The 57,671-nt window shown below is 57.2% G+C and carries 56 protein-coding genes, 1 tRNA gene and 1 CRISPR repeat array (2 of these 58 only partly in view); of the genes, 42 read left to right on the forward strand and 15 right to left on the reverse strand.

Annotation, left to right across the window (positions count from 1 at the left end):
- From fliI to RWV98_RS00730, 26 genes are all read left to right on the forward strand, one after another.
- Window positions 1-93 carry the final stretch of a flagellar protein export ATPase FliI gene (gene fliI / locus RWV98_RS00605; RefSeq protein ID WP_419196010.1) on the forward strand. 1,227 nt of this gene lie to the left of the window's left edge, so the window shows 93 of its 1,320 coding nt (coding positions 1,228-1,320); the start codon falls outside the window, past its left edge; its stop codon occupies window positions 91-93.
- Window positions 90-539 carry a flagellar FliJ family protein gene (locus RWV98_RS00610; RefSeq protein ID WP_280962946.1) on the forward strand — a complete coding sequence of 150 codons (450 nt, stop codon included), beginning with the start codon at window positions 90-92 and terminating at the stop codon, window positions 537-539. Before fliI ends, RWV98_RS00610 begins: the two co-directional genes overlap by 4 nt.
- Window positions 540-646: 107 nt before the next feature.
- On the forward strand, window positions 647-1,789 hold the full coding sequence (locus tag RWV98_RS00615) for a flagellar hook-length control protein FliK (RefSeq protein WP_280962945.1): 1,143 nt from the start codon (window positions 647-649) through the stop codon (window positions 1,787-1,789).
- A 16-nt stretch (window positions 1,790-1,805) separates the two neighbouring features.
- On the forward strand, window positions 1,806-2,576 hold the full coding sequence (locus RWV98_RS00620; RefSeq protein WP_280962944.1) for a flagellar hook capping FlgD N-terminal domain-containing protein: 771 nt from the start codon (window positions 1,806-1,808) through the stop codon (window positions 2,574-2,576).
- A gap of 19 nt (window positions 2,577-2,595) precedes the next feature.
- Window positions 2,596-2,991, forward strand: a complete 396-nt coding sequence (locus RWV98_RS00625; RefSeq protein WP_280962943.1) for a TIGR02530 family flagellar biosynthesis protein — start codon at window positions 2,596-2,598, stop codon at window positions 2,989-2,991.
- Window positions 2,992-3,068: 77 nt separating this feature from the next.
- The gene (locus tag RWV98_RS00630; RefSeq protein ID WP_317863077.1) at window positions 3,069-5,426 is read left to right on the forward strand and encodes a flagellar hook-basal body complex protein; all 2,358 of its coding nucleotides are present in this window, start codon (window positions 3,069-3,071) and stop codon (window positions 5,424-5,426) included.
- An 80-nt stretch (window positions 5,427-5,506) separates the two neighbouring features.
- Window positions 5,507-5,728 (forward strand): flagellar FlbD family protein, encoded by a 222-nt coding sequence (locus RWV98_RS00635; protein WP_280962941.1) that lies wholly within the window; start codon window positions 5,507-5,509, stop codon window positions 5,726-5,728.
- A gap of 4 nt (window positions 5,729-5,732) precedes the next feature.
- The gene (locus tag RWV98_RS00640; RefSeq protein ID WP_280962940.1) at window positions 5,733-6,584 is read left to right on the forward strand and encodes a motility protein A; all 852 of its coding nucleotides are present in this window, start codon (window positions 5,733-5,735) and stop codon (window positions 6,582-6,584) included.
- 34 nt (window positions 6,585-6,618) lie between these two features.
- Window positions 6,619-7,236, forward strand: a complete 618-nt coding sequence (locus RWV98_RS00645) for a flagellar motor protein MotB (protein WP_317863078.1) — start codon at window positions 6,619-6,621, stop codon at window positions 7,234-7,236.
- A complete protein-coding gene (locus RWV98_RS00650; RefSeq protein ID WP_317863079.1) occupies window positions 7,154-7,486 on the forward strand; it encodes an OmpA/MotB family protein in 333 nt (110 codons plus the stop codon). Before RWV98_RS00645 ends, RWV98_RS00650 begins: the two co-directional genes overlap by 83 nt.
- Before the next feature lie 33 nt (window positions 7,487-7,519).
- Window positions 7,520-8,500, forward strand: a complete 981-nt coding sequence (locus tag RWV98_RS00655) for a flagellar motor switch protein FliM (protein WP_280962938.1) — start codon at window positions 7,520-7,522, stop codon at window positions 8,498-8,500.
- Window positions 8,501-8,513: 13 nt separating this feature from the next.
- Window positions 8,514-9,572 (forward strand): flagellar motor switch protein FliN, encoded by a 1,059-nt coding sequence (gene fliN, locus RWV98_RS00660; RefSeq protein ID WP_317863082.1) that lies wholly within the window; start codon window positions 8,514-8,516, stop codon window positions 9,570-9,572.
- A 7-nt stretch (window positions 9,573-9,579) separates the two neighbouring features.
- Entirely contained in the window at window positions 9,580-9,960 is a 381-nt protein-coding gene (fliO, locus tag RWV98_RS00665; RefSeq protein ID WP_317863083.1) for a flagellar biosynthetic protein FliO, read from the forward strand.
- Window positions 9,957-10,748: a flagellar type III secretion system pore protein FliP gene (gene fliP / locus RWV98_RS00670; RefSeq protein WP_317863084.1), complete on the forward strand. Its 792-nt coding sequence runs from the start codon at window positions 9,957-9,959 to the stop codon at window positions 10,746-10,748. The genes fliO and fliP overlap by 4 nt, the downstream gene beginning before the upstream one ends.
- A gap of 34 nt (window positions 10,749-10,782) precedes the next feature.
- Window positions 10,783-11,046, forward strand: a complete 264-nt coding sequence (gene fliQ / locus RWV98_RS00675; RefSeq protein WP_280962934.1) for a flagellar biosynthesis protein FliQ — start codon at window positions 10,783-10,785, stop codon at window positions 11,044-11,046.
- A gap of 2 nt (window positions 11,047-11,048) precedes the next feature.
- Window positions 11,049-11,822: a flagellar biosynthetic protein FliR gene (fliR, locus tag RWV98_RS00680; RefSeq protein ID WP_317863086.1), complete on the forward strand. Its 774-nt coding sequence runs from the start codon at window positions 11,049-11,051 to the stop codon at window positions 11,820-11,822.
- Window positions 11,823-11,855: 33 nt separating this feature from the next.
- Complete coding sequence (gene flhB, locus RWV98_RS00685; protein ID WP_280962932.1) at window positions 11,856-12,917, forward strand: flagellar biosynthesis protein FlhB; 1,062 nt, start codon at window positions 11,856-11,858, stop codon at window positions 12,915-12,917.
- Window positions 12,914-14,968 (forward strand): flagellar biosynthesis protein FlhA, encoded by a 2,055-nt coding sequence (gene flhA / locus RWV98_RS00690; RefSeq protein ID WP_442872088.1) that lies wholly within the window; start codon window positions 12,914-12,916, stop codon window positions 14,966-14,968. The genes flhB and flhA overlap by 4 nt, the downstream gene beginning before the upstream one ends.
- A 37-nt stretch (window positions 14,969-15,005) precedes the next feature.
- On the forward strand, window positions 15,006-15,782 hold the full coding sequence (locus tag RWV98_RS00695; protein ID WP_280962931.1) for a sigma-70 family RNA polymerase sigma factor: 777 nt from the start codon (window positions 15,006-15,008) through the stop codon (window positions 15,780-15,782).
- An 11-nt stretch (window positions 15,783-15,793) separates the two neighbouring features.
- Entirely contained in the window at window positions 15,794-16,546 is a 753-nt protein-coding gene (locus RWV98_RS00700; protein ID WP_317863088.1) for a flagellar hook-basal body protein, read from the forward strand.
- A gap of 24 nt (window positions 16,547-16,570) precedes the next feature.
- Complete coding sequence (locus tag RWV98_RS00705) at window positions 16,571-17,299, forward strand: flagellar hook-basal body protein (RefSeq protein WP_317863089.1); 729 nt, start codon at window positions 16,571-16,573, stop codon at window positions 17,297-17,299.
- Between the two features lie 298 nt (window positions 17,300-17,597).
- Window positions 17,598-18,995 carry an antitoxin gene (locus RWV98_RS00710; protein ID WP_317863091.1) on the forward strand — a complete coding sequence of 466 codons (1,398 nt, stop codon included), beginning with the start codon at window positions 17,598-17,600 and terminating at the stop codon, window positions 18,993-18,995.
- Window positions 18,982-19,356 (forward strand): EscU/YscU/HrcU family type III secretion system export apparatus switch protein, encoded by a 375-nt coding sequence (locus RWV98_RS00715; protein WP_280962927.1) that lies wholly within the window; start codon window positions 18,982-18,984, stop codon window positions 19,354-19,356. The genes RWV98_RS00710 and RWV98_RS00715 overlap by 14 nt, the downstream gene beginning before the upstream one ends.
- Window positions 19,277-20,053, forward strand: coding sequence for a M15 family metallopeptidase (locus RWV98_RS00720; protein ID WP_317863094.1), 777 nt, complete (start codon window positions 19,277-19,279; stop codon window positions 20,051-20,053). Before RWV98_RS00715 ends, RWV98_RS00720 begins: the two co-directional genes overlap by 80 nt.
- A 647-nt stretch (window positions 20,054-20,700) precedes the next feature.
- Window positions 20,701-22,155, forward strand: coding sequence for a flagellin N-terminal helical domain-containing protein (locus RWV98_RS00725; protein WP_317863095.1), 1,455 nt, complete (start codon window positions 20,701-20,703; stop codon window positions 22,153-22,155).
- A gap of 145 nt (window positions 22,156-22,300) precedes the next feature.
- Window positions 22,301-22,975 carry a flagellar brake protein gene (locus RWV98_RS00730; protein ID WP_317863097.1) on the forward strand — a complete coding sequence of 225 codons (675 nt, stop codon included), beginning with the start codon at window positions 22,301-22,303 and terminating at the stop codon, window positions 22,973-22,975.
- Between the two features lie 390 nt (window positions 22,976-23,365).
- On the opposite strand, the gene pgsA is transcribed toward RWV98_RS00730, so the two are convergent.
- The 9 genes from pgsA to RWV98_RS00775 form a co-directional block, all read right to left on the reverse strand.
- Window positions 23,366-23,995: a CDP-diacylglycerol--glycerol-3-phosphate 3-phosphatidyltransferase gene (gene pgsA / locus RWV98_RS00735; protein WP_317863099.1), complete on the reverse strand. Its 630-nt coding sequence runs from the start codon at window positions 23,993-23,995 to the stop codon at window positions 23,366-23,368.
- The gene (gene rimO, locus RWV98_RS00740) at window positions 23,992-25,329 is read right to left on the reverse strand and encodes a 30S ribosomal protein S12 methylthiotransferase RimO (protein WP_317863101.1); all 1,338 of its coding nucleotides are present in this window, start codon (window positions 25,327-25,329) and stop codon (window positions 23,992-23,994) included. The genes pgsA and rimO overlap by 4 nt, the downstream gene beginning before the upstream one ends.
- Before the next feature lie 132 nt (window positions 25,330-25,461).
- Window positions 25,462-25,923, reverse strand: coding sequence for a regulatory protein RecX (locus tag RWV98_RS00745; protein ID WP_317863103.1), 462 nt, complete (start codon window positions 25,921-25,923; stop codon window positions 25,462-25,464).
- On the reverse strand, window positions 25,920-27,077 hold the full coding sequence (recA, locus tag RWV98_RS00750; protein ID WP_317863105.1) for a recombinase RecA: 1,158 nt from the start codon (window positions 27,075-27,077) through the stop codon (window positions 25,920-25,922). Before recA ends, RWV98_RS00745 begins: the two co-directional genes overlap by 4 nt.
- 105 nt (window positions 27,078-27,182) lie before the next feature.
- Window positions 27,183-28,046, reverse strand: a complete 864-nt coding sequence (prmC, locus tag RWV98_RS00755) for a peptide chain release factor N(5)-glutamine methyltransferase (protein ID WP_317863106.1) — start codon at window positions 28,044-28,046, stop codon at window positions 27,183-27,185.
- A 34-nt stretch (window positions 28,047-28,080) separates the two neighbouring features.
- On the reverse strand, window positions 28,081-29,016 hold the full coding sequence (locus RWV98_RS00760) for a DUF1385 domain-containing protein (protein ID WP_317863108.1): 936 nt from the start codon (window positions 29,014-29,016) through the stop codon (window positions 28,081-28,083).
- Window positions 29,017-29,019: 3 nt separating this feature from the next.
- Window positions 29,020-30,555: an ATP-binding protein gene (locus RWV98_RS00765; RefSeq protein ID WP_317863110.1), complete on the reverse strand. Its 1,536-nt coding sequence runs from the start codon at window positions 30,553-30,555 to the stop codon at window positions 29,020-29,022.
- A gap of 132 nt (window positions 30,556-30,687) precedes the next feature.
- Window positions 30,688-31,377, reverse strand: coding sequence for a response regulator transcription factor (locus RWV98_RS00770; protein WP_317863112.1), 690 nt, complete (start codon window positions 31,375-31,377; stop codon window positions 30,688-30,690).
- A 44-nt stretch (window positions 31,378-31,421) separates the two neighbouring features.
- Window positions 31,422-32,762 (reverse strand): hypothetical protein, encoded by a 1,341-nt coding sequence (locus RWV98_RS00775; RefSeq protein WP_317863114.1) that lies wholly within the window; start codon window positions 32,760-32,762, stop codon window positions 31,422-31,424.
- A 161-nt stretch (window positions 32,763-32,923) separates the two neighbouring features.
- Between RWV98_RS00775 and RWV98_RS00780 the strand changes: the two genes are divergently transcribed.
- The 6 genes from RWV98_RS00780 to RWV98_RS00805 all read left to right on the forward strand — a co-directional run bounded on the left by RWV98_RS00780 (window position 32,924) and on the right by RWV98_RS00805 (window position 39,152).
- A tRNA-Leu gene (locus tag RWV98_RS00780) sits at window positions 32,924-33,007 on the forward strand.
- 615 nt (window positions 33,008-33,622) lie between these two features.
- Entirely contained in the window at window positions 33,623-36,529 is a 2,907-nt protein-coding gene (locus RWV98_RS00785) for a response regulator (protein WP_317863116.1), read from the forward strand.
- Window positions 36,529-37,833: an ABC transporter substrate-binding protein gene (locus tag RWV98_RS00790; RefSeq protein ID WP_317863118.1), complete on the forward strand. Its 1,305-nt coding sequence runs from the start codon at window positions 36,529-36,531 to the stop codon at window positions 37,831-37,833. The genes RWV98_RS00785 and RWV98_RS00790 overlap by 1 nt, the downstream gene beginning before the upstream one ends.
- Window positions 37,834-38,087: 254 nt before the next feature.
- Window positions 38,088-38,294 (forward strand): 4Fe-4S dicluster domain-containing protein, encoded by a 207-nt coding sequence (locus RWV98_RS00795; RefSeq protein WP_280963247.1) that lies wholly within the window; start codon window positions 38,088-38,090, stop codon window positions 38,292-38,294.
- The gene (locus RWV98_RS00800) at window positions 38,291-38,905 is read left to right on the forward strand and encodes a 4Fe-4S binding protein (protein ID WP_317863121.1); all 615 of its coding nucleotides are present in this window, start codon (window positions 38,291-38,293) and stop codon (window positions 38,903-38,905) included. Before RWV98_RS00795 ends, RWV98_RS00800 begins: the two co-directional genes overlap by 4 nt.
- Window positions 38,868-39,152 carry an ArsR/SmtB family transcription factor gene (locus RWV98_RS00805; RefSeq protein ID WP_317863123.1) on the forward strand — a complete coding sequence of 95 codons (285 nt, stop codon included), beginning with the start codon at window positions 38,868-38,870 and terminating at the stop codon, window positions 39,150-39,152. Before RWV98_RS00800 ends, RWV98_RS00805 begins: the two co-directional genes overlap by 38 nt.
- A gap of 751 nt (window positions 39,153-39,903) precedes the next feature.
- On the opposite strand, the gene RWV98_RS00810 is transcribed toward RWV98_RS00805, so the two are convergent.
- The gene (locus RWV98_RS00810) at window positions 39,904-41,358 is read right to left on the reverse strand and encodes a GntR family transcriptional regulator (RefSeq protein ID WP_317863124.1); all 1,455 of its coding nucleotides are present in this window, start codon (window positions 41,356-41,358) and stop codon (window positions 39,904-39,906) included.
- Between the two features lie 521 nt (window positions 41,359-41,879).
- On the opposite strand from RWV98_RS00810, the gene RWV98_RS00815 reads away from it, so the two are divergent.
- From RWV98_RS00815 to RWV98_RS00840, 6 genes are all read left to right on the forward strand, one after another.
- A complete protein-coding gene (locus RWV98_RS00815; RefSeq protein WP_317863126.1) occupies window positions 41,880-43,799 on the forward strand; it encodes a hypothetical protein in 1,920 nt (639 codons plus the stop codon).
- Window positions 43,775-44,089 carry a hypothetical protein gene (locus RWV98_RS00820; protein WP_317863128.1) on the forward strand — a complete coding sequence of 105 codons (315 nt, stop codon included), beginning with the start codon at window positions 43,775-43,777 and terminating at the stop codon, window positions 44,087-44,089. The genes RWV98_RS00815 and RWV98_RS00820 overlap by 25 nt, the downstream gene beginning before the upstream one ends.
- A gap of 220 nt (window positions 44,090-44,309) precedes the next feature.
- Window positions 44,310-45,044, forward strand: a complete 735-nt coding sequence (locus RWV98_RS00825; protein WP_317863129.1) for a LytR/AlgR family response regulator transcription factor — start codon at window positions 44,310-44,312, stop codon at window positions 45,042-45,044.
- 20 nt (window positions 45,045-45,064) lie between these two features.
- Window positions 45,065-46,369 carry a sensor histidine kinase gene (locus RWV98_RS00830; protein WP_317863131.1) on the forward strand — a complete coding sequence of 435 codons (1,305 nt, stop codon included), beginning with the start codon at window positions 45,065-45,067 and terminating at the stop codon, window positions 46,367-46,369.
- A 182-nt stretch (window positions 46,370-46,551) separates the two neighbouring features.
- On the forward strand, window positions 46,552-46,800 hold the full coding sequence (locus RWV98_RS00835) for a hypothetical protein (RefSeq protein WP_317863133.1): 249 nt from the start codon (window positions 46,552-46,554) through the stop codon (window positions 46,798-46,800).
- 132 nt (window positions 46,801-46,932) lie between these two features.
- On the forward strand, window positions 46,933-47,574 hold the full coding sequence (locus RWV98_RS00840) for a CatA-like O-acetyltransferase (RefSeq protein ID WP_317863135.1): 642 nt from the start codon (window positions 46,933-46,935) through the stop codon (window positions 47,572-47,574).
- A gap of 58 nt (window positions 47,575-47,632) precedes the next feature.
- On the opposite strand, the gene RWV98_RS00845 is transcribed toward RWV98_RS00840, so the two are convergent.
- The 4 genes from RWV98_RS00845 to RWV98_RS00860 all read right to left on the reverse strand — a co-directional run bounded on the left by RWV98_RS00845 (window position 47,633) and on the right by RWV98_RS00860 (window position 52,306).
- Window positions 47,633-49,477, reverse strand: coding sequence for a M56 family metallopeptidase (locus tag RWV98_RS00845; RefSeq protein ID WP_317863136.1), 1,845 nt, complete (start codon window positions 49,475-49,477; stop codon window positions 47,633-47,635).
- Window positions 49,474-49,854: a BlaI/MecI/CopY family transcriptional regulator gene (locus RWV98_RS00850; protein WP_317863138.1), complete on the reverse strand. Its 381-nt coding sequence runs from the start codon at window positions 49,852-49,854 to the stop codon at window positions 49,474-49,476. The genes RWV98_RS00845 and RWV98_RS00850 overlap by 4 nt, the downstream gene beginning before the upstream one ends.
- 136 nt (window positions 49,855-49,990) lie before the next feature.
- Window positions 49,991-51,358: a sodium-dependent transporter gene (locus tag RWV98_RS00855; protein WP_317863140.1), complete on the reverse strand. Its 1,368-nt coding sequence runs from the start codon at window positions 51,356-51,358 to the stop codon at window positions 49,991-49,993.
- Window positions 51,359-51,412: 54 nt separating this feature from the next.
- Window positions 51,413-52,306: an FUSC family protein gene (locus RWV98_RS00860; protein ID WP_317863142.1), complete on the reverse strand. Its 894-nt coding sequence runs from the start codon at window positions 52,304-52,306 to the stop codon at window positions 51,413-51,415.
- Window positions 52,307-52,667: 361 nt separating this feature from the next.
- Here RWV98_RS00860 and proC point away from each other — a divergent pair, with 361 nt between their 5' ends.
- From proC to RWV98_RS00880, 4 genes are all read left to right on the forward strand, one after another.
- Window positions 52,668-53,480 (forward strand): pyrroline-5-carboxylate reductase, encoded by an 813-nt coding sequence (gene proC, locus RWV98_RS00865; RefSeq protein ID WP_317863144.1) that lies wholly within the window; start codon window positions 52,668-52,670, stop codon window positions 53,478-53,480.
- Window positions 53,481-53,578: 98 nt separating this feature from the next.
- Window positions 53,579-53,893, forward strand: coding sequence for a hypothetical protein (locus RWV98_RS00870; RefSeq protein WP_317863145.1), 315 nt, complete (start codon window positions 53,579-53,581; stop codon window positions 53,891-53,893).
- A gap of 75 nt (window positions 53,894-53,968) precedes the next feature.
- The gene (locus RWV98_RS00875) at window positions 53,969-54,841 is read left to right on the forward strand and encodes a radical SAM protein (protein WP_317863147.1); all 873 of its coding nucleotides are present in this window, start codon (window positions 53,969-53,971) and stop codon (window positions 54,839-54,841) included.
- Between the two features lie 167 nt (window positions 54,842-55,008).
- Window positions 55,009-55,608, forward strand: coding sequence for a zinc dependent phospholipase C family protein (locus RWV98_RS00880; RefSeq protein ID WP_317863148.1), 600 nt, complete (start codon window positions 55,009-55,011; stop codon window positions 55,606-55,608).
- A 244-nt stretch (window positions 55,609-55,852) separates the two neighbouring features.
- Window positions 55,853-56,937: a CRISPR direct-repeat array (repeat unit 32 nt; unit sequence ATTTCAATCCACGCTCCCGCGAGGGGAGCGAC).
- Between the two features lie 205 nt (window positions 56,938-57,142).
- On the opposite strand, the gene RWV98_RS00885 is transcribed toward RWV98_RS00880, so the two are convergent.
- A protein-coding gene (locus RWV98_RS00885) for an ECF transporter S component (RefSeq protein ID WP_317863149.1) crosses the window boundary here: on the reverse strand, window positions 57,143-57,671 show its 3' portion. It continues 62 nt past the right edge of the window; only the last 529 of its 591 coding nucleotides appear in the window; the start codon falls outside the window, past its right edge; its stop codon occupies window positions 57,143-57,145.

Raw genomic sequence — 57,671 nt, forward strand, 5'->3', positions numbered from 1 at the left:
ATGGGACGCATCAACGGTTTCCTGACGCAGCGGGTCGAGGAAAAGATCGATTTTGAACAGACCATGCAGCTGTTGGAGGAAGTCATTCGATGAAAAACTTCAAATTCAGTCTGGAGCGGATGCGCTCCTATAAAAACCAGCTGCTCGACCGGGAGAAGGACGCGCTGGCCCGCTGCCGGGCACGGGAGCGGGAGATCGAAGCGCAAATGCGCGCCCTATCCGGCGAGCTGCAGCAAAAATCGCACGAGCTGGCCGAGCGCCAGCGCCAAGGCATGGATTCGGGCGAACTGATGGTCTACCGCTTGTATCTGGAAAACGGCCGCCGCAGCGGGGAACAGCTCCGGCAGGCGCTCGAAGCGGCCCGGCAGGCGTCGGAAGCACAGCTGCAGGTCGTGGTGGCCGCCTCGCAGGAGGTCACCTCGCTGGACAAGCTGGAGGACCGCCAGCGGGAGGAATACCGCTTAGAAGAAGGCAAGGAACGCGAAAAGATCCTTTCTGAATTTGTATCCTCACAGGTGATCCGCAGTAGAAGCGTATAAACGCGTCGCGCGGATACGCCCATTCTTTCGTTCGATTCGCGCGCACGGCACTTGGCCGCGCCGCGCGATCGATATAGATAGCTTCAGGGAAAGGAGGTGAGAAAGAGATGGAACAAGTGAATTTACGAAGCGAAGCCAGACTGAACGCGGGGCTGGAACAGCTGCGGCGCGGTCTGGGCACCGAGCCGGCGGGCGATCCGTTCATGGCGATCTTCCAAAGCATGATGGAGCAAATGACCGAAAACGGCGGCGAAGGGCTGCTGCAGGACGGCGACCCGGAGCAACTGGAAGGCGCGATGGCCGAACTGCTGGCCGCGATGGGCACGGCGGACGGCGGCGACGCCGAGCAGCAAGCGCGTGCGATGATGAGCGAGCTGGCCGGTATGGCGCTGATACAGCCCGTGATGCGGCCCGATCAGCCCGGCGCGGTGGTGCAGGCGGCAGGCGTATCCGGCGTATCGGACGCGGCGGCGCGGCGCGAAGGCGCGGCCACACAGCCTTTCGCGGAATCCGGCGCGGCGCAGACAGAGCAAGCGGCGGCGGGCGACGAGCAGGTACGGGTGCTCGAGACCTCTTACGTCGAGCAGCCGTCGGGTCGGCAAACCGACAGCGCGGCGCAGGATTATCAGGCGGAAGGCCGGTTCCGCAGCGCGGTGCAGGCGGCCAAGCGGCAGCTGGAGCAGCCCACGGCGGAAAACAGCGCGGCAGGGCGGCAGGATTTGGCGGCGACCGAAGGGGCCAAACACACAGACTTTACCGAAACCCTCCGGGAAAACCGGGAGACCGGCGAAGCGCCTCCGCTATCCCGGCAGCTGGACGAGGGCCTGTCCCGCGAGATGGCGCTTGGGCGAAAGGAATTCAGCATGAAGCTGAAGCCGGAATCGCTGGGCGAGATCACGGTCAAGCTCACGGAAGCGGAAGGGAAAACCACCCTGTCCATCCTAACGGCAAGCACGGGCACGGCCAAGGCGATCAACCACGAGCTGGCGGCGCTGCGGGAAGCCATGCGTCCCATGGGCGTAGAGGTGCAGCAGGCGGTGCCAAAGGCGGCGGAAAATGCCGGCGCGCAGGCGCAAAGCCAGCAGTTCGACATGGCGCGCCAATTCGCGCAGCAGTTTGGCGGCCAGCGGCAAAGCTTCCACGGGCAAAACCAAAACGTATTCTACGGCGAAAAAGCGGCGCGGGACGATCCCATGCAGCTGTTTTCAGCCCCGGCCCTGATCCGGGCGGGACTGGATACCTACATTTAAAGAGAGGAGGATGGATATGGGCGTTGGCAATGTATCGGGTCAGGAACGGGCCATGGGCAAATCAAGCGGCGTTTATGACGCGGTGTTTACCGATAAGACCGATAATTCGACCATGGATCAGTCCGATTTTCTCAAGCTGATCGTGGCGCAGATGCAAAATCAGGATTTTATGAACCCGATGGACAACAACCAGATGGTCGAACAGATGGTGCAGTTCTCCAACATGCAGCAGATGCAGGAGATGGCAGGCTATGCCCGCAGCAACTACGCCATGAGCCTTGTGGGCAAAACGGTGACCGCCTCCCGCTTTAAGGTAAACGGCGAACTGGATACCACCACGGGCCCCGTGCAGCGGATTTCACTGGTGGACGACGAATATGTCGTCTATGTGGGCGGTAAAAAGTATAGCATGAACCAGATCATGGATGTGTCGAACGGCGTATCGTCCGGCGTCAGTCTGGTCACCCCCACCAACTATTCTGTAAAAACCGAGGATGTGGACAGTTCATCGGCCACCGTCAAGTGGGAAGTACCCACGGAGGACGAAGCGTCCGCTGCCGGCCTGCGTTATACCGTCTATTACGGCAAGGAAGGCCCGTTTGACACCGTCGAGGCAGTCGAAGCTGGCACCATGGCGGGCCCCAAGGAGCAAAAGGCAGTCACCAGCCAATCAATCGACGGGCTCGAAGCGGAGACCGGCTACTATATCAACGTGGTCGTGACCGATCAAAACGGTGAGAAATCGGTCTACAAGCCGGTGACCATCAAGACCAAGCGGCAGGATTGACGCGGAAGGAGGAGATCGCATGGATGAGATCAAATTTTATCGCCCGATCATAACGGGAACGCCGATCCTACCCGGCGGACAGGCCCCCGGCCGGACTGCGGAGCAGCAGGAATCGGGAGAGTCCTTCCAAAACGTACTCAAGCGTCAGCTGCAGGAGACAAGCGGCGTGGCGTTTTCCAAGCATGCCGTCAAGCGCACCATCGATCACCAGATCGAACTGGATGAGGACAGCCTCAACCGTTTGGGCGAGGGCGTCAAGCTGGCGGAGGAAAAGAACCTAGAGGATACCCTGATCCTAGTGGACCGGACCGCCTTTCTGGTCAATGTGAAAAACCGTACCGTGATCACCACGGTGGACAGCAGCGACATGAAGGGCAATGTATTTACCAACATCGATGGAACCGTAATCGTTTAAGCCGGACCTTTTGAGGAGGCTATTTTCGCGCCCCGACTGACTGACGGGCGCGGCGGTTCCCGGAAAAGGAGTTTCAAATGAACAGAGCCATGTTTTCAGGCGTGGCGGGCATGAAAGCCCACCAGACCAAAATGGACGTAATCGGCAATAACATTGCCAACGTCAATACATACGGTTATAAATCCCAGCGCGCCGTGTTCAGCGATATTTATTATCAGACCCTCAGGGGCGCGTCCTCCGGCAGCTCGAGCCGCGGCGGCGTCAACCCTTCCAGCGTGGGCTACGGCTCGACGCTGAACGCCGTTCAAACGCAGATGACCCAGTCCAGCATGCAGAACACCGGCTTCGGCATGGACGTGGCCATCACCGGCGAAGGCTTTTTGCAGGTCATGGACCCGGACGGCAACATTTTCTACACCAAGGCCGGTATGCTCGACTATGATTCCAACGGCTACCTGACCGATATCAACGGCAACTTCGTTCTCGGCGCGACCAATGTGGACGGCAAGCCCGGCACCAAGAAGATCAAGCTCGATAATATCGGCTCGGTCAACTCCAAGCAGCCTGTGGACACGCAGGAGATCAACGGCGTCAATTACACCGTGACGGCCTCGAACGCCTCCAAGTACGGCAACGTGTCCTTTTCGCTCGGTTCGAGCGAGGCGCTGCCCGCGGGCCAACGCGCGGCGGCCACCATTTCCACCAACGGCGCGGTCAGCGTGCAGCTCAACGCGTTCGAGTCCTTCACCTCGATGGCAGACCTGAACAGCGCGATCAACGCGGCGATTGTGGAGGCGAACGGCGGCAAGCAGCTTGCGGCAGGCAGCTTTACCATTTCGGCGGATAAAAACCTGTTTGGCACCAGCTCGACCAACGGCACCTTTACCGGCAACGCCTTCAAGCAGGCGGCTACATTGACCGCGGGCAGCAGCTTCTTCCAAGGCCTTTCGATCAAGGACATTAATATCCCGCAGGGCATCGTTGACGGTCCGTATGATTTTAAAATTACTTATGACGCCGCGGACTCGAATCCCTATACCATCAAAGCCACTTTTGGGGGCATGGAGTATACGGGCAAATTCAAGCCCAGCGATACCGGCATCACGATGAAGCCTACTTCGGGGGACGGCTCGATCAGCCTATCCGTGACCGACGCCGCCAAGTTCCGGGACGCGCTCAGCCCGTTCAACGCCGATCCGGCGCAAACACTGACTAAAGCGGCGCAGGGCGCGGCACCCAAGTTCTTTATGGGCGGCGCGAGCATCAGCGTAAGCAACAACTTTGCCGGACAGGGCGCGCTGACTTTTGCCTGCACGTATGACAGCACAACCGGCAAAATGGACGTGACCGCCCAAACGGCCAGCGGCAAAACCTATAAATGCACCGGCGCGTCGCTTGGCAGCACCGTAACGCTGTCCACCGGCAGCGGCGCGGACGGCACCATTTCGCTCTCCATCCCCAGCAAGGATACCATGCTGAAAAACTTCGGCGTGGCCGAAGCTGATTTGAATACGGCCATCCAGAACAGCCTTGGAAACCACAATTACAGCGCGGTGCCCGCGCAGGACGCCGTTACCGAAGCGCGCACGGGCGCGGAGATTGCCGGAGGCACCTTTGATGTGACCGGCGGCAAGGTGACCGGCACGGGCGCGAACAACCTGTTCGGCGGCCTGATGACGTTCCAGAAGAGCAGCAACGACTTTTCCGGCGAGGGCACCGTGACCGACGTCACCGCCACCTTTACCGATAACGGAACGGACGCACCGTTCTGGACGGTCGCCATGAGCCTTGGCGGCAAGACCTATGAAGCGAAGATCGATGAAAACACCACCGCGGCCTCGATTCTGATGAAGAGCAGCAGCGGCGACTATCTCCAATTCACCAACCCCGGCTATGACGCGCTGGGCGAACTGAGCAAGACCCAAAACGGCGCGGACGCCGCCGACGGCTCCAAGGCCGAAGGCCTGACCGGTGGACAAACGCTCGATATCAAGGCCGCCGAGCCGTCGCGCGATCTCGGCCTCGGCACGACCAGCTTCGCGCTGGTGGGCGGCACCGAGGGCGGCTCGATCTCGCTCGACCAGCTCGCCAGCATTTCGATCGGCTCGGACGGCATCATCACCGTCAATCACGCCGAAAAGGGCACGGTGGCCGCGGGCAAAATTTCGCTCGCCACCTTCTCGAACCCGGCCGGCTTGCAGCTGGTGGGCAATAACTACTACACCACGACCGCGAACTCCGGCGACGCCAAGCTGGCCGATCCGGGCAGCAGCGGCACCGGCGCGCTCAAGAGCAGCGCTCTGGAAATGAGCAATGTCGACCTTTCCTCCGAATTTGCCGACATGATTACCACCCAGCGCGGCTTCCAAGCAAATTCCCGTGTCATCACGGTAAGCGACACTATGCTGGAGGAGCTCATTAACCTCAAGCGGTAATATCGCGCGCAAAACGCGCATCCGCGCCCGCCCGGCGGGGGCAGACCCGCCGGACGCGGGATCGGAAAGGAGCCCTGAACATGATTACGTTAACAAAACTGAACGGCGTGCCTTTCGTCCTAAACGACGATCTGATCGAGACCATAGAGCGAACGCCCGATACCACGATCCATCTGACGAACGGCCACTTGCTGATCGTGCGGGAAACGCTCGAGGAGGTCGTGGACGAGGTGGTCGCGTTCCGCAAAAGACTACGGGCCGGCCTGCCCGGCAGGGTAGAAAATGGGGAAGGCAGGAGCTGAGACCGTGAGAAAGAAATCTGACTTGATGTCCATTTTTGGCCTGATTCTGGCCGTTTGCGTCATGGTGATCGGTATCATGCTGGTGCAGACCGATGAGGGCTTCCATATGGAACCGCTCCGCTTAAAGATGTTCCGCGATCTGCCCAGCGTTTTCATTGTTTTGGGCGGCACGCTGGGCGTGCTGATGATCTCCTTTCCGCTTTCTCAGCTCACGAAGATCCCCAAGCATCTGAGCATCATTTTCCATCCGACCCAGTACGATCCCCAGCAGTACATCGAAACGCTGGTCGAATGCGCGAAAAAAGCCCGCATCAACGGCCTGCTCGCGCTGGAGGAAGAGCTGGACGGCATGGAGGACACCTTTTTGCGCGCCAGCCTTTTAATGGTCGTCGACTCGGTCGACCCGGAAAAGGTCAAGGCGCAGCTCGCCGCATGGATGGACAATATGGAGGAGCGCCACGCCTCGGAGCGCACCTTTTATGAAAAGGGCGCGGCCTACGCGCCCGCCTTCGGTATGATCGGCACGCTGATCGGCCTGATCAACATGATGGATAAGCTGCAGGAAGTCGAGTCCGTCGGCCCGAACATGGCCGTCGCGCTGGTCACCACGTTCTACGGCAGCATCCTGTCCAACGTGGTCTTTATGCCGATCGCCAATAAGCTGCGCGTCCGCCATGAGGAGGAGTACCTCTGCAAGCTCATCATCTGCGAGGGCGTGGAGGCGATCCAAGCCGGTGAGAACCCGAAGTTTATCGAGGAACGCCTGACCAACATCCTGCCCGTGTACCGCCAGCAAAAGCTGGACGAGCAGGGCGAGGAGGCTGGCTCCGGCAGATCCCGCAAGACGCGGGGCTAAGCCCAACTGGGGCGGAAAGGGGGCGTCAGGCGCCATGAGAAACAGAAAGCGGCTGGGCGATGAAACGGATACCGGCACCTGGCTGAACACCTATGCCGATATGGTGACGCTGCTGCTTACCTTTTTTGCCGTTATGCTCAGCTTTTCCTCGGTCAATGAGGAGAAGTTCAACGCTTTTGTCGAATCCCTGCAAGCGCGCTACCCGGATGTCACCGTGAGCGATTCCGGCCCGGGCAATCAGGGCCTTGGCGGCACGGGAGAACCCGGCATGGGCGGCTCGGGCGACAATTTAGGCTCCATTCAGGATCTGAACGAGCTGTATTACAGCCTAGACAGCTTTGTCAACGAGTCCGCCATGCAGGACGATGTGCAGCTCGTCAAGAGCGACGATGTGCTTTACATCCGTTTTAACAACAGCATGCTGTTCCAGCCGGACAGCGCAAAACTGCTGCCCGGCAGCGAGCCGGTGCTGGAAAAGGTGGCGGGCGCGCTGGAAGCAGTGCGAAAGCCAGATCCAGCACATCAACATCTGCGGTTATACCGCGTCGACGGGCGACCCGAACTACGGCGTGTCCAGCTGGATGCTGTCCGGCGAGCGGGCCGCCGCCGTGGCCGATTATATGGATGGGAAGCAGGGCTTTCCCGAGGATAAGATGATTGTGATGGGCTACGGCAACACCAACCCGGTTAAGGACAACGGCACCGCCGAAGGGCGGCAGGCAAACCGCCGCGTCGAGCTGGTGATTATCGGCAACAGTCTGGACAACGCGGAACTGAAAAGCTTTTACGACAGCGGCTACTACCCCACCTACGGCGGGGCGGAGGATCTGCTGAACCCCGGCGCCCCCTCTGGCGGCCGGGCGGGAGACGTGGAAAAGAACGTTTCCCCCTATGACGACTGAGGCGCGCCACGGAAGAAAGGGGTTATAAGCCGAATGGAAGACATGGAGACCCGGCAGGGGGACGCCGCCCAGAGCTGGGCGGGCCGGCTGGAACGGGTAGAGGTAAAAAAACCGGCTGAGATCAAGGCATATGACTTTTCTTCACCGAAAAAGTTCACCAAGGATCAGCTCAATTCGCTGACCAGCCTATATGAGCATTTCTGCCGCATGATCTCCTCGTACTTCACCAACGTGCTGCGCACCATGTGCGAGGTAGGCGTGGCGAAGATCGAGGAGCAGCGGTATACCGAATTTGGAAACTCCCTATCGGATACCGCGCTGGTCGGTGTGATCGATTTTAAGCCGCTGGACGCCCGGTATGAGGAAAGCAACCTGCTGCTCGATATGTCCACCGCGTTCGGCTATTTGTTGGTCGAGCGCCTGATGGGCGGCTCGGAAGCGCCGTGGGTGCCGGCGCGGACCTATACCGAGGTTGAGCTCGCGCTGCTGCGGTATGCGATGGAGCATTTATCCGACTACCTGCGCGAGGCGTGGGGCAGCTACCTAGAGGTAGAGACCGCGCTGCGCAGCGTGGAGACAAACGGCAGGCTGCTGCAGGCTTACTCCCCGCAGGATGTGGTGGTGAGCGTCACCCTGAGCTTGGAGGGCGAGGGCTTCGGCGGCACCATCCGCATCTGTATGCTGGCGGAAAATCTGGAAAAGCTGATCCACAGCTTTGCACAGCGGTACACCCGGGCGGTCAAGCACCCGGACCCGCAGCTTGAAATTCAGAAAAAAGACCTGATGATGGACTACTTAAAGCGTTCCGACCTAGAGCTCTGCGCCATTTTGGATCAGTGCGAAATGAATCTTGGAGACATCCTCCGCATTCAGGTGGGCGACGTGATCACGCTGAACAAACGAATCAGCGACAACATATGCGTCACCGTGGAGGGCGTACCCTGGTACCATGGGCGACTGGGGGAGACCGACAGGAAAAAGGCGGTCAAAATCGTGGATGTAGCAGAGAATTAAAGTGAGGGATACCATGATGGGCAGTGTAGAGCAGAATAAGGACGGCATGCACCTTGACGATAAGGCGCTTCTCGCCGTGAGGGACGGCCTTGGCGGCGCGCTGGCTTCGGCGGGGTCGGCCCTGTCCGGCATGCTGAACCGGCAGGTGAGCCTGCGCGAGGAAGGCGTGGAGCAGGGCGTTTTCGGCGCGCTCCGGGTACCGGAGCTGGGCGAAAGCCTTGCGTTTCAGGTAACCGCTGGGGACGACGCGGAACAGAAGGGCCTTGTGCTGCTTCCGCAGGACGACATGCGGCAGGTGCTGGGCATCCTGATGGGCGGCGATCCAGCCGCCATGGAGGGCATGCCCTTTGACGAAATGAACATGTCCGCGGCCATGGAGGTGGTCGGTCAGGCGCTGGACGCCGCGGCCGGTGCGCTGGCCGCGCATATGGGGCGGCCGGTGCGCTTTGCCGTGGAGCAGGGCGTGGCGGTCGATTCTCCGGCGGAATTCGCGGCGCTGTTGCCCGCGGGGCGGCCGCTTCTGTCGCTGACCGGCGTGCAGAGCATCCGGGACGTGCTGGAAGGGCGGCTGTGCTGCCTAATCCCGGCGGAGCTGGGCCTCGCGCTGGCGGACAGCCAAAGCGAGCCCGCGCCGGAAATGCCCGCGCCGTCCGCGCCGGCCCCCGCGCCCACGCCGGCGGAGCAGAATCTCGCGCCCGTGCAGGCCGCGCCCCCGGCGGCGCAGACAGCGCCCGATCTGGACGTGCGCCGCCCCCGGTTCCCTCAATTCACCGACCAAAGCAGCGCGGTGCAGGCGCTGACCAGCGTGAACGCCAGCCTGCTGATGAACGTGCCGCTCGATGTGTCCATCGTCATCGGCAAGACCAAACGGCGCATCCGCGATATTCTGGAATTTGGCCCGGGCACCGTCATCGATCTGGACAAGCAGACCGGCGCGCCCGCCGAGATCGTCGTAAACGGCCAGCTGTTGGCCTATGGCGATGTGATCGTGATCGGCGACAACTACGGCGTGCGCATCACCGAGATCGTGGGCACCAAGGATTTGCTCGATTCGCTGAATATGTCGAGGTGATAGGGCGGTGAACTGGGAGCAAGGGAAGGCCATTCTGGCCATGGGCGGCACGCTGGTGCTGATGCTGCTTACGCTGCTCGGCGCTTGGTGGGTCTCGCGTTTGGTGGGCCGCGCCGGACAACTGAAAATGCCCGGCGGCAGCCGGGTCACGGTGCTGGAACGCACCCCCGTGGGCCGGGACAGCTCGCTCGCCGTGGTGCGGGCGGGCGACCGCGTCCTGCTTTTGGGCGTTACCCCGCACCAGATCCAGAAGCTGGACGAGCTTGACCCCGCGCTGTACCCGGAAGGGGAGGCGGCACGCACGCCGCCGGATTTTATGGATTGCCTGAAAAAGGCCGTGCGGGAAAAACGGGGAAAACACAACGGGGAGGACGGGCCGCGCCAATGACATGGAACACGCAAATTCAGCCGGGCGACGAAGCGCCCCGGCGCATGCTCGCCCTGAAACGGCTGCTGCCGGTTTCGGCCGTAGCGGCCGCCTCGTTCACGGCCCCCGCGGCAGCGGCCTCACTAGAGATCAACACCAGCGGCGCGGGCGGCGCGGATACCATGCAGCTATTGTTTCTGTTCGCGGTCATCGCGCTCGCGCCCACGCTGCTGCTTATGATGACCAGCTTCACCCGCATCGTCATCGTGTTTTCACTCTTGCGCAACGCCATCGGCTTACAGCAAACGCCGCCCAATCAGGTGCTGATCGGCTTGGCGCTGGCGCTGTCGCTTTTTATCATGTCGCCCGTTCTGGGCGAGATTAACGAAGCCGCGATCGAGCCGCTAAACCGGGGCGAGATCACCCAGCAGCAGGCGCTCGCCAATATGCAGCAGCCGATCAAGGTGTTCATGCTCAAGCAGACCCGCTCGGCTGATCTGAACCTGTTCTGCTCGCTCGACGGGCAGGAGGAATTGGACGTATCAACCCCCGAAAACCTGACCGAGCTGCCGCTGCACGTGGTCGTGCCTTCATTCGTGACGAGCGAGCTCAAGCGGGCGTTTACCATGGGTTTTCTGTTATACCTGCCCTTCCTCGTGATCGATATGGTGGTATCCTCCACCTTGATGAGCATGGGCATGGTGATGCTGCCGCCCTCCATGATCTCGCTGCCCTTTAAGCTGATGCTTTTTGTGGTGGTAAACGGCTGGAGCCGCGTCATGGAGATGCTGGTGAGCAGCTTCTATTAGCGTATTTGATTCTTAAGCGAGGGGAGGTGGCCGCATGGCCCAGCAGGATGTGCTGGTGGTATTTGGAGAAACAATCGGGCTGATCTTAAAGCTTTCCGCGCCGCTGCTGATCGTCAGCATGGCCGTCGGCCTTCTGATCTCCGTTTTTCAAGCGGCCACGCAGATTCACGAGCAGACCATCACCTTTGTGCCCAAGATTCTGCTCACGGCGCTGCTCCTTCTGGTGCTGGGTTCGTGGATGCTCACCTCGCTTAGCGATTTTTTTGAATCCCTTATGACCCTGATGGCGGGGCTGTGAGTATGAGCTGGGAGATCACATACGGCGCGTTTTCGGCCGTGCTGCTGGCTTTTTGCCGCATGGGCGGCGCGCTGTTCTTCAACCCCGTGCTGTCCCGCCGCAGCGTGCCCGCCGGCGTCCGGGCAGGGCTTGCGCTCGGTCTGGCAATCATCGTCGCCCCTCTTAAAGGGGGCGGAATGCCGCAGGAGCCTGCGGCATTCCGGCTGATCATGCTCTCGGCGCAGGAATTAATGATCGGGGTCGCCTGCGGCATTGTTTTGCAGTTCTTTTTCTATCTGCTGTTTTTCGCGGGCGATGTGATCGACACCGGCTTCGGCCTGTCCATGGCCAAGGTGTTCGACCCGGGCAGCAGCATTCAAATGTCGCTGTCTGGCAACCTGCTGCAACTGCTGTTCATCCTTTATTTCTTCGCAACGGACAGCCACTTGCTGCTCATCCGCGTGATGACCGCGTCGTACGACGTGGTGCCCATGGGGGCGGCGCGGCTGACCGGCGCGGTCGGCAGCGTGCTGGCGGGGCTGTTCGTCACCGCCTTTGATCTGATCATGCGCCTAACCCTGCCCTTTCTGGCGGCTTCGTTCGTTTTGGAGCTGTCCATGGGCATTTTGATGAAGCTGATCCCGCAGATCAACGTGTTTGTCATACATTTTCAAACCAAGATCCTGCTGGGCATGGTCCTTCTGTTCCTCTTTGCCGTGCCGGTGACAGAATTTATGAACGGGTATATCGAAACGATGTTCGCCAGCATGAGCGACCTTTTGAAAGCGTTCGCGTAGACCGATCAACGCGGGGAAGGGGGGAACACAGCCGTGGCCGGTGAGAAAACCGAAAAAGCAACACCCAAACGAAAAGCGGACGAACGAAAAAAGGGCAATGTGTTCCTCAGTCAGGAAGCCGTTACCGTGGCCTCGCTGCTGTCCTGCTTTCTCGCGCTCAAGGTGCTTTCGCCCTCCATCCTGCGCAATATGGAAGGGCTGCTTACCGATTATATCGACCTGTGCGCCGTGACCGAGGCGGTCGGCCCCGGCGATCTGCTTCCGTTCTTTTCGGACGCGTGCCGCGTGTTCGCGCTCACCGCCATGCCGCTGCTGCTGCTTTGCTGCGCGGTGGCCGTGGCGATCACCATGTTCCAAACGCGGGGCCTGTTTTCGGCTAAGGCGTTTTCCTTTAAGGGCGAGCGCATTAACCCGCTCGCCGGCCTGAAAAAGATGATCTCCATGCGCGGGCTGGTCGAGCTGCTCAAGTCCATTTTGAAGATCTCGGTCCTGCTGTACCTGCTGTACATCACGCTGGAAAAGGAAATACCCGCCTTGGCCCGCCTGATGGACATGGAACCCGGGCAGGCGCTCATCAGCGCGGGCGGGCTGGTGCTCTCCATCGCGCTCAAGGCCGGGGTGATCTTCCTGTTCCTCGCCGCCGCGGATTATTTATACCAGTGGTGGGAATACGAGAAAAACCTGCGCATGACCAAGCAGGAGGTCAAGGAAGAGTATAAGCAGCTCGAAGGCGATCCCCAGATCAAGGGCGCCATCCGCTCGCGCCAGCAGCAAAAATCCCGCCAGCGCATGATGCAAAACGTGCCGAACGCGGACGTGGTCATTCGTAACCCGACCCACTACGCCATTGCCGTGAAGTACGACAGCAGCAAGAACCGCGCCCCGGTCGTGCTGGCCAAGGGTGTGGACGCGCTGGCCCTGCGCATCGTCAAAACCGCGGAGGACGCGGGCGTGTATGTGACCGAGAACCGGCCGCTGGCCCGCGCGCTCTATGAATCCGTCGATCTGGATCAGGAGATCCCAGAGCAATTCTATCAGGCCATTGCCGAGGTGCTGGCCTTTGTATACAGCTTGAAAGGGAACGGCAAAGCATGAAACGCATGAAACTGCTCAACAACTTCATCGCGGTGTTCGTCCTGCTCATCGTGACCCTGCTCATCGTGCCGCTGGGTACGCAGGTGCTGGACTTTATGTTCATCCTGAATCTGGCGCTTTCCCTTATCATCCTGCTCACGACCATGTACATCAAGGAGCCGCTGGAGTTTTCCATCTTTCCCTCCCTGCTGCTCATCACCACGCTGTTTCGCTTAGGCCTGAACGTATCGTCCACCCGTTCCATCCTGACGCGCGAGGGCTACGCGGGCGAGGTTATCGCCACCTTCGGCCACTTCGTGATTCAGGATAACGTGGCCGTCGGCCTTGTGGTGTTCCTCATCATCGTGCTGGTGCAGTTTATCGTTATCACCAAGGGCGCCGAGCGCGTGGCCGAGGTATCCGCCCGCTTTACGCTGGACGCGATGCCCGGCAAGCAGATGGCGATCGACGCGGACCTGTCCTCCGGCCTGATCGACGAAGCGCAGGCCCGCGAGCGCCGCAGCAAGATCCAGCGCGAAGCCGACTTTTTCGGCTCCATGGACGGCGCGTCCAAGTTCGTTAAGGGCGACGCGATCATCTCCATCGTGGTCACGTTCGTCAACCTGATCGGCGGCCTTGTGGTCGGCCTGCTGAACGGGCAGGGAGATATCGGCACCATCGTCAGCATTTATTCCACCTCCACCGTGGGCGACGGCCTGATGAGCCAGATTCCCGCGCTGCTCATTTCGGTGGCGACCGGCATGATCGTCACCCGTTCCGCGTCGGATGGAGATCTCAACACCGATGTGATCAAGCAGTTTACCTCGCAGCCGCTGGTGCTGGTCATCGCGGGCGCGGCGCTGCCGCTCCTGTGCCTGATCGGCTTCCCCGTGCCGCAGGTGCTGCTGCTCTCCGCGCTGCTGCTCGTGGGCGGCACGCTGCTGCTGCGCAAAAGCCGCGCCGCCGTGGCCGCGCTCGATCAAGGCCCGCCCGTGACCGAGGAGGTCACGAGCGAGGTGAGCTTTTACAAGAACCTCGATAATGTGTACGGCCTTCTCAATGTGGACCCCATCGGTGTGGAGGTGGGCTACAGCCTGCTGCCGCTGGTGGATCAATCGAGCGGCGGCAATTTTCTGGATCGCATCGTCATGCTGCGCAAGCAGTTTGCCGATGAAATGGGCATGGTCATCCCGTCCGTGCGGCTCAAGGATTCCAGTCAGCTCAACCCCAACCAGTACGAGATCAAGCTCAAGGGGGAGCGCGTTGCCGTCGGCGAGGTGCTGATCGACCATTATCTGGCCCTCGCCCCGGCGGACGGCCCGGATAACATAGAGGGTATCGAGACCGTGGAGCCCGCCTTCGGTATGCCGGCCAAGTGGATCAGCGAGGATAAAAAGCTGCGCGCCGAGGTCGCGGGCTACGTGCTGATCGACCCGACCTCGGTCATCATCACCCATCTGTCCGAGCTGATCCGCAAGCACGCGTGGGAGCTGCTCACCCGGCAGGAGGTAAAGCGCATTCTGGACAACCTGAAAAAAACGAACGATACCATTGTGGACGATACCATCCCTTCGTCCGTATCGCTCAACGAGCTGCATAAGGTGCTGCGGGGCCTGCTGCGGGAGGACATCCCCATCGGCGATATGGAAACCATTTTGGAGACCCTGTCCGATTACGCGCCCAGCGTGAAGGACAGCGACATGCTCACCGAATACGTGCGGCAGGCGCTGCGGCGCACCATCACCCGGCGCTTCTCCGAAGCGGGGCAGATGAAGGTGCTCAGCGTGGACGGCGGGCTGGAAAACCTGATTTTGAACAACGTGAAAAAGCTGGACGGCGGCGCTTATCTGTCGCTGGAGCCGAACACCATTCAAAAGATCATCGCCGCGACCACCGATAAGCTGACCCAGATGAAAAAGCTGGTGCAAACGCCTATCATCCTCACCTCTCCGGTGGTGCGCGTGTATTTCAAAAAGCTGCTCGATCAGTTCTATCCGGATGTGACCGTGCTGTCCTTCAACGATATCGACAGCAACGTCCAGATCCAGTCCCTTGGCATGATCGAGATCTAACCCGCGGGTCCGTCCCCGGCGGAAAGGAGGGCCGGACATGGCTCTGGATAAATTGCAGACCGGCGTTTGTCTGGCCGATCCGGAAGGCGTGATGCTGCGCTATAAGGAATCGGGCGACGCCGAGCTGCGCAATCAGCTGGTGCTGCACTACGCCGCGAACGTCACTGCCGCGATTCGTAGCATGCGTTCCATTTTGCTCTCACGCATCCCGGCGGAGGATTTTTTCAATCAGGGCATCGTGGCGCTGATGGAGTGCATCGAGAAGTACGACCCCGACCGGGGCGCAAGCTTCGAGACGTTTAGCTTCCGCGCGGTGCGGGGCGCGCTTTTAAACTACCTGCGGCGGCAGAATTGGCTGCCCAACCGCGTGCAGGCCGCGCGGCGCGATATACTGAGAACCGCGGAGGAGCTGCGGCAGACCCTGCTGCGCGAGCCGACCGACCGCGAGCTGGCCGACGCCATGGGGCTGAGCGAGCAAAAGCTCGGCCAATATCTGGGCGAAATCGCCGCGGTGGACGCGGTATCGCTCGAAGCGCTTTTGGACCAAACGGGCGAGGCGCTCCTTGCCCGGCCCCACGCCCCGGCGGACGGCCCGGAGGGCGGTCTGATGCGGGAGGAGCTGACCGCGGCGCTCGGCGCGGCGATTGAAGCGCTGCCGCCGCGGCAGCGGCAGGTAATCACACTGTGCTATTATGAAAACCTAAACCTGCGCGAGATCGGCGAGGTGCTGGATCTGACCCAACAGCGGGTGTCGCAGATCCGCTCGGCGGCGATCGCTTCGCTGGGCGAGGTACTAAAGGATTATATCGATTAGGAGGATACGCCATGCTATCCGGTTTTTACACGGTCGCGTCCGGCATGCTGAGCCAGCAGCGCGATCTGGACGTGATCGGCAACAATCTGGTCAACCAGCAAACGCCCGGCTACCGGGCGGACCGCACGCTCATTTCGCCCTTTGAAATGGAGCTTGCCACCCGCCGCGAGGCTTCGGGCGACGCGGCGTTAGGACGCGGCGCGCCCGCCGCCGTGGTGGGCGACGTGGTGACGCTGATGCAAAACGGCGACCTGCGCGAAACCGGCCGCTCGTTCGATCTTGCCATCAACGGCGACGGCTTTTTCAACATCCGCGCGGAAAACGGCCAGATCATGCTGACGCGCGGCGGCAATTTCGATACGGATGAAAACGGCGATTTGGTCTTGCCCGGCGTGGGCCGCGTGCTTGGCCGGAACGGCGACACGCTCCGCGTCGGCGGCCCGGGCTTCCGCGTGGACGAGACCGGTCAGGTCTATAATCAGGACGACCGCCGCGTCGGCTCCCTGATGCTCACCGCGCCGGAGGAAGGCTCCGCGCTTACCAAGCTGGACGGCGGCCTGTTCCGCGCTCCGCAGGGCGCGAACATGCGCATCGTGAACGACGCGCATTTGGTGCAGGGCAGTCTCGAACTGTCCAATGTCAATATGGAGCAGGAACTGACGGGCCTGCTCGCCACCCAGCGCGCGTTCCAAAGCTGCAGCTCCGCCTTGCAGATCATCGATGGGATGGACCGCAAGGCCGCTTCGCAGATCGCTTCAATTTAAATTCGGAAGAGGGAGAAATTAATTATGAAAGCCGCATTTTACGCCGGCGCTTCCGGCCTTTCCGCTTATCAGCAATCCATGAACACCATCGGCAACAATCTGGCCAATACCAATACCGTGGGCTACCAGAAGGAAACGACGGCGTTTGAGGATCTGCTCCATACCGATATGTACGCCAATACCGACCGCGCGCCGCTTACCGGCAGCGGCGTGCGCACCGTGTCCACCGGCGTGCTGGTGGGGCAGGGCAGCCCGCAGCTCACCGGCGGCGAATTGGATTTCGCCATCGTCGGTAACGGCTTCTTCGCCGTCAATCACGATGGGGATATCGGCTACACCCGCAACGGCGCGTTCGCCATTTCGGTGGAGGGCAGCCGGGATTACCTTTGCACGATCGACGGCGCGCAGGTGCTCGACCGGCGCGGCAACCCGATTCGCGTCACCCAGCAGGACGACGGCTCGATCGACACCGGCGATTTGATTGACCGCATCGGCGTGTTCCGCTTCGACAACCCGAACGCCCTGACCCCCGCCATGGGCAGCGGCTACACGCCGAACGAGTTTTCCGGCGTGGCCGAGCGCGCGGACGAGGATTCCTACGACCTGCTGCACGGCTTTTTGGAAGGCTCGGGCGCGAATATGATGGACGGCATGATGGATATGCTGTCCGCCCAGCGCGCCTTTCAGGTCTGCGCCCGGGTGGTGCAGACCTCGGACGAGATGGAGCAGGTCGTGAACGGCCTGCGGCGGTAGAACCCTTTTCGTGGCGGACTGCCTCGCCGCAACGATATTATTTTGTTCAGCGCTATTCAGGTTGTCATCCTGAGGCCGTTAGGCCGAAGGATCTCGCGCGGACGCGCGACGCTTACGTGGACCCCGCGCGTTCGCGCGAGATCCTTCGCTACGCTCAGGATGACAAATTGTTGAAAAAGGCCTCAACGGAATGACATTGTTGCCGCAGTCCGCCGCGTTTTTTTGCCCGCGCCGCTTTCGTTTTGCGGTTTTCATATCATAATCTAATCAGGAACATTTTTGGAAAGGGGGCGTCGCCTTGGCGGAGCTGCTCAAAGTAACCACACCGCTCGTCAGTCAAAGTCAGGCGGTGCCGCCCAAGCAGGGGGCCGACCCGGTCAACCCCTTTAGCCTGCAAGCCACCAGCCGCGTGTTGCAGCCCCATAACCAAAGCGATGTGCTGGCCCAAAACAACGGCCTGAACGGCGGCGAGGGCGCGGCCATGCTGATGGACCTGTTAAAGGACCCGTCGGTGGCGGCCACGTATCTTAAGAACATTTTCCTGCTGGAAGAGGTTTTCAAGCTGCTTCCAGCGAATAACGAAACCGTTACCACCGAGCTGGAACAGCTTTTCGGCGGCCTGCTGGCGCAGCCGGGGGATGTTGCGGCCGAGCTGGTGCGGCAGGGGGAGGACGCGACCGTGTTCCGCGGCCCGTTTTTCGATTTTCTGCGCGAACTGAGCGATTCCGCGCCTTCCGGTTCCGAGCTGCCGGGCGCGGTGGCCAATTTGCTGAAAGCCATGAACAGCAGCCTTGGCCGCCGGGACGTGCTGGACGCGGCGGCGAATAATCTGGGTTTTCTGTCCAAAAGCCTTGCCCCCAGCGCCGATCTGTCCGGGCGGCTCGCCGCGTTGTCTGAGCGCTTCCGGCAGGAGGACGCGGGCGATAACTTTGCCCAGCTAAAGGACGAAGCGCTCGCCCTGCTGCGCGAGGTGAGCGAAAGCATCCTGTATTCGCCCAAGCTGGCAAAAAACCTGTCCATCACGGTATACAATCTCTCCCGCTATAACGACAGCGGTGAGTTTTTGGACGACGCGGCGGCCTATTTGCGCCAGCTGCTGCCCGCGCCCCAGCGGCGCGAGCTATCGCGTTTTCTGGCGGACTTTCGCGCCGGCTTTACCGAGGGCACGCGCGGGAGCGGCTCCCGGGTCATGGAAACGCTCACGCAGCTAATCGGGCGGCAGTCCGGCAGGGAGGGGCTTTCCGCCGGGGACGAAGCCAAGCTGGACGGCATTCTGCACAGCCTGCTGTCCTCGCCGTGCAATTTCACGCCGCTTTTGCACTTCGTCGTGCCCACCTTGTTTGAAGACGTGCGCGCCTTCGCGGAGGTTTGGATCAACCCGGAAAGCGGCGAGGGCGAAATGCCCGAGGGCGTGGCGGGGGGCCGCCACCTGCTGCTGGTGATCGATGTGGAGGGTGTGGGCCGGTTTGAAGCCGAGCTGTTCTTCTACCGCCGCACGGTCGATCTGGCGATCTACGCGCCGCCCGGCATGGAAGCGCTGCTGCTGCCGCTGCGGCGCAGCCTGCCCGGCAAGCTGGCGGATGGGGCCTACCATTTGGGCCGCATGACGGTGGCGGCGCTGGAAAAGCCCCGCTCGCTGATGGATGTTTTTAAAACCTTGCCGTATAAAAGGGTGGGTGTCGATGTCAAAGTCTGAACAGAGGGCGGTTGCCCTGAAATACAACGCGGATCAGGATATGGCTCCGGTGGTCATTGCCTCCGGCTATGGGCGCGTTGCGGAAAATATCATCGACGTGGCCGAGCAGCGCGGCATTCCCGTTTACCGGGATGACAGCGCGTCCTCCCTGCTTTGCATGCTGGAAGTGGGCGCGCGCATCCCGGAGGAGCTGTATCAGGTGGTCGCCACCATTTACGCGGAGATTTTGTCCGTCGCCGCCCGATCAAGGGCTGCCGGCGGCGGAAGGGAGGAGGAGCAACGTGCCAAGGAGATACGGCCAAACGAACCAGCCGGGGAACCGGCGGGAGCAGCCCCCGGCGAAACCGGCGCCGAGGCGTAAGCGCCGCGCCGTGCCCGCCGTTTTACTCATCATGGTGCTGGCGGCGGCGCTGTTCTTCCTGCGGTGGAAGGTGTGGCCCGCAAAGCCGGCCGATGAAACAGAGCCGGACGCGGCTTCCGCCGAAGCGGTGCAGGAGCAGCCCAAGCGGTGGAGCCTGCTGCTCGTCGGCGCGGACAAGCCGCTCGACCGGGCCTTTACCCTCGACCTGCAAAAGGTGGAGGATATCCGGGTGGACGCGCGCATCGGCGATCTGGTCAAAATGATGCTGGCCGCCGCCAAAGCGGACGGCGTGGAGCTGAAAATCTGCTCCGGCTACCGCAGCGTCAGCCAACAGACGAAGCTTTATCAGGATAAGGTGAAGGAATTTACCGATAAGGGCGCTTCCGAGGATAAGGCCAAGAAAAAGGCGGGCCGCACGGTGCAGCCGCCCGGGTGCAGCGAGCACCACATCGGCTTGGCGCTCGATATAGTCGCGCCTTATCATCCCACGCTGGATGAGGGCTTTGCGGAGACCGCCGCCTTCCAGTGGCTTAAGGATCACGCGGCGGATTACGGCTTTATCCTGCGCTATCCCAAGGAAAAAGAGGATATCACGGGCATCGACTACGAGCCGTGGCATTACCGCTATGTGGGCCCGGAAGCCGCGATTGCCATGAAGGAATCCGGCGAATGCTTGGAGGAGTATGTGGGGAAGTAGCGGGGCTTGCTATGTTCGCAATAAAATGCGCGGCGGTAGCCGCGGGGGGACGGTCGCGCCGCCCGGTGCGGGGGCAAAAGGGAGAGGACACCTAGCGGTTTCCTCTCCCTTTTGATTTCCACTCTTTCCCTTACTCATGAATGGGCGGCGCTTGCCGCTCTTTTGTTTTGCGTGTGGGGCGCCTTGGCGCCGTACCGGGTGCCTAGGGATTCAGTGGATGGGTGTCTCCGCTCGGCCGGACCGGCCTGATTTGACGCGCCCACCTTTGCTGGCGCTTCGCTTTCGGCGGGCTGGGTCAGCCCGCCCTACATGCCGGGTGCGTTGAAGGTGTTATGAGGCGCAGACCCATATGTTGTAGGGCGTGGTGACCTCACCACGCCGCGCGGCTACTGCCGCGTTTTTTATTACGAGCGGAGCGAGCCACCTCTCCCCGCCGTGCTGGCGGTTGCCGTTTCCCCGGGCTCACGGGGGTCGGCGGGCTGCTTTTTTTGCAAGAAAAAATTTTTCCATACCCCTTTCATCGGGCCGAAACCGTGTGATAATTTGTATTGAACGGGCTGGAGGACGGGCCCTCCCACAGTCGGTTCGGTCATAAAAAAAGGGGAACATGGATGTTCCCCGTGATAAAACACATGGAGGTATTTCTCATGGGTATGGTAGTAAGAACAAATACGATGGCGATGAACGCCAATCGCCAGCTCAGCATGAACAACTCGCAGGTTGCCAAGAGCCTTGAAAAGCTCTCCTCCGGCTTCCGCATCAACCGCGCGGCGGACGATGCTTCCGGTCTGGCCATCAGCGAAAAAATGAAGGCGCAGATCAAGGGTCTCGAGCAGGCATCCGCCAACTCGCAGGACGGTATCTCCCTCATCCAGACCGCTGAAGGCGGCCTGACCGAAGTGCACAACATGCTCAACCGCATGGTAGAGCTCGCCACCAAGTCGGCCAACGGCACCATCCGAGACGATGTGGACCGCGAAGCCATCCAGACCGAGGTAGACGCGCTCAACACCGAAATCACCCGCATTTCCAAGGCGACCAACTTCAACGGCATTAATTTGCTGGATGGTTCGCTGGGCGGTGGCGCTCCCTCTGTAAAGGCTGTAATTGGCGGTCAGGTTGTTTCCGGTAAGGGAACAGATGCAGTAGCTTTTACAGGCAAGACCGCGGCTGTTGTTGCTGGCAACGTTCTAGCATCCGTTAAGTTTAATGATGTAGACGGAAATAGTGTTGAAATCAAAATGACTGCGGATGCCGCTACGGGAACAGCGCAAAACCTGTTAGATGGCCTGAAAGCAAAGGATGCGGATGCATATGCGAAACTGACTGCGGCATATGACGTTACCGCAAATGCTGATCAGACAATCACGTTTACCGCTAAAAATCCGGGTGCGAACGGTAAGGTTGAATGGGGCGTAGCAGCTACAGGTGGCGCGCCGACATCGGTTGCTATTGCGGGCGCTACAGCTGGTTCGAACGCTAAGACTGAGTTCACACTTGGCGCTAATATGGCTAATGGCGATTCTATTACAGTAGGTGGAAAAACCTACACCATGGCGGCTGCAAAGAACGATTCTAAACGTGAATTTACCAGCCTTGCTGAGTTGCAGGCACAAATGGCAGCAGACGGCGGATATACCATCGCCAGTAGCGGTGCTTTGGCTGATGGCGATACGCTTACCATTAGTGCGACAAAGGCAGGCAAGGGGCTGACTCTGCAGATCGGCGATACCAATGATGATTTCAATAAGGTTACGGTTTCTGTAGGTGATATGTCCGCTGCCGGTATTGGCACCGCTGGCTTGAATGTCTCCGATCAGGACGCTGCCGGTGATTCGATCGACGTGATCAAGGCCGCCATTAATCAGGTATCCACCAACCGCGCGAACCTTGGCGCACTCCAGAACCGCTTGGAGTACACCATCAACAATCTGGATACCACCGCTGAGAACATGAACGCCGCGAATTCCCGCATCCGCGACACGGACATGGCCAAGGAAATGATGAACTACACCAAGATGAACATCCTGACTCAGGCCGCACAGGCTATGCTGGCGCAGGCCAATCAGCAGCCGCAGGCCATTCTCCAGCTTCTCCAGTAAGTCCGCGCCGGGAATGCCGGGCCCGCGGCAAACCGCCGAACTTGATAAAAGAAAAAGGCTGCTTTTAGCGGCCTTTTTCCTTGCCTGCGGGGGCGGCGGATAGTATAATAAAACTACAAGACGAAGAAGGGACGGTGAGTTTACTGTGTGGGATGATACCCTTGGTGTGGGCGACGGCGCGCTTTGCGAGGTGCGAAACGGCCAGAACGATCTGCTTTTCGTCGGCAAGGCGACAAAGCTTGCGGGCGGCGTGCTTACGCTGGAGGAATCCACCGGCGGCCTGCCGCCCCCGGTGATCTATAATACCGAGGTAAAGCTCGTCGTCCACGCCGCCGGGCACGACGCTTCCGTACTGGGCGGCCGCGTGTGTGGGTCAACGCGCACGCTTTGGCGCGTCGGTTCGCTGCGGCGCTTTCAGTCGGCGGAAAACCGTACGGCCTACCGGCAAAAGATAAACGCCGTGGGCCGCGTCGTCCCCCTGGACGGCGGGCACGACGCTTCGGCCCTCTGCCGCGCGGCAGACAGCCCCTTTTCCGCGCCCTGCCAGCTGATCGATATCAGCATGGGCGGCGCGCTGCTATCCTGCCGCAAGGGCTTTGAACGGGGCGATTATCTGGCGTTGCTCGGCGTTTCGCTGCTGCCGGAGGAAACACCGCTTTCCTTCGTTTGTCAGGTGTGCCGCGTGGATGAATCAAGCCCCGCCGCCTTTCGCTACGGCTGCGAGTTCATCGGCCTGACCGAGCGGGAGCAAAACCACCTGTGCGGCATTATTTTCACCTTGCAGCGTAAGGAGCTCCAAGCCCGCCGCCGCGGGCTGTAACTTGCATGCCTGTAAACGGCCGGGTGAGGTCACCAATGTCATCCAGTTAAGGGAAACGCAAAGGAAAAAACAAGGAATTCACCGAGCTAGTAGGGCGCGACGCCTCGGCGCGCCGTCTCAAAGGGACGAAACACTTCCTGAGAAATCATGCCCCTTCGCTCGGCTGTACCAGCCTGTTTGATGCTCTCACTTATCCCCGTGCTTCGCTCTCGGCGCGCCGAGGGCGTCGCGCCCTACATTTTCTATGATTGCGATACCGTTTTGCATTGCCAGACCTTATCTGAATGACATTGGTGACCCACCCCGCCGCAGGGGCCGCAAAACGATCATAACCAAGAACGCCTGAGAACAAGCGCATCGCTTGCTCTCAGGCGTTCTTTATGACGTTTATTACTGCTTTACCGCGCCGTCCTTGATCAAATCCCAATTCTTTCGGAGATAATCAAAGCCCGAATAAAGCGTGACGATGGTCATCACCACCGCGATCAGCAGGGGAATCTGCGGTGTGCCGCCCTGCGTGTTCGCCACCAGAATGGCGGTCGGTCCGTCCGCGCCGCCGATCATGCCGAGCGCCGCGCTGGATTCTCCGCTGCCCAGCAGGATCAGGAACAGAAAATCAAGGATGATGCCCGCGATCTGCACGCAGGTCTTTACCTTGCCCGTCCATGTCGCGGCGAGCACGCGGCCCTTATTCGCGGCCACGATGCGAAGCGAGGTGATGATAAATTCGCGCGCAAGGATGATGAACACCATCCAAGCAGGGAAGATGCCCTTTTCGATAAAGATCAGCAGGGCCGCCGTGACCAGTAGCTTGTCAGCCAGCGGGTCGACAAATTTGCCGAAATCGGTCACCTGATTATACTTACGGGCAACGTAGCCGTCCAGAAAATCCGTGAAGGAGGCCACGCAGAACAGCACCAGCGCCGCGATCTGCATGGAAGCGGACTGCTGCATGGCGCAGAAGATGAAAAACGGAATCATCAAGATACGGATGATGGTAATTTTATTGGCGGTTGTCATTGCGTTTTTTCCTCCCCCCGCACGCCGAGCAGATCAGGCCCTAGGCTGTCGGTAATAAGCACGGTGACGAACGCCCCGGCTTCTATTTCGTCCTCGCTCGAAAACCATACCTTGCCGTCCACCTCGACCGAATCGGCATAGGTGCGGCCAAAATAAAGCTGCTGCTCGTCGTCGAAGCCCTCACACAGCACCTGCATTTCAGTATTGTGGCGCGAAATATTGTAATCATCCAGCACGCCGGATTCCAGCTCCTCCACGATCAGGCGGCGGCGCTGCTTGGTCTCCGCGTCAATCTGATCGGGCAGGGTGGCGGCTTCGGTGCCTTCCTCGGGCGAAAACTCGAACACGCCCACGCGCTCGATGCCGGTCTGCTGCAAAAACTCGCACAGCTCGGCAAATTCCTCCTCGGTTTCGCCGGGCAGGCCGACGATCAGGCTGGTGCGCAGTGTAAGGCCCGGAATGCGCGCACGCAGATTTTCAATCAGCGAAACGAATTCCTCGCGGTTGCCCGGCCGGTGCATGGCGCGCAAAATGCGCGGCGACACATGCTGTAGGGGGATATCCAAATATTTTACAATTTTGTCCTCCTCCGCGATCACGTCGATCAATTCGTCCGTGATCTGGTCGGGGTAGAGGTAGTGCAGGCGCACCCAAGTAAAATCCATCCCGCAAAGCGCGCGCAGCAGGTCGGGTAGCAGGCGGCGGCGCTCGGGCAGGTCAAGCCCGTACTTGGTAATGTCCTGCGCGATGACGATCAGTTCTTTTACGCCCGCGTCGGCAAGCTGCTTTGCTTCGTCCAATAGCGACGCCATATCGCGCGAACGGTAGGGCCCGCGCAGCTTCGGGATGATGCAGTAGGCGCAGCGGTTGGAGCAGCCCTCCGCTATCTTAAGATAGGCCGTGTAGGAGGGCGTGAGCCGTTCGCGCCCGCCGTCCAGCGCGGCGGCGGCCATATCGGCCATGTAGGCGGCTTTTTTGCCGCCAAGCGCGGCGGCGACCGCGTCCGTAATGCTTTCGTAGCTGCCGGTGCCGCAGATCGCGTCCACCTCGGGTAGCTCGTCGCGTATCTCGTCCGGGTAGCGCTGCGCCAAGCAGCCCGTTACCACAAGGCCGCGCATCGGCCCGGTCTGCTTGTGCGACGCGGTCTCAAGAATGGTCTCGATCGCTTCGGTCTTTGCGGCTTCGATAAAGCCGCAGGTGTTGACGATGCCCACCTCGGCCTCGTTCATATCCTCAACGATGGTGTGCCCGGCCCTGCGCAGCAGGGAAAGCATGTGCTCGCTGTCCACCAAATTTTTGGCGCAGCCGAGCGAGATCAGTCCGATCTTCGCCATCGATTCATCCCCTTTCCGTAACCATTGCATATCAATTCACTTTATTCTACCACAAAACAGGCCGCTTGTCAGCAAATATTCGCGGTCGTCCGCCAAACGAAAAAGGGCACGCGACCGCGTGCCCTTTTTTCGCTATTCGCTTAATTGCTCTTCGTAGGCCGTGAGCGCCTCGCGGATCTCCTGCCAGCAGAAGCCGCGCCGCTGTAGAAAGGCGACGGCTTTGTCGATCTCCTTCCGGTCGGAAAGGTCGCCCTTTAGGCGTTTGTCCAGCAGAGAGATTAGCTTGTCGCCATCCGCGGAAAAATCCACAAGCACTTCGTCCGCTGTTTCCCGGTCAACGCCCCGGCGCGTCAGCTCCTGCCGTATGCGCATTTTGCCGCAGCCGCGCGCCGCATAGGTGCGTACCACGCTTTCCGCAAAAGTGCGGTCGCATAGCATGCCGCGCTCGGTCAGCCATGCAATGGCGTAATCGGCGGCTTCTTCTTCGTGCCCCTTTTCCAGTAGCTTGTCCCGCAGCTGGGAAATACTCAGCGCGCGGTAGGAAAGCTGTTTGGCCGCCGCGTCAAGGGCCCGGCGGTAATCTTCCTCGGTCATTCTTCGAGATCGTCAAAATCGTCCGCGTCGATGGACACGGCCTTGGCGGCGCTCGCTTTGGGGCGGGCGGGAGCGGCGGCGGGTTCGGACGCGACGGGCGCACCGGCGGCATGGGCGCGGCTCAGCTTTGCGCGCTCTTCCTCCACAGCGTCCATGATCTTCTTTTGCAGCACGTTCGCCTCTTCCACGTGCTCCTCAAAGTATTGCTTGGCGGCATCGCGGCCTTGGCCAAGGCGCACGCCGTCCATGGAGAACCACGCGCCGGACTTCTGCACCAGATCGAATTTCACGCCCAGATCGACCAGCTCGCCCGTGCGGGAAATGCCCTTGCCGTACATGATATCGAATTCGGCCTCTTTAAACGGAGGCGCGACCTTGTTTTTGACTACCTTAACGCGCGTGTGGCTGCCAATCAGCTCGGTGCCGTTCTTCAAGTGCTCGGTACGGCGCACGTCGATACGCACGGAAGCGTAAAACTTGAGCGCGCGGCCGCCAGTCGTCACTTCCGGGCTGCCGTAAATAACGCCGACCTTTTCGCGCAGCTGGTTGATGAAAACCGCCACGCACTGGCTTTTCGCAATAGAACCGGCCAGCTTACGCATGGCTTGGCTCATCATACGGGCGTGCAGGCCGACAAAGGAATCGCCCATTTCGCCTTCGATTTCGGCGCGGGGCGTGAGCGCCGCGACCGAGTCGATCACCACAATATCGATCGCGCCCGAACGGACGAGCGCCTCGGCAATGTCAAGGCCCTGCTCGCCGGTATCCGGCTGGGAAACGAGCAGCGAGTCGATATCAACGCCAAGGGCCTGCGCATAGATCGGGTCGAGCGCGTGCTCCGCGTCGATAAAGGCGGCGGTGCCGCCGGCCTTCTGCGCTTCCGCGATGCAGTGCAGGGCGACCGTGGTTTTACCCGAGGATTCAGGCCCGTATATCTCGACGATACGGCCGCGCGGCAAACCGCCGATGCCGAGCGCCAGATCAAGGCCGACCGAGCCGGTGGGGATATGCTCAACGGTCATGCCGGCGTTTTGACCAAGGCACATAACGGCCCCTGAGCCGAACTGCTTTTCAATATTACCCAGCGCTTTTTCAAGCGCTTTCTTTTTATCCGCCGCCGGTGCGACCGGTTCCAGCTGTCTTTTGGTAGCCATAAGTAGCCTCCTGCACTTCATTATCTATCTGTCATTATAACAGTGTCCGATTTTGAATGCAAGAAAAATCGAACAAATTTTCGATTTTTTAATTTCTGAAATATCTTACTCGCCCAGATTGTAGCCGTACACGATGCGCGGCACACCGGACAGATCCTCCGTGATGCTGATGCCCGCAAAGCGGTTATCCTCTAAAATGGCGGCCACCTGCGTCGCTTGGCGGTAGCCGCATTCAAAGAGGATCAGGCCGCCCGCGGTCAGCAGCGAGCCCCACTTGGAGCAGATGGAACGGTAAAAATCCAGCCCGTCCTCGCCGCCGAACAGGGCTTCGGCGGGTTCAAAGGCGGCCACGCTGTGGTCAAGCGTTTTCATTTCGGCTTCGGTCACATAGGGCGGGTTCGCGACGAGCACATCGAATAGCCCCAAATTGTTCTGCGGGCGGTAGCGCACATCGCCGCGAAGGGCGGTATAGCGGGAGAAAACGCCGTTTGCGCGCGCGTTTTCACGCGAAAGCATGAGCGCGCCCTCGGAAATATCGATCGCGGCGACGCGGGCGTCGTCCACCTCATGCGCAATGGCGATTCCGATGCAGCCCGAACCGCAGCACAGGTCGAGCACGCGGGGGTTGACCACCTGTTTCGCGCGTTCGATCGCAAGCTCGGCCAGCCGCTCGGTATCCGACCGGGGAATGAGCACGGAGCGGTCCACCTTAAAGGTCAGCCCATAAAAATCCCACTCGCCTAAAATATAGGCGAGCGGTTCCCCATCGATGCAGCGGTCGCACAGCAAATGCGCATAGTCCACCGTTGCGTCGTCCAAATAAACATGGCCCCAGTCCGCCGTCCTGCGCTTGTCCGCTTTGCAGGCATAGGCGGTCAGCTCGCGCGCTTCAAGAGAAGGCGAGGGTGACCCCGCCTCCTTGAACCGCTTGAACAGCGCGATATACACATCGTTGATCGTCTTGGTCACGGTACCGCCCCCCACGTGGTTTGAATCAAAAGTTCTACCAGTTGTCGCTCCCGTCGTCCGGGATGACGTTTTTCATGCCGGTGATCGCCACCTCGATCATGGAATCATCCGGCTCAAAGACGGTCAAACGCTGGATCATCAGACCGGGCCAGCGCAGCGCGCGGGAAACCACGCTGTCCGAGCGGCCCGCGTAGCGGTTGAATTCATAGCTGATGCCGACGACAAGCGGCAGCAGGATCAGATGCGCCAGCATACGCAGCGCGGGATTCGTGATATCGACCAGCGAAAACACAATAGAGGAAACAATCGTCGCCACGATGATGAGCACGAACATAAAGCTGGTGCCGCAGCGCGGATGGAACCGGCCCTGCCGGCGCACGTTCTCCACCGTCAGCTCCGCGCCGGATTCATAGCAAAATATGGTCTTATGTTCGGCCCCGTGGTATTCAAAGGTACGGCGGATATCCTTCATATGGGATACCGACCACATGAACAGCAGGAACAAAATGATACGCACGCAGCCTTCCAGCACATTGCGCGCCAAAACGCCCCAGCTGCCGGGCACAAAGCCGCCTAAAAAGCTGGGCAGCAGCAAAAACAGCACCACAGGCAAAGCGATGCCGATTACGGTCGATAAACCGAGGATGGCTTTGTTCAGCCCCTCGGAACCAAACTTATTTTCCAGCCAAATTTCAAGTTTAGAGGGCGGTACGTCGGGTTCGTCGTCCTCAAAAAAGGATGCGGAATAGTTGATGGCCTGAATACCGTCCTTCATGGCGGTAAACAGGGTGTACGCGCCGCGCAGGATGGGCTTTGTCCACAGGCTGCCCGGCGGCGAGATCTCTTTTTCGGTCACGACCAGCTCGCCGTCCGACTTGCGCACGACGGTGCAGGACTTCCGGGGGCCTTTCATCACGATGCCCTCGATAATGGCTTGCCCGCCGATCGTGGTTTTTTTCTGTGTTTCCATGTATTATGCTTCTCCTTCGGGTAAATGCGCCGTCGATGGGATGGCGCCCGTTATGCCAAGGGCGTTTTGCGCTTCCGCCGTGGGCAGCACGACGGTAACAGTCGTGCCCGCGCCCTGCGTGGAATCGATCGAAAGCGTGCCGCCGTGCAGCGTGACGATCTCTTCGGTCACGGCAAGGCCGATGCCGCTGCCGCGCTGCTTGGAAGAGCCCTTATAGAATTTTTCTTTGACGAACGGCAGCTCGGCTTCGGGAATGCCCACGCCGTAATCGCGCACCGTAACGATGATGCTGCCCTCTTTCCGGCCGAGGACGATGTCGATCCGCTTGCCGGAAGCGCCGTATTTGGCGGCGTTGTCCAGAATGTTCAGGAAAACCTGCTTCATCCGGTGCCGGTCGCCGTTGATATAGTAGGTTTGGTCCTCGTCCTCCTCGTAACCCACCTTCATGCCGCTCTTTTGCAGCAGGTTTTCATACATGTAGACCGCTTCGTACAGCTCAATCGAAAGGTCGAACAGCTCTACTTCCAGTTTCATGCGACCGGATTCGATGCGGGCAAAATCCAGCAGCTCCTCGACCATGCGGGTCAGCCGGTTGGCTTCCTTTTGGATGATGATCAGGCCCTGCATGACCTCCTCCGGGTCCTCGCCGCCGCCGGCGATCAGCGTTTCGCTCCAGCCGCCGATCGCGGTGAGCGGCGTGCGCAGCTCGTGCGAAACAGAGGAGATAAAGTCGTTCTTCATGCGCTCGGCGCGGGATATCTCGTCGGACATGTAGTTGATCGTGTCGCACAGCTCGCCGATCTCGTCGTCATAGGTCTTTTGCAGGCGCACGCCGTAGCGTCCGTCCGCGATATCCTTGGCAATGGTGTTGATCTTGAGCACCGGGTCGACGATGGACTTGATAAAATAGCTGTTGGAAGCGACGACCAGCATCAGGAAGATCAGGCTCAGCAGCACCGCGATGCCGATGATGATCCAAATTTGCTTTTCCGCGATGGAAAGCGAGGTGATCACGCGCACGCCGCCGATCAATTCGCCGCGGGAGGAGATGAGCGGCGAGGTGACGCTCATCACGCGTTCGTCGGACAGCGAATCCGGGCCGGTGAAAACGGCGGTCTTGGTTTCGTTCAGCGCCTGCGCGGCGTCCTCGGTCGAGGGCGCGCCGCCGCCGGTCAGCCCGGAGGTCGACATCATCACGCGGCCCGAACGGTCGATAAACTGCAATTCCATTTTATCCGGCGATTCAAAGTCCGCGATGTATTGCTCGGCCGCGGAATAGAATTGGTCGTAGGTGCCGGTTAGGTATTTGTGGAAAAAGCTCGCGGCGCTTTCGCTCGTGCCGACCAGCTTTTCCCGCACATTCGCATAATAATAGCCCGAAACGCCGACTGAGACCAAGATCAGTACGGCCGCCAGAATGACCAGCACAAAGGAAAGTGAGTTCATCATCCAACGGCCCTTGATCCCGCCCGGCGAATGCTGGACGTGGATCTCCGCCTTTTGCTTTTCGGGCTGTGTTTTATGTTTGCGATAATTCATACAGAAAAAGCCTCTCGTCCGCCCCGCGCCCGCGCGCAGCGCATTGAAATAGAAAACAGACGCGGTGCGGCTGTTTTCATAAAAAGAATCCTGCGCCGCAGCGCGCGCCAGAGCCTGAATGATCGATCGAAACTATCCTTCCCACATATACCCGTAGCCGCGTACCGTGACGATATGCGTCGGCTCGGCCGGGTCGTCCTCGATCTTGATGCGCAGGCGGCGGATATTCACGTCCACGATCTTCAGTTCGCCCACATAGTGGTGGCCCCATACCATTTCCAGCAGATCGTCGCGCGAAAGCGCCTTGCCGATATTCTCCATAAAAGCCTTCAAAAGGCCGTATTCAATCTGTGTCAGCTCGATTTTGATACCGTTTTTCAGCACTTCACGTGCGCGCAGGTTGAGCTTGAACGGGCCGGACTTGATCACGTCCTCCTCGGAGAAGGGCGAACCGGAAACGCGGCGGTACAGCGCGTCCACGCGCGCGGCCAGCTCGATCACGGAGAAGGGCTTGGTCACATAGTCGTCCGCACCGTTCATCAGGCCGGTCACCTTGTCCGTTTCCTGTACGCGCGCGGTCAGCATGATCACGCCCGCCGCATAGCCCGCGGCGCGCATCGCGCGGCAAACCTCGTATCCGTCTATGCCGGGCAGCATCACGTCCAGCACCGCTACGGCGATGTCTTGATTGTCGTGGTATTTTTCAAGCGCCTGTTCGCCGGTCTCGGCTTCGATTACCTCGTACCCGGCGCGCTTTAAATTCAAAACCAAAAAGGAACGGATATTTTCTTCATCCTCAAGTATCAGGATCTTGCGTTTCATGAAAGTTCCTCCTAACGATATCTTTCCGGGCGGGTAGCCCCTGATTAGTTGTTCCAATCCTGTGTGACAAGTGAGAATCGGGCGCGCACGCCGTCCGCGTCGATGGCCATGGAGCTCTGCGACGCGCCTTCGTCCAGACGGGCAAAATAAACCGCCCTGCTGGTCTCGGCCAGTTGGATCAGGTCGCTGCGCGAGGCGTAATAATCGCTCAGCGTGCCGGTCGCGCAATAGATCGAAAACAGCGGTAAACGCCGATCCTCGCCCAAATATTGATAAAAGTGCACGGCGCTCAGGCCGGTATCGCTTGATTTGGTGGCTGTGATCTGGTCGTGCCACGCGTCGTCGATCACAAAGGACCATTCCTCGGACACATTGTTATAGGTGGTCTTGACTCGTTCGGGCTGGCCCTCGACCCCATAGGAATACCAGTCTACCATAAAGATCGCGTCCGAAGCCGCGGCGTCGGTATACCCGGCCATCAGCACGGCGCGGGGCAGCTCGATTTCGCCGTCGCCGTTGCAGTCGGCGGCGTAAACAGAGATCGGGCGGTAGGTGCCGCGGTTGGTCGAATCCTCACTGTCAAGCGCCAGATTATGAAGCGTGCCGTCCGCATAAACGAAAATGTCGGTCATCAGGCCGATGCCGCTTTCGGTTTTTTCCTCGGCAAAAACAGCGGGCAGGCTGCCCTTTACCCGGCCGCTCGACATCCGCAAAATCGTGACCGCTTCCTGATTGGTCGCCGCTTCGCCCGCGAGGAGCAGCTCGCCGTTTAAATACTGGTAAAGGCGCGCGACGCGTTTGCCGGTCGGGTCGGAGCCGATCAGCAGCAGGTCCTTGGCGCCGTTGCCGGTCAGGTCGGTCAGTTCCATGGCGGAATATTCAGTTTCCAGCAGCACGCTGGGCGCGCCGGAGGCGTCAAAATCGCACATCGTCACCGCGCCTAGGCCGTCGCCCGTCAGCTTCCAGGCGATTACCATGCCGCGCCGCCCATCGGGCGAGATCACGGGGTAATCGACGGACTGGATCGCGGTGCCCGTGCCGGTGACCGAGCCGGTCAGCACGTACGCGTCGTCCTTTTTCTTATGCACGTAAACGGTGAACTCGTTGCTGTTCGCGCTTTCGCGGAAAAAGGAGATCGCTTCCTCGGTACCGTCGCTGTCAATATCGACAAGCTGAATGGTAGAGCGGTTTTCGCCGGAAACAGGAGCCGAATAGATCTTCGTGGTGAGGATCTTTTCCAGCTCCGCCTGCAGCGTTTGATAGTTTTTTGAAGGTTTGGGCGCGGCCAGCAGGTCGTCGCCCGAGGGGATCGTGCAGCCGGACAGCGCTAAAAGCGCGGCGAGCAGCACGGGAAGGGAACGCATTGCTTTTTGAAATGCATGCATGGGGTATCTCCGTTCGTGTTTAAAACGACAATTATACATCTTTAGTATAGCACAAATGTACGGCGGATGGTATAGCAATTTACAGAATTTTGCGTTTCATTTTCCGCGCATTCCCCGCATTGACAAGCCCGCGGTTTGCAGGTATACTATTAAAGTACCATGCGGGTATGGCGGAATTGGCAGACGCGCCAGATTTAGGTTCTGGTGTCTCAGACGTGCAGGTTCAAGTCCTGTTACCCGCACCACTACTTATGACCCTCGAGCGGTCATAACGACAAAGACAGGTTTTTCGATATGGAAATCCTGTCTTTGTCATTTTATTGGGTTGTAATTTATAGTATAGATAAGTCATTGTGGCAAAGTCACACAACATATTAAAGCGGGGTTGCATATGGTAACGTATCGCCGCAGGTACAGGGTTTTGACAAAAACTCGAAATATGGCAAGGCCATTGAGCTGGTGGCGCGAACATTTTTCTGAACAATTAAAAGGATGCGGTATCATACAAAACATTCCCCACACCGATTGAAATGATGGAAGGCGTAAATATCGCTCGCTAGGAGATCGGCAATCACTTTTGATTGCTTCCTAAAAAGGCAGCCCTGTTTGTTTTTCGACACAAACAGGGCTGTCTTTTTGGGGGGAATAAATAGGTATGTGATCAAAATACGAAAGATTAATGCTTTCCATGTTAGAATGTGTCTGGTATAATATGATTACAGCGTTTCAAGGGGGCTATCAAACCGGCTTATCATTTTCAAAGTAATCGTGCCGCAATGGATTGATTTCACAGAAAAATAAAGAAAACATGCGGCGGCGGCCTATTTTAGCGATAAAGAAATGTGCATGGAGGTGTGAAAGTGAAAGCAAAGGAGAAAAAGAAATCGGGCGCGATACTTGCGGTATCAGCGGGGATTTTTGTGATCGCTTTGTCCATATCCAGCTTTTTTCTTTTGCAGATCATCGGCAGAATGAACCAAAGCGCCAATCAGAACCTTTTGACATCCAGCCGGGTCATCAGCGAGGGGCTGAACAATAAGATCACGCTTGATCGGGAGCTATTATCCGCGCTGACCGAGCTGCTGGCGCTGGAAGAGAATGGCGTGATTGAGGAGACCCTGCGGGAGTATGCGGATTCCACAGACTTTTTCCGGTTTGCTTATATTGATATGGAAGGCGAGGGCGTGGACAGCGAAGGCAACGCCGTTTATGCCTCGGATCTTCCGTTTGACGAAATCGCGCTTTCCAAGGGGACGGACGGCATGTCGGCGCCCTATCATGGCGCCAGCGGACGGATTCATATCACGTATCAGTCGCCCGTTTTCAGAGAGGGCAAACAGATAGGCGCGGTATACGCGGACCGGATTATTGATGATTATAACCTGCCTACGCTGTTTACCTTCCATAACGGGGCGGGCTCCGCTTATGTGGTGGACGGCAATGGGGATTTTATTATCAAATCACGGGGGACCGCGTCGGAAACGGATGTTTACAGCTATCTGGCAAAGCAGAAAAACGGCGCGGCCATACAGGATACGCTTCGCCGCGTGATTCAGGAAGGAAAGAGCGGAACGCTTGTCGTGACCAATGAGGCGCAGCCATCTCTGCTGGGCTTTCTTCCTGTGGAATCGCCGCAGGGCTGCTACTTGATCACCGTCGTCCCCCGCGCGGTTCTGCAGCAAGAGGCAAAGCCGATCATTATCATGCTTTGCACGATGTTTGCGCTGTTGCTGCTTGGCGGGCTCTCCGTCGCCACGCTGTTTGCGGGAAGGCAATCGATGAAGGCGGATGTGCGGCAAAAAGAGTATCGGGAAAAACTGTTTGGAAACCTTTCTGCGAATATCGATTTCGCGTTTCTCCTTTATACCCCGGCGGGACATAAGGTAGAGCTGGTTTCGGACAATCTATCGGGCCTGCTGGGCATCACCCCGGAGCAAGCACAGGAAAAGCCGGAGCGGATATTTGACGCCAGCGGATTGCCGCAAGGGGACGCCGACAGAAGCAGCTTTTTCAACGGAACGCTGAAAGAACAGACCACCAGAGAATCGATGGTGGGGGTCGGCCCGAACGAAGTGAAGCGCTGGATCGCGGTGCATCTGATTCCTGCGGATTACGGCCAATATCTCGCGGTGTTCCATGAAACGACCGAGGAACATAACATGCGTGAGCAACTGGCGGACGCCCTGACGCAGGCACAGAACAGCAACCGCGCTCGGTCGGCTTTCTTCTCATCGATGTCTCACGATATCAGAACGCCGATGAACGGCATTGTCGGCATGACGAACATAGCGCTTAACAATCTGGACGACCGCGAAAAGGTCGAATCCTGCCTGAACAAGATCACGGGCGCTTCGGGGCATTTGCTGGAGCTGATCAACGAAGTGCTGGATATGTCCCGAATCGAAAGCGGACGGATCAGTCTGAAGGAAGAAACCGTGCACCTGCCTAGTCTGATCGCCAATCTTCTTTCCTTCCTGAAACCGGATATGGATAAAAAGAACCAGAGCCTTTTGATGAAATCACAGATATTAGAGCATGACACCGTAATCAGCGACGGGCTGCATTTGCAGAAAATATTGCTCAATCTGCTGTCCAACGCGGCAAAATATACGCAAGCGGGCGGCGACATCAGTTTGCAGATCACAGAAACGCCGGTGGACGCGGAAACAATACGGATGAGCTTTGTGGTAGAAGACAACGGTATCGGTATGAGCCCCGCGTTCCTAAAACGGATATTCAAGCCCTTTGAACGGGCGGAGGACAGCCGCATGAGCCAGATCACCGGCACGGGGCTGGGGCTTGCCATTACAAAGAGCATTGTGGACATGATGGGCGGAGACATCCGTGTACAAAGCCGGGAATACGAGGGATCGTGCTTTACCGTGGATATCCCGCTGAAATTGCCGGCGCAGCAGGCGCGGGAATACCCGGACCTAGCCGGTTATACGGCGCTGATCGTAGATGATGATCAGGACGCGTGTGAAAGCATTAGCCTGATCTTGCAGGAAACGGGCATTCGCGCAAACTGGGTTACAAATGGACCGGAGGCGGTGGAACAGCTCTGGAACGCCCATGTGAGGAAGGATGATTACTACGTTGTCATTCTGGACTGGAAAATGCCTGAAATGGACGGGCTGGAAACGGCGAGACAGATCAGAAAGCGGCTGGGCAGCGAAGTGCCGATCCTCCTGCTGTCCGCATATGATTGGGAAAGCGTGAAGGATGAGGCGGTCCGCGCGGGCATTAACGGTTTTCTGACGAAACCGATCTTCAAATCCGGCCTTTTGGAGAAGCTGAGATATTACATCCGGGGCGAAAAAAGCAAAACAGAAGCGCTGGGAACGGAACAAAGCTTGAGCCTAGAAGGCGTTAGAATTCTGGCGGCGGAAGATAACGAACTGAACCGCGAGATCATTATAGAGCTTCTGGAAAGCAGCGGCGCGTTGGTAGACAGTGCTAGGAACGGCCAACAAGCATTGGATCGCTACTTAAACAGCAGTCCGGGGCATTACCAGCTGATCCTGATGGACGTCCATATGCCGGAAATGGATGGATTGGAAGCGACGCGGGCGATCAGAGGCTCCGGCAGGCCGGATGCCGCTACGATCCCGGTGATCGCCATGACCGCGGATGTATTTAAGGAAGATATCCGCAAATGCAAAGACGCGGGCATGAACGCGCATATCGGAAAACCATTGGAGATCGATAAGCTATACGCCACACTCCGTCGGTTTTTAAATAACGATCAGGAAAAGGCGGGGATGTGATGGGGCGAAGTTTTTTAAAAGGCGGCGTGCTGCTCGGCGCGCTTCTGGCGTTGCTGCTGCTGGGAACCGGCTGCGGCAATGGGCAGTCTGCCCCGGAATTATATCTGGATGAAAGCATCCCGGAAACGCCGATAAAGATTTTTACGCAGAATCAAACCGTTTCCAAAGCGATAGAAGCGTGCTGCAAAAACGTGCTCAATCAAGATAAGAGCACCAACATCGTGGTGTACAGTGATTCCGCCAGTTTTTACGCGGACGAAGGCTTGTCATACCGCGAGCTGCTGCTAAAACGGTTGGCTTCGGGAACCGCTGATGATCTGTATTTGATCCCTGCGGAAGATGTGTTGGAGTTTGATGAGAAAGGATATATTTATGATATGTCCAATCTGAACTGTACGGCCAACCTATCGCAGGATGCATTGATACAGAGCACATATAACGGAAAGGTGTTTTCTGTTCCGCTGACCTATACCTGCTTTGGCTTTGTATGGAATGTGGATATGCTCAAAAAATACGGGTTGGAGGTGCCGGAAAACCTAGCTGAGTTTTTGCATGTTTGTGAGACATTAAAGGAAAACGGCGTGTTGCCCTACGGCGCCAATAAAGACTTTTCGCTGACGGTTCCCGTCATGTGCGCGGGCCTCTATGATATTTACCAAGGCGAAAACACGGAGCAAACGCTTGCATTGCTGTCCGATGGTACGGTATCGATCAGTGAATATATGGAAAAGGGTTTCTCGTTCCTTCAGATGCTGATCGACAATGGCTATATGGACCCGGAAGCCGCGCTCGGCACGTTGCCGTCCAGCAAGGAAGAAAAGGCGTTCTTTCAAGAAGAAAACTGCGCGTTTATCTGCGCCATCTATCGCGGACAGACCTTTGAAGATTACCCGTTTGAAATTGAGATGACGCCCCTGCCTATATTGGAAAACGGCTCCATTTGCGTGGTGGGCGCGGATCAAAGATTGGCGATTAATCCGGGCTCCGAACATTTGGACGCGGCCATAGCGATCGTGGAAGCGCTAGGAGAAACGGCAACCCTCGATTCCTTTGCGGAACATCTGGGAAAGATATCTTCCTCCCAAAATGCCACGGCGCCGAATATCACCCAGTCCAAGTCGATCATCGCATGTGTGTCGCAGGGCGGTCAGATACCCAATCAGGATTTTCGCTTACACTTCAATGTCTGGAATACGGTGCGGGAGCTGAGCCAGCGGCTCTGTCAGGGCGCAAGCGTTGCGGAAGTAACAGCAGAATATGACGCCAGACAGAAGCAAGAGGTTTCCCTGTATGGGGAACATTAAATAGGCAAAAAGGGGCTGTAAAAAAACTGTTGCAAAATCCAAATGTCATTCTGAACGAAGTGAAGAATCTCGCGCGAACGCGCGTTCCCAGCGTAAATTTCGCGCGTTCGCGCGAGATTCTTCGCTTTGCAACAGTTCTCTATACATTTGTAAGAACTTATTTTACAGCCCCTTTGCTTTTTTTGCATATTGACAAGTCCCTGCGAATACAGTATATTAGAAATATCTTAATTACTTAATTATTCGGAGGTAGTATGGGCAGAGCATTGAAGATTGCCCGCGTTGGCGGGGATTGTGTGGCGTGCGGAAGCTGCGTGGGGGCTTGTCCGATGGGCGCTATCCGCATTGCATCGGGCGTGATCGCTCAAATTGACGGAGAAAAGTGTGTCGGCTGCGGTAAATGCGCCAAGATTTGTCCCGCTGCCGTCATAACAGTCGTGGAGCGGAGGGCAGCGGAATGAAAAAGCGTTGGTACGAGTTTTTATGGATCGCAGAGCTATTATATTGGGTGCTGGGCCTGTGCAATATTCTTTTCGCGTGGCTGGGCGTTATATTTTTCGCCGTTCCGCTGCTGATCGCCATCATTGGCGGCAACAAAGCATATTGTAACCGGTTTTGCGGCCGCGGTCAGTTGCTGGGGTTGCTGGGCGGAAAATTAAAGCTGTCGCGGAACGCGCCGCCGCCCCGTTTTTTGCGCAGCAAATGGTTCCGGTACGGCTTTCTGGCTTTCTTTATGACCATGTTCGGCCTGATGCTTTTCAGCACCTATAAGGTTTTCACCGGCGCGCCGCTGCGGGAGGCGGTTACGCTTTTGTGGGTATTCAAGCTGCCGTGGCAGTGGGCCGAGGTCGGCATGGTAGCGCCGTGGATGGCGCAGTTCGCCTTTGGCTTTTTCGGCGTTATGATGACCTCAACGGTGCTGGGGCTTGTGACCATGGTGCTGTTCCGGCCGCGTTCTTGGTGCGTGTATTGCCCCATGGGAACGATGACGCAGGGAATTTGTAAAATAAAACAAAAGAAAGGATGCGGCAGTTGTGGAGGAGCAGGCCAAGAAGATCGCGGAATTACTTAAAACACTGGCAAACGAACACCGGTTGCTCATTCTGTGCGCGCTGATGAAGGGGCCGCTTACCGTGGGCGAGATCCATAAGTTTACGCCGCATATCACAGCCTCAGCGCTGTCGCAGCATTTGGCCCAACTGCGCGCAGCAGGCATTCTGGATTCGGAAAAACAGGGCATGAACGTTCTGTACAGAATACAGGATCAACGTGTGGTGGCCTTGATTACCCTAATCAAGGAGCATTATTGTTCGGGATAAATAGAATATTTGCCATATGGTATATGGATATGCCTAGGAGTAAGGCAGAAAGGAATAGACTGTCATGATGTATTTAGCATGGTGTAGTCTATATAACCATACGCTTTTTAAACTCAGCAAGTTGTCTTTGGAAGAAGAGACGCTCAGCAAATTGCATATAGAAGAAATTGATATTGACAAATAGTAAGACATCAGGTATTCTATAGAAAAGGGCAGACGTACTATAGAGTGGGAATCATCTTTGACATCAAAACAAATAGAGGTGATTAGACATAAGATATTTTAATTTTAAAGATATGATGGCCTTCGGCATGTTTATTTTAGCATTGCTGACATTTATCTATTTAATTTGCCACTAGTGATATAGAAAAACCACCCTTTACCTCTGGAAAGCAGTAGGGTGGAATTTCTATATAGGCATCCCACCCGATAGGCGGCTGCTCTTTTGAATTTATATTATAGCATTTTCTATCTTTCAATTCAAGATTGATTTTGCTATAATGTAGCTGTCAGGATAAACCTGTGGATTGAAATAGCAAATTGCCAATGGATAAGAGGATGCTGTCTTATTTTAAATAGGACAGCCTCTTCTTTATTATTTTGTCAATAGCCTGATTTGCGGGCACATGTAATTGCTGCTTCATCAGCTTTTGTTGGAACGTGATATTGAATGAACACCACAGGCCGGTTTCTTGGGCGATCGTCCAGAAACCGGCCTGCCTTTTTGTCAAATAAAATCAGCGCGGCGCGGTCAATCGTCGTGCTCGTCGGGAATGAGAATATCCTTTGCCCCCGCCACGCCTAATTGAAGCAGGTACGCCACGCCCGAACGGAGTTCGTGGAGCATGAGCGTTTCCAGCCGGGAGGAGAACCGCGCGATATCCTGCTGATCCAGACATTCGATGAAGCATTCCATAGAGGGTTTGTATACATTACGAATGGATTCCGGCTGGTCGTACATGTTGCGGAACGCGTGCGCCCAGAAAAATTGACGCAGCAGCTCCGTGTATACCTGCCGTATGGTTTGATAGGGGGAAAACTTTGTGATCAGCTTGATGATGCTATAGGAAGTGACGTCGTACCGCTGCTGCTGGGATATTTCGCATAGACGCTTCTTCCACTGCTGCATTTCAGAAGGAGTCAGTGAAGCGAGCGTCACGCGGGAGACATCCTTGCAGGACAACGCTAAAAATTGCAGGCCTTGTATGGTGTCTAAAAGACGCTGCTGCAATGTGGGAAGCGAAAAATCGCAGTTTTGGCTGACCTGATCAAACGGCACGATCCTTGTGCCAATTTTCGGCGTCGCATGGATTGCGCCGATGCTGCTGAGCAAAGCCAACGCCCGGCGCACCGTGCTGATGGAAACGTTCTTGATCTTGGCTAACTGCTCCAAGGTGGGCAGCAGCGTTCCGGCGGGATAGAGGCCATTGTTAATTTCGATCAATAGCTCCATGGCAAGCGAATAGCGAAGCTGCGACGGCTTCCGATAGGAGCTCCAGCAAAACGCGATCTCCTCGCCAGACGACTGGGCGGGGATATCCTCCCTGAGAAAACAGCATAGGGCGGAGGAAAGCGCATCTTGAAAGCGGCTTGTGATATCATGAAGAGCCGCCCAGTCCTGCCGGCGGCAGTAACGCACCACTTGGGGCACATATTCGGTGGAACCTTGAAGTCGCCGCATCTCCGCCGGCAAGCTGAAAAAGGGCGCCTGATAAAACATGTAGATCTGCCATACCAGACGCATGAGCAGCCCGTTTCCCAGCGGGGCGTACTGCTGCTTTAAATGATGCAGCATGGCGGTGGGCGCGGGAGCGTCCGTTGCAGCAAGCTGCTCCATATCATCGAGTATTTCCGGGTGCGCGTGCTTAAGGCCGATGCGCTGCGCGCCGCCGAAAAGCGGCACCATGGATTCGCTCAGATCGATCAGCGCGCTGCGTCGCGGCGCGAAATAGGAGCGTATATGCGCTATCGTTTGCGGTTCCTGATATTTCACCTGCACGATCGCGCCTACATTTTTGGAAAGCGAAATATACCCCTCCTGCTTGAGTCGGCGATAGGCGGCGCGCACGGTGTCGAGTGAAACAAGAAATTGCTTGCTTGCGACATCCATCGCGGGTAGATTTTCCTTAAACTGATATGTTCCAAATTGTATCTGCGTCAACAAAACATTGTAGACCGCTTGCTGCAGCTCCGTCGTATGATCCATTGCCGGTACCTCCCCCTCGCTGTGTCTGTACTGCAATAAAAGCTGTTCCTATTATATCACTTAACTTTCAAATCTTCTACATTTTACGCTATTTGTTGCCATTCTTCCGGTTGTTTGCTATGCTGATAAATAAGTATGGACGTGAGCATATTTGGCTTTTGGCAAAGACCTGCCCCATGCGCGCAATGTCATTTAGTTAAGGAATTTTTATAAGTTTGTCATCCTGAGCGAAGCGAAGGATCTCGCGCGAACGCGCGAGATTCGCTCTCATTCGATCGCCGCCCGGCGGCGAAATGAGGATAGAGGACTACGGTCTCGCCACTCTGTTCCTCAGAATGACAATCGGGTAAAGCTTATCTTAATGACATTGGGCGCGACGCCCTTGTTTTTCCTATGCGTTTCCCTTAACTAAAGGACATTGGATCGCAACAGGCACGTTTTTACAGGGCCGTTTTACCGTTGAAGGAGCGGCGCGGTTTGTGATAAGATAATAAAAAACCAAAAGAGAGGAAGGGCCGTTTATGAAGCGATTGGAACGTGCCTTTCTTCTGTTTTTTTGTCTGGCCGGCTTGCTGTCGGTTCGGGCGGCGGCTTGGGGTCCGCCGAAGGTCATGGATTGGGAGGACTTTTACGCGCTGTATCAAACGGCGGGCAGCGCGGATTCCGAAACGCACGATCTGTATTTAATGGGCAATGTAAAGCTGTCCGGCGGCGTGTATGAGCTTGGGCCGACCGATACCGCCGTGCGGATCATTGCGACGGAGCCGTACAGCTTTGTGGCGGCGGGGGATGCCACGTTGACACTTAACAATCCAAACCTTACCGTTTATGCAGAGAACCATTCGATGGGGCCGTTTATCATCAGCGGCGGCTGCCTGAATCTGCGCGCCGGTACCATACAAACGGTGAATTGTCCCGCCATTCTGCTGATGAGCGACGGCACGCATCTTCTCACCGGCGAGAGGGAACAGTTTTACATCGATGCGACGTATGACGGCGTACCGGCAGGGGGCGGCGTCCGCGCCGGTATTCTCTGCGGCGCTATATGGAATGCGCCGCTCCGGCTGCGTCAGGTGGATTTGACCGTGCGCGGCGGGGACGCCGCGGTCTATTGCGGCAACGATGTGGATCTGTATGACTGCAACATCCGCTTGGAAGGCGAGGCCGATGCGCCGGCCATCCTGTTTTCGGCCGGGAATTGCGTCTTGACGGTGGACGAGCTGTCGACCGTGTACCCGGCGGAGGACGCGGGGCCCGGTCCGCCCGAGCCGCAAAAAGAATACATTGTATCCGGCTACTATGCCGACCCGTGGACGGAGCTGGTGAAAGAGATCGAGTGCTTGTCCGGCGTTCGCCCCGGCAGCCTGTCGCTCGCGGCGGCGACCGAGGTGCTTTATGATATGGAAGATTCCTATGGCTCGGTCGCGGACGTGCCCATTCACTGGGATTTGTCGGCGTTGCCCGATCCGCTGACCAAGGGCGCTTATACGGTCTATGGCGATTTTGACGGCGACGTATTGGCGGCGAACCATATCGTCAATGCGCGAAACATCCGGGCGGAGGTAGCGGTCCGCGTGCTGGAGCCTGTTCCGTATGAGGAGCTAAAGGTCAGCGTAAAACCGCTGGGCAACGGCGTTTACATGGTTGCTTACGATCATTTGCCCGACCTGACCGGCGCGACGGCGATCTGTGCGGAGTTCCGTACCGAAGGCGGCGCGTGGTTCCGGGGCAAGGTGGCGACCACGGGGCCTGCCGCGGAGCCCCCCGCATACAGCGAAAACCTGCTGGAAGGATATCTGTTTGATGTGGGACAGCCGCCCTTCACGGTCCGGCTGGAGATTGACAAAGCCTTTGATACCCGTCTGGTCATCGAGGGCACGGCCTATGCCGGGGCCACCAATATCGTAAAGGTGGGCAGCGGGGAAGAATCCGATGGGACCGATAATGGCGGCGACCATGGCGGCGGCGGGCAGGGCGCGCACGACCGCTACGGCAAAACAGAGACCGAAAAAACGCCTGCTCCAGCGCCCGAACCGGTACCGGAACCCGCGCCGAAGACTGATTCGGCTGGCGAGCCGCCTGCCGCCGGCGAAAAGGAATCGCCTTTGCCCGCGGCGGCGCTCCAACCCGAAGAACCGGCAAAACCGTCCGTGCAAACGATTCCCATACCGGAGGCAGTCTCTTCGATGGGGCGGGCGATTTTCGCCGCCGCCGCGCCCGCTCCGATGCCTGCCGACGAGTCCGCGCCGGAGAACCGCGCGGAGCACGAGGCGCACATGGAGCCAACAGGAGCGGCGCTCACGCCGCAGGTCGCGGCCGCGCCCGCATCGGAAGCGGAGGAAGCGCCGCCCGCCCGTGTGCCCGGCTTCGCCACGGCCACGCTTGCCACCAGCGCGGTGATCCTAGGCGGCGCGGCATGGTTCCGCCGCCGCAAAAAGTAAAACAAACGATTCCAAGGGCGCGTTGCAAAACAAAAGAAATTCCGTATGTCATTCTGAACGAAGTGAAGAATCTCGCGCGAACGCGCGGAATGAACGTGGAAGCCGCGCGTTCGCGCGAGATTCTGCGTCGCTTCGCTCCTCAGAATGACAAGAATTTGGAACATTCTTTTATTTTGCAACGCGCCCTTCAGCGTGTCAAAGACCCCCTCGCGCCGCAGCCGGAATTCTCGATCGAAATGGAGCTTTGTTTCGATCGACAGGCTGTCAAAAATAGTTTTTTGACAGCCTAAAGCGCCTCTCTCCTTTGGGAGAGGGGCGCTTTTTTGTCCGCCGCGCGGTGTTCGTACCGTATATGATACGTTGGTGCAAAACGGCCGCTTTCCTGCGCATGACTTGCTATAATGGTGACACCCAAACGATCAAATCTCCTGAAAAAGCCGTCGAATGTCCCCCGAAAACGCGGGCGATTTTGATCCGTGATAGGATAAGATGGGGAAAGGAGGGGTGGAAATGCTGCGCATTGCGATCTGCGACGATCAACCGTCGGAGCGGGAGCTGCTATCCCGCTTTTTGCGCGCTTATTTTGCCGCCCACCCCTACGAATATATCTTAACGGAATACGCTCGGGGCGAAACTTTGGTGGATGATTATGAGGACGGGCTGGTCAGCTTTGACCTGATCTTTCTGGATATCTATATGGACGGCATGCTGGGCATGGAGGCCGCACGCGGCGTGCGCCGCTTCGCGCCGCGCGTGCCCATCGTTTTTTTGACCACCACGCCCGATTATGCGCTGGAAAGCTATGATGTGTGCGCTTACAGCTACCTGATCAAGCCGCTGAATGGGGATAAAGCGGCGGCGCTTCTGGCCCGCTTTCTGCGAGAGGAGTTCGACGGACGCCAAAAGACCCTGCTGCTGCGGGAGGGCGGCAAGGGCCGCCGCATTGCTTACCGGGAGATCGAGTACATAGAAAGCCGGCGCAACGTGCTGTTGGTCCATCTGGATAACGGCGAGGAGCACCGGGTCTACGCCAAACTCAGCGATGTGGAGCGGGAGCTGGAAGGTCACGGCTTTCTCCGCTGCCACCAGAGCTATATCGTCAATATGGACCGGGTGCGCACCGTGGAGGACGATTTTCTGATGCTCTCCGGGGCCCGCATCCCCATTCGTCAGCGCGGGGCCAAAACCATACGCGCGGACTACTTTGAATACCTGCTGGCGCAAGCCGAGCTGACGCGCATTTGAATGAAAGGGGGCCCCTTACTATGTTGGGCGTTGCCGCTGCTTCCATAGTGGGGCTTGCCATGATCTGTTTTTCCATTGGCATGGCGCATATTTTCTACCGCTCCAAGCGGGGCCGGTGGCAAACGGTCTGCGCTTGGACGGCCTGCACGCTGCTCATCATTGTGTTGGGCGAGCTGCTGCGTCCGGTCATAGGCAACTGTTCCGGGCAGTTTACCGGGTTTTTGGCGGTGTTCGTCTATCTTTACCTGTTTGATGTGCCGGTAAGGCAGAGCTTTTTTACCTATTTCTTTGTGGACACCTCGATGTATCTCACCGCGGTGACGGCGCGCTACACCGTGCTGCTGGTTTACGGCTTTTTTCCGGTGTTCAACCCGCGCGCGGCCTTTGTGGCGCTGTATTTTGTGCTCACCGCCGCCTATGTGTATCTGTTTTTTCGCTTTTTGCGCGATCCGATGGTCGAACGGCTGCGCCAGTTCGGCCCGCATTTGAACAGCCTTACCATTTTTGCGCTGGTCGGTTATGTGCTGATGCTGCTTTGGTTCGACGCATGGCGGGTGCGCGACACGCTGCCGCCGGGCGACTATCTGCGGCTGATTCTGTATGTGGTATTGCTGGCCTGCGGTTATTATTTATCCTTTTTTACCATGATGACGATCAAGGAAAACGCGCTGGCCCATGCGCAGGTGCAGGAGCTGACCACCCAAATGCGCCAATCCGAGCAGTATTATACAACGTTGACCCGGCACATACAGGAGGTCCGCCAGATGCAGCACGATATCCGCCATCATATGCGCGTGCTGGACGGCTATGCGCGAAACGGCGATTATGCCTTGCTGCGCGACTATCTGGCCGCGCTGATCGAGCAAACGCCGGATACGAAAAATGTGCTGTATTGCGCCAATTACACGGCCAATATCCTGCTTGGGTTTTACGGCGGGCAAGCCCGGCGCGAGGGAATCGACTTTCGCTGCGACGCGCAGATCCCGGTGGATCTCTCGTGCTCCCCGGTCGATCTTTGCACGGTGCTCGGCAATGCGCTGCAAAACGCGCTGGACGCCTGCGCGCGGCAGCGGCCGGGGCAGGCGCGCTATATCGCGCTGTTCGCCCGGTATGCGGGACGGAATCTGACGCTGGAGATCAAAAACAGCTACGACGGCGTGGTAAAGGAAGCGGATGGGCGGCTGCTCAGCCGGAAGGGGGAGCCGGGCCATGGCTTGGGCCTTGCGGGAATCGGCCGCGTCGCGCACCAATATCACGGCTATTGCAGCGTGTCCAGAAGCGAAGGGGAATTCATCCTTAAGGTGGTTCTTGCCCTGAAAAACTAAGCATTTCGCACCTACGCACGGGATCGTCCCGTGCGCGGGCGCGTTGTCATTTGTCCCCGGAAAGCCGTCGATCGTCCTCTTGCGGGCGGGAACGGCGGACGGGGTGGTATGGTAGAAGTGAAAATAAAGGATGAAATAGGGGCCATAGCCTTACCAATACAAAAAAGGAGGGACGCGCGTCTATGGACGAGAAAACAGCCCACGGCGGGGTGATCGGCGTGACGGACGAGGGCTACCCCATCGTGACCGAGGATTACGGCTGCCCGCACTGGGTCGGATCGGGTGGTCCGCTGGCCAATGTGCGCGAGTGCTGGTACTGCAAATACGCGGATTTCCGCAAATCCACAGAGCTCCATATGCGCAGCAGTATCTGCCGCTGCATGGAAAACCGGGTGGACATCAAATTTGGTTTTACCAAAAATGAAACGTAACAGGAGGAACCGAACGATGACCGTTTTTGTCTTACTAGCAACGGGGAAATAAAAAGGGTCTGTCTCGACTTCCCGTGCCGGCTGTGCTAAAATAGTGGCATGATGGACGGCGAAAGAAGGGAGACCGCGCGCATGTTTTTTACGCCTATCGACTATGAACGCTGGGAGCGCAAGGAATACCTGAAATACTTTCAAGAAACAGCGATCTATATCACGGCCGATGTGGATATCACGGCGCTATATGGACAAATCAAGCGGCGCGGCCTGCGGTTGTACCCCGCGCTGGTCTACTGCGCGGCAAGGGTGATCAATCAGGATCAGGCGTTCCGCTATGCCCGTGACGCGCAAGGGAACATTGGTCTATGGGATGTGGTGTACCCGTACTATACCGTGCCGCGGCTGGACGACAACGCGCTGTTCTCCATGAAATGTACCGCGTACACCGCCGATTTTGCGGCGTTTTATGAGGCGTTCACAGGGGACTACGCACAGGCGGAAACCAGCGGCAGGCTGCTTTGCGACCCCAAGCTGCCGGAGAATATCTGCGGTATCTCAATTACGCCGGAACTGAGCTTTACGGCCTTTAGCTTTGGCGGCAGCCCCAAAGAGGATTTTACGCCCTTCACGCTGTTCGGCAGGTTTCGGCGTGAAGGGGAACGCATTCTGCTGCCGGTCGCCGGGGAGTTTTCGCATGCCGTCAACGACGGCCTGCACATCAGCCGCTTTTTTCAGCAGCTGGAAGAGACGGGAAAGCTGCTTTTCAACGATGTATAGTGATATACGGCTTAAAAAAGAGGGGAAGGAAGCGATTGCTGCTTCCTTCCCCTCTTTTTTAGGTTGTAAAATTTATTGCGATATTGTCCATCGGCATAAGCTCGCGAGAAATGACAGTCACTTGATTAGGCGCTCCCGCAACAGGGTCGGCATATTCCATACTATACTTTTTGCCATCGATCAGAATACCGACGCGTTCCGTTTTGAGAAGCATGTTTCCCGGTTCCCTTTGCTGGGAATCTGGTTGCCACGAGCTTTTCATATAATAGTCTTTTCGGTCCGCATGCAGAAACGTTATATTTGTGTTGCTTATTCCGGCGCTCTCTATCAGCACATTGCCCAGAATAGCGCCAGACACAGCGGCGCGGCTTCCGTATAAGGATAAGCGAAGTTCTTTAGATATAGAGATGTCCATGGCGCTGATGTCGGCTAAAGTGCCCTTTAGGTTTAGCGTATCACTATGGAATCCATCAAGGTTTATTGTATCAGTACCGTTCAGCGTAGCGTGTCCGGCACTAATGTTTTTCAGATCGATCGTGCCAATGCCCACATCAGCAATAAGGTCGCGTACTACAAACTTGTGAGGAACCGTGATCACGATTTTATACGCTTGCTCATTCGTCTCATCCAATGAAAGGTGCTTGTTTTTAAGATCATCATGATAAAGCAGTGCTCCGTTTTCATAGGAAAAGGAAGCGTGGCCGATAAGCTCGGCACCTATTTGGATTTGCGGTGTTTCTCCGTATACAACGTTTAAATGTCCAACTGTGGCGAGGACTTCAATAGAAGTAATATCGTGCGCATCAGTTAAAATGGTTGTGGCAGATTGCATACTTTGAAGACGAGTGTCTGCGGGGGCTTTAAAATCGGCTGCATACGCCCCAATAAAAGAAAAACTGCACAGCACTAGCAGCGACAACATATAAGTTACGGCCGCTGTTGCTTTTGATGGTTTGTCAAAGTGCATAATTGCATCCAACCTTTCTTTTAACAACGCAGTGCTTTCGCTTAGCGTTACAGAGGCGATAGAATTTTTATAACCGCCCCCTGAATTTACCGCGTTTAGCAGAGTATCGCCATAGGCCCGCCGTTCTTGTAGGTCCAGCGGTCGTATCATTGCTTCATCACAGGATAGCTCACAAGCCTTATTGATTTCCCGACCCATGAGATAAACGATGGGATTAAACCAATGCAGGCAGATCGTAATCTGTATCAACCATTTATAAAACATATCATGCCGTTTGTAATGCGTCAGTTCATGCAAGATGGTATAGGTAAAATCCGAATCCGTCAGTTCGGTAGTCGGCAGTATGATGCGGGGGCGAAAAAAGCCTATCAGCAGCGGGGATGAAATAAGGCTGTTGGTGTAAAGCCCCACGGCACCCTTAATACCGGTTTGTTCAGCGAGTTTCCCTACACGCTCCCAAAGCGGGATATCCGAAACTTCCGTTTGCCCGGCCTTAAGGTATTTTACAAAGCTTTGATAGACGGTTATTTTTCGAATCAATAAACCGATTGCGGTAATCAACCAGATCAGCAAACAAATGCCTCCAATATTTTGCACCGCCTTATCAAACATGCCATGCAGCGGATGGCTTTCAGACGCTGTATGCTCGCCGTTATTGAAAAACGCAGTCTCAGATAATTGGGGAATGTCCGGATCCGGCTGGGAACTTGCGCTTATCTCGACCGACGCACGGTCAAACCCTTGAAACAGCGCGCCTGTAAGACTTGTGTTAGGCGTAAAGGGGAGCAGTAAGCGAGCAACGATGACCAACCAAATATAATACTGCCATCTTTTGCTCAACCTGTCTTTTACGAAAAACTTACAAAGGAATAAAATGAGGATCAGCAGAGTTCCAGAAAGCGATAGCGACAAAATCGTTTTTAGTATTTCGTTCATTCGGCTTTGCCGCCGCCTTTCCAATGTATCTTCAAGTCCTCATACTCACTGGCGGAAATCAAGTCTTTTTGTATAAGCGTGGATATTAGTTCTTTTGCGTCACCTTCGTATATTTTTTTAAGGAAGTTTTCCGTTTGCGCTGCCTGATACGCCGCTTCGGACACAAGGGCGGTATATTTATTGCGGCGGCCGATCTTATTTGTTTGTAAAAATTTCTTATCGATCAATCGTAAAAGCAGAGAAATGATTGTATTCTTTGTGGCAGACATATCTTTCTTCTCTAATTCCTCGACGATTTCTGCATAAAGGGCTGTGCCGCCGTTTGCCCAAATGGTTTTCATTAACTCCAATTCAAAGTCTGATACTTGTTGGACCATGTGGTTCCCCTCTCATAAGATTGCAAGGTGCAATCTATATTCAAGATAGCACCTTGCAATCAAAGTGTCAATAGTGTATCCCACAAAAAAGCGCCGCATACTCGTTCACACGACTATGCGGCGCTTTTCCATTCAGTTAGATCGAAATGAAACCGGTCACGCGAAGCAATTCGCCCGCGAGGATGCAGACGATCATGATCGGGGCGATCCAGCGGATCATGACCTCGAACAGGCGCTTGCGGTGGAAGACGAAGGTATGCTCGACTTCCTCCGAAACAATCTTGGTACCGGCCACATGGCCCACCAAAATACAGGTGAGGAAGGCGACGATCGGCATGAGCACCGAGTTGGAGATGAAATCGAAGAAATCAAGGAACGCCATGCCGAGGATTTGTACCGAGGCGAGCGGGCCATAGCCTAGGCAGGAAGGCACGCCCAGAACCAGAATGACCGCGGTGACCAGCATGGTCGCGGCGCGGCGGCCCCAGTGCAGCTTATCCCGCACGATGGAGACCACGGTCTCCATCAACGAAATGGACGAGGTGAGCGCCGCGAACAGCACCAGCAGGAAGAACGCGCAGCCCACCACGCGGCCCATCCACATGCGCTCGAACACCTTGGGCAGCGTGCCGAACATCAAACCGGGGCCCGCGTTGATTCCGGAGGGATCGCCGCCGTTGAAGGCGACGACGGCGGGTACGATCATCAGACCCGCGATAAAAGCGATCGCGGTATCGAAAATCTCGATCTGGCCAACCGAACGCTCCAAATTGCCCTGCTGCGTGTAGGAACCGTAGGTGATCATAATGCCCATGGCGAGCGACATGGAGTAGAACATCTGCCCCATGGCGGCCAGCACGGTGGTAAAGGAAAAGTCCGAAAAATCAGGCAGCAGGTAGAACTTTAAGCCCTCCATCGCGCCCGGCATGGTCAAGGAGAAGGCCGCTACGACAATGGACAGAAGCACCAAAACCGGCATAAGAAATTTGGATACTTTTTCAATGCCCTTTTCCACGCCCAACAGTACGACCACGGCGGTGAGCAGCACGTACAGAAGGAACCAGAACAGCGGCGTGGCTAACAGGCCGCTGCCTACAAAGCCGATAAAATTGCCGAAATAAGAATCGCCCGCAAGCGCGGCGCCGCCGCCGGATACATATTCAAAGAAATATTTCGCCACCCAGCCGCCGATGACACAGTAGTACGGCGTGATGATGACAGGCACCAGAGCGGCCAGCCAGCCGAGGAAGGAAAAACGCTTATCAAGCGCCTTGTACGCGCCGATGCAGCTCAACCCGGTGCGGCGGCCAATCGCAATCTCCGTGATCATCAGCGCAAAGCCGAAGGTAACGGCGAGGATCAGGTATACCAGCAGGAAAATGCCGCCGCCGTACTTGGCCGCCAGATAGGGAAAACGCCAGATATTGCCCAGCCCCACCGCCGAGCCCGCCGCGGCCAGCACAAAGCCGATGCGGCTGGAAAAACTACTTCTCTTTTTCTCCATGTTGCTTGAAAACTCCTTCTCATTTCTCTTTGTTCCGCCTTACCCCCGGCGGGTTCATTCCATCAGGTTAAAATCGCGCAGATAGCCGTATGCGTCCAGCAGATTGGAAAGATGATAGTCCGCCACGATATCCGCCTGACAGGGCGTCGCGCCTTCCGGCAGGGGCGTGGCTTCCACCCCTAATGTTTGCAGCCGCGCCGCGTTTTCCCACCCGATGCGGCCGGATTCATCCATCGCGCAAAGCGCGGTGAGCTCCTGCAGCATGGTCCCGGCGAGCTGCTCGCAGCCGCGCAGATAAACGGCCTGCCGGTCGTGGTCCGCGTGGCGGAACAGGTTTTGCTTTTCATAGATCGCAAGCTCGTCCCCGATGCGGCCAAGCTGCGCCTGCAGCGAGGAAAGATCGGGGTAGCCGCCTCTTGCCACGCGCGCGCCGATGTAATCGGGCAGCGTTTGCAAATAATGCATGAAAAGCTGGGCGATCTGCCGCCGGTTGTTGTAGGGCTTTACCGCGATATTGATGATAAGCGCCGTGCCCAGACCGATCGACGTGTCGAATAAGCGGTTTACGCCATACAGAAACGCGCCGTCCGCCGGTGATAGGCAGATCGAAACGAACACGATGCACGCGAGCGGCACGGCAAATTGCAGCTGTAGCCGCACGCACAGAAGGATCAGCGCGACAATGCCTACCGCAATGCCCACATACCGGTAACCGGGCAGCAGCGTGACGAACAGCCAGCCGAAGCCCGCGCCGAAAAAAATGCCTGCCAGCTGGGTCAGGCAGGACTGGACAGCGTCCCCAAGTGTGCGGTTCATCGCAACGATAGCGCCGATCGCGGCGAATATCGGCGCCGGGCTGCCGCGCAGATCGGCAAGCAGCAACGCAGTCGCAACCGCGGCCGCCGTTTTGACAGTCCGCAAACCGACGTGCGGCAGCAGCTTGCTCATATGGTATACGCCTCCACAAATAATATCGCTATTATACCACAGCGGCATGCGCAAATAAAGCTATAGCACCCGCTACGCGCCGCTGATGGTATAATGATTTAATAGGCGGTATAATAGCCGTTTCGCGGCTATTATACCATGGACGGGCCAATTCTACAACCCAAAAATAAATTTTCAGCTTTGCCACCCTGTAAAACAAGACGGTGGGGAAGGTTTTCGCTTCCTGTCCCAAGACGACTATTATACGCCTATAGATATAATTATACCATCAGCGGCGCTTAGGTGCGTTTTGACTCTTTGGAATTGCCTGTCGCTGTGGTATAATAGCAATAAACAGCTATATAACTAAGGAGCGTTAATAATGAAGCAATATAAATTCGGCGTCATCGGCGCGGGCAATATGGGAATGGCGATCACAGAGGGCGCGGTGCGCGCGGGCTTTTTTACGCCCCAGCAGGTGCTTCTGTTTAACCGCAGCGAGGAAAAACGGGCGAAAAACGCCGCCGCGGGCTACGCCGTGACCGGCGACTATACCGAGGTGTACCAGAACTGCGATACCGTCGTTTTGGGCGTCAAGCCGCAAAACTTTGACGAGCTTTTGCCGGTGCTGGCCGCCAATACGCCAGAGGAAAAGCCGCTGCTTCTGTCCATCGCGGCGGGCATGACCTTTGCAAAAATGGAAAAAGCGCTCGGCGCGGATACCGCGATCATCCGTATTATGCCCAATACGCCGCTGATGATCGGCGAGGGCGCGTCCGCATTGGTGAAAAACACGGCGGCAAAGGATGGTCAGTTGGATTTCGCGGTCCAGCTGTTCGGCACCATGGGCGTTACCGCCGTGTTTGCGGGCGAGCAAATGCTCAATGAAGTCATTCCATATAACGGCTCGTTCCCGGCCTATGTTTATGCCTTTGCGGACGCTATGGTGCAAAGCGCCGAGCAGCACGGCATCGGCGAGCGGCAGGCGCTCGAGCTGGTCTGTCAAACCATGATCGGTTCGGCCAAAATGCTGCTTGCGGGCGGCAAATCCCCGGCCGAGTTGATCCGCGCGGTCTGTTCGCCCGGCGGTACGACGCTGGAAGCCATGAATGTGATCGAAACGCGCGGCCTTGCCGGTATCCTTGCCGAAGCAAGCGATAAGTGCATCGCCCGCGCCTATGAATTGGGTAAATAAACGGAATCATACAGCGCCGCCTGCAATCGATTTATTGACTTTGCACGCCCTGTGTGGTAAAGTGATTGTATCCAGAATCATGAGAGGAAGTGGATACCGTGAAAAAATCGACGAAATTTAAAACAGGTATGCTTCTGATGAGCCTAGCGGTTGCGGCCGGCGCTACCACTGCGGCCATCTTATTACAAAAAAAGCGCGAAGAAGAAGTTTATCACGAGGCCGAACTGAAGGCGATGGATGAGCTGGAAGAAATGATGCGCGCCGAATCCGAATGCGATTCCTGCTCGTGCGCCGAAGAATGCGCCGCGGCGGATGCAGAATATCAGGACTCGTTCGATGAATCCGTGCCCGAAGAGGAGCCGGAGGAAGCGGAAGACGCCGAACCGGCGGACGATACGGACGAAGAGGCATAATCCAAACCAAATATCTGCGGGCGGAGAAGCCATTCTCCGCCTGTTGTTTTCTGCAAATGGAAGGAGCAACACGCTATGATCGAATACGAAGGCCGCGTTTTTCGGCCCCCGTCCGAGGCTTACAGCCTGATCGTGCAGGTCACGATCGGGTGCAGCCACAATAAATGCACATTTTGCGATATGTACAAGGAAAAGCAGTTCCGCGTGCGGAAGCTGGAGGAGGTCAAGCACGATTTTGATATCGCGCGCCGCCAGTACCGCCGCGTCGAGCGCATCTTTTTGGCCGACGGCGACGCGCTCATGTGCCGCCCCGCGCATCTGGCCGAGATCCTGCGCTATATCCGCGAGCTTTTCCCCGAATGCGAGCGCGTGACGAGCTATGGCTCGCCCGCGTCCATTCTGGTTAAGCAGCAGGCCGATCTTGATCTGCTGCACTCGCTCGGTCTGGACATGATCTATCTGGGTCTGGAATCCGGCTCGGACGAGGTGCTGCGCCGTATCAATAAGGGCGAAACCGCCGATGAGATCGTCCGCGCGGGGCTTATGGTCAAGCAAGCGGGCATGAAGCTATCCGTCACCTGCATCGCGGGCCTTGGCTCCAAGGAGCTTTCGGAAGAGCACGCCGTTCAAACCGCGCAGGCGCTTTCCCGGATGAAGCCGGAATACATCGGCCTGCTCACCCTATTGTTTGAACTGCCCACCCCGCTGATGCGCGACTGGCAGGAAGGACGCTTCTATCTGATGAACCCCATAGAGATCGCGGAGGAAACGCTTACGCTTTTGGAGCATATCGACGCCGAGGGCAGTGTGTTCCGCGCCAATCACGCCTCGAATTATGTCAATCTTGCGGGCACGCTCAACCGCGACCGCGAGGATATGTGCGGCCGCCTGCGGCAGGCGCTTGAGGGGAAGATCGGTTTCCGCAGCGAAGCGTACCGAGCAAGATAAATAAAATTTTGTGTAAAATTTTATGCAAAAACAATAGAATTATCGCCCTTAGGTGTTAATTCTGTGAAAGTTTCAAATTTTACGGGACAGACGCGCTTTTTTGTGGTATACTGGTTTCGTATTTTGAGATAAGAATAGCCACGAGTATTCCGGTTGGAGGACTGTTAATGGATTCCGTTTCCCACGTAAGGGTCGCGCACCTGCTGCTCGACTATGTTGAACAGACTTGCGGCGTGACTTTTGACCGCGGCGGTTTTGTCTACGGCAACCTGAAGCCCGACCTGACAGGCACCTACCTGACCAAGCGCCACTATCCCTCCCTCATGTTTGACGAAGTGATGGAAAAGATTCGCGCGTTCACCGGGCGCTACACGATCGGGCCGGATAACGGCCACGAGCTTTCGGTCGATCTCGGTGAGATCTGCCACTTTATGACCGACTTCTTTACTTATCCGCATAACGACGATATATATGACCGCAACCTGCTGGCGCATTATGTGTATGAAAAGCGCATCGCGCTTGTCATACGCCGCCGCATGACCGAAGCCCGCTTTGAACGCTGGGCCGGGCCGATCATCCCGCCCTTGACTGTGGACGCGCTGATCTCCCGTATTGAGGGCATGCACGGCAGCTACCGCGAACAGAAGCGCCGCCACTGCATCGATGACGACATCATGCATGTTTGCCGCGCCACCGCCATGCTGGTGCTTTCGGTGATCAATATTGCGTATGTGCCGGAGGAAGCCTCGGCCGCCGCGCTCGCTTAAAAATAGGTATTATAAAACACCCGCCGCAGATTTTCTGCGGCGGGTGTTTTTGCTGTGCGCCTTATTAAGAGAGTCATACTATGCCAATCAGAGCAACGCCACCGCCCGCCATATTTCAATCCACGCCTCCGCAAGGGGAGCGACACCAGCGCGGGCAGCCCAGCCGCCATGTCCTCGGTATTTCAATCCACGCCCCCGCAAGGGAGCGACCCGTCCCGTCAGATTCGCGGGCCGGAGAAGAAAGATTTCAATCCACGCTCCCGCGAGGGGAGCGACGGGGCATTCAGGGAAAAAGGGAATGGATCATTATATTTCAATCCACGCTCCCGTGAGGGGAGCGACTCTTTTCCATACGTTTTCCCCTCCGTCTGTAACATTTCAATCCACGCTCCCGCGAGGGGAGCGACTTTAACGTCCGGCCAGAGCCGGGGGAAGGAAACGATTTCAATCCACGCTCCCGCGAGGGGAGCGACCCGGAAGAACCCAACCAGACATAGAAACACTTGGATTTCAATCCACGCTCCCGCGAGGGGAGCGACCGTCTTTTTTGTTTTCCACTACCCATCGCGGCGGATTTCAATCCACGCTCCCGCGAGGGGAGCGACCTATTTACTGCATTTGTGGTCGTTGGCCTGACTGATTTCAATCCACGCTCCCGCGAGGGGAGCGACAATCGAAGCAGGATACACGCAAAAACAAATCGAAATTTCAATCCACGCTCCCGCGAGGGGAGCGACATGTAAATATCAAGTTGGAATTTAATCCTGCGAATTTCAATCCACGCTCCCGCGAGGGGAGCGACCTCCGTTCACGATCTTGGAGCATACAGGGTTCGGGATTTCAATCCACGCTCCCGCGAGGGGAGCGACTCCCGGCAGAAACCACCGAGTAAGCCAACAGAACTATTTCAATCCACGCTCCCGCGAGGGGAGCGACATTCTGATGAATTGACAAAATTAGGTTAATAATATTTCAATCCACGCTCCCGCGAGGGGAGCGACGTCGATAAACCGCAGACTATTTTACTTTTGGACATTTCAATCCACGCTCCCGCGAGGGGAGCGACGTTCCCATGCGTCCCATAGTTCCGTGTGGGCGGCGATTTCAATCCACGCTCCCGCGAGGGGAGCGACATGCAGCGGCTCCTCATGTCCATCCATGCGACATTTCAATCCACGCTCCCGCGAGGGGAGCGACGCGGCCAAGTATTATCTCTGTCTGTTTATCAGCGATTTCAATCCACGCTCCCGCGAGGGGAGCGACGTGGCTGTTCCCCCGGGGGCGCCACAAAGACGGCATTTCAATCCACGCTCCCGCGAGGGGAGCGACAGCAATTATGCACAAAATCCATCGGTCTTTTTTGTATAGTCAGACGGTTTGCGGTCTATTTTGCAGAAGCACAGTGCTTTGAAGATACTATGACACGAGGAATTTGTCCGCCACAGCATGCAAAACGGGTGCGAACGCTGCCGCTAATTCATGGGTACTGCAACTTCGCACCGCAATAGCGTGGTACAAAACTTGTTGTGCTTCTTTACTGCTTCTGCGCGGCCTGCATCTGTCTGGCAAAGCCGGTGTGGGAGATCGCTTTTTGCAGGGCGGGCAGCAGCGCCAGCGCCACGGCAACCGCAATAATGATATTGGGGGGCGAGGTCAGCAGTTTCGGCACGTTCGCGATAAAGGCGGGCACGAACGCGCTGCCGCCAATCATCAGCACCACCACGTTTTTTAACATGTAAAACACGCTGGAAAAAACCGCGGCGACCACACAGGCGATCAGGTTGCGGGAAAATTTGCGGGCCATGGCGCCGCCCGCATGGGCGATCTGCCCGGCGATAAAGGCCATCAGGAAAAAGCGGATAAAGGTAAGCCAAGCCTCCGGCACATACTCCGGCGTCATCAGGTCGAAAACCATCGAACCGAACCCCGCGGCCAGTCCGCCGCGCCAGCCGCCCAGCAACAGGCCGGACAACAGGATAAACGCGTTAGCAAGCTTGATCATGGTCGTGCCGGTCGGCGTCGGAATGCGGATGGACAGATAAGCGGTCACCACAAGCACGACA

It is taken from the genome of Agathobaculum sp. NTUH-O15-33, assembly GCF_033193315.1.
Classification (GTDB): Bacteria; Bacillota; Clostridia; order Oscillospirales; family Butyricicoccaceae; genus Agathobaculum; species Agathobaculum faecihominis_A.

Coding starts and splice junctions, on each gene's coding strand:
- RWV98_RS00695 (WP_280962931.1), top strand. CDS start 15,006: ATGGCTCTGGATAAATTGCAGACCGGCGTTTGTCTGGCCGATCCGGAA.
- RWV98_RS00705 (WP_317863089.1), top strand. CDS start 16,571: ATGAAAGCCGCATTTTACGCCGGCGCTTCCGGCCTTTCCGCTTATCAG.
- RWV98_RS00830 (WP_317863131.1), top strand. CDS start 45,065: ATGTTGGGCGTTGCCGCTGCTTCCATAGTGGGGCTTGCCATGATCTGT.
- RWV98_RS00795 (WP_280963247.1), top strand. CDS start 38,088: ATGGGCAGAGCATTGAAGATTGCCCGCGTTGGCGGGGATTGTGTGGCG.
- RWV98_RS00810 (WP_317863124.1), bottom strand. CDS start 41,358: ATGGATCATACGACGGAGCTGCAGCAAGCGGTCTACAATGTTTTGTTG.
- RWV98_RS00855 (WP_317863140.1), bottom strand. CDS start 51,358: ATGGAGAAAAAGAGAAGTAGTTTTTCCAGCCGCATCGGCTTTGTGCTG.
- recA (WP_317863105.1), bottom strand. CDS start 27,077: ATGGCTACCAAAAGACAGCTGGAACCGGTCGCACCGGCGGCGGATAAA.
- RWV98_RS00790 (WP_317863118.1), top strand. CDS start 36,529: ATGGGGCGAAGTTTTTTAAAAGGCGGCGTGCTGCTCGGCGCGCTTCTG.
- fliQ (WP_280962934.1), top strand. CDS start 10,783: ATGGCCCAGCAGGATGTGCTGGTGGTATTTGGAGAAACAATCGGGCTG.
- RWV98_RS00610 (WP_280962946.1), top strand. CDS start 90: ATGAAAAACTTCAAATTCAGTCTGGAGCGGATGCGCTCCTATAAAAAC.
- rimO (WP_317863101.1), bottom strand. CDS start 25,329: ATGGCGAAGATCGGACTGATCTCGCTCGGCTGCGCCAAAAATTTGGTG.
- flhA (WP_442872088.1), top strand. CDS start 12,914: ATGAAACGCATGAAACTGCTCAACAACTTCATCGCGGTGTTCGTCCTG.
- RWV98_RS00630 (WP_317863077.1), top strand. CDS start 3,069: ATGAACAGAGCCATGTTTTCAGGCGTGGCGGGCATGAAAGCCCACCAG.
- RWV98_RS00840 (WP_317863135.1), top strand. CDS start 46,933: ATGTTTTTTACGCCTATCGACTATGAACGCTGGGAGCGCAAGGAATAC.
- RWV98_RS00700 (WP_317863088.1), top strand. CDS start 15,794: ATGCTATCCGGTTTTTACACGGTCGCGTCCGGCATGCTGAGCCAGCAG.
- RWV98_RS00800 (WP_317863121.1), top strand. CDS start 38,291: ATGAAAAAGCGTTGGTACGAGTTTTTATGGATCGCAGAGCTATTATAT.
- RWV98_RS00880 (WP_317863148.1), top strand. CDS start 55,009: ATGGATTCCGTTTCCCACGTAAGGGTCGCGCACCTGCTGCTCGACTAT.
- fliN (WP_317863082.1), top strand. CDS start 8,514: ATGATGGGCAGTGTAGAGCAGAATAAGGACGGCATGCACCTTGACGAT.
- RWV98_RS00850 (WP_317863138.1), bottom strand. CDS start 49,854: ATGGTCCAACAAGTATCAGACTTTGAATTGGAGTTAATGAAAACCATT.
- RWV98_RS00715 (WP_280962927.1), top strand. CDS start 18,982: ATGTCAAAGTCTGAACAGAGGGCGGTTGCCCTGAAATACAACGCGGAT.
- RWV98_RS00825 (WP_317863129.1), top strand. CDS start 44,310: ATGCTGCGCATTGCGATCTGCGACGATCAACCGTCGGAGCGGGAGCTG.
- RWV98_RS00645 (WP_317863078.1), top strand. CDS start 6,619: ATGAGAAACAGAAAGCGGCTGGGCGATGAAACGGATACCGGCACCTGG.
- fliP (WP_317863084.1), top strand. CDS start 9,957: ATGACATGGAACACGCAAATTCAGCCGGGCGACGAAGCGCCCCGGCGC.
- RWV98_RS00615 (WP_280962945.1), top strand. CDS start 647: ATGGAACAAGTGAATTTACGAAGCGAAGCCAGACTGAACGCGGGGCTG.
- RWV98_RS00845 (WP_317863136.1), bottom strand. CDS start 49,477: ATGAACGAAATACTAAAAACGATTTTGTCGCTATCGCTTTCTGGAACT.
- RWV98_RS00635 (WP_280962941.1), top strand. CDS start 5,507: ATGATTACGTTAACAAAACTGAACGGCGTGCCTTTCGTCCTAAACGAC.
- RWV98_RS00770 (WP_317863112.1), bottom strand. CDS start 31,377: ATGAAACGCAAGATCCTGATACTTGAGGATGAAGAAAATATCCGTTCC.
- RWV98_RS00815 (WP_317863126.1), top strand. CDS start 41,880: ATGAAGCGATTGGAACGTGCCTTTCTTCTGTTTTTTTGTCTGGCCGGC.
- RWV98_RS00860 (WP_317863142.1), bottom strand. CDS start 52,306: ATGAGCAAGCTGCTGCCGCACGTCGGTTTGCGGACTGTCAAAACGGCG.
- RWV98_RS00655 (WP_280962938.1), top strand. CDS start 7,520: ATGGAAGACATGGAGACCCGGCAGGGGGACGCCGCCCAGAGCTGGGCG.
- RWV98_RS00625 (WP_280962943.1), top strand. CDS start 2,596: ATGGATGAGATCAAATTTTATCGCCCGATCATAACGGGAACGCCGATC.
- RWV98_RS00620 (WP_280962944.1), top strand. CDS start 1,806: ATGGGCGTTGGCAATGTATCGGGTCAGGAACGGGCCATGGGCAAATCA.
- RWV98_RS00775 (WP_317863114.1), bottom strand. CDS start 32,762: ATGCATGCATTTCAAAAAGCAATGCGTTCCCTTCCCGTGCTGCTCGCC.
- RWV98_RS00765 (WP_317863110.1), bottom strand. CDS start 30,555: ATGAATTATCGCAAACATAAAACACAGCCCGAAAAGCAAAAGGCGGAG.
- proC (WP_317863144.1), top strand. CDS start 52,668: ATGAAGCAATATAAATTCGGCGTCATCGGCGCGGGCAATATGGGAATG.
- RWV98_RS00745 (WP_317863103.1), bottom strand. CDS start 25,923: ATGACCGAGGAAGATTACCGCCGGGCCCTTGACGCGGCGGCCAAACAG.
- RWV98_RS00820 (WP_317863128.1), top strand. CDS start 43,775: ATGGTTCCGCCGCCGCAAAAAGTAAAACAAACGATTCCAAGGGCGCGT.
- RWV98_RS00875 (WP_317863147.1), top strand. CDS start 53,969: ATGATCGAATACGAAGGCCGCGTTTTTCGGCCCCCGTCCGAGGCTTAC.
- fliR (WP_317863086.1), top strand. CDS start 11,049: ATGAGCTGGGAGATCACATACGGCGCGTTTTCGGCCGTGCTGCTGGCT.
- pgsA (WP_317863099.1), bottom strand. CDS start 23,995: ATGACAACCGCCAATAAAATTACCATCATCCGTATCTTGATGATTCCG.
- RWV98_RS00835 (WP_317863133.1), top strand. CDS start 46,552: ATGGACGAGAAAACAGCCCACGGCGGGGTGATCGGCGTGACGGACGAG.
- RWV98_RS00725 (WP_317863095.1), top strand. CDS start 20,701: ATGGGTATGGTAGTAAGAACAAATACGATGGCGATGAACGCCAATCGC.
- RWV98_RS00760 (WP_317863108.1), bottom strand. CDS start 29,016: ATGGAAACACAGAAAAAAACCACGATCGGCGGGCAAGCCATTATCGAG.